The 50082-nt window shown below is 47.3% G+C and carries 39 protein-coding genes (1 of these 39 cut by a window edge); 10 read left to right on the top strand and 29 right to left on the bottom strand.

What is annotated here, in order from left to right; translation table 11 throughout:
* The 3 genes from QZT80_RS07130 to QZT80_RS07120 all read right to left on the bottom strand — a co-directional run.
* The coding region (locus QZT80_RS07130) for a SusC/RagA family TonB-linked outer membrane protein (protein WP_295119761.1) at positions 1–2410 on the bottom strand (2410 nt) is incomplete at its 3' end.
* A 54-nt stretch (positions 2411–2464) separates the two neighbouring features.
* A complete protein-coding gene (locus tag QZT80_RS07125; RefSeq protein WP_295119758.1) occupies positions 2465–3448 on the bottom strand; it encodes a FecR domain-containing protein in 984 nt (327 codons plus the stop codon).
* Between the two features lie 62 nt (positions 3449–3510).
* Positions 3511–4080, bottom strand: coding sequence for an RNA polymerase sigma factor (locus QZT80_RS07120; RefSeq protein WP_295119755.1), 570 nt, complete (start codon positions 4078–4080; stop codon positions 3511–3513).
* Between the two features lie 765 nt (positions 4081–4845).
* On the opposite strand from QZT80_RS07120, the gene QZT80_RS07115 reads away from it, so the two are divergent.
* The 3 genes from QZT80_RS07115 to QZT80_RS07105 all read left to right on the top strand — a co-directional run bounded on the left by QZT80_RS07115 (position 4846) and on the right by QZT80_RS07105 (position 7072).
* Positions 4846–5808: an AraC family transcriptional regulator gene (locus QZT80_RS07115; RefSeq protein ID WP_295119752.1), complete on the top strand. Its 963-nt coding sequence runs from the start codon at positions 4846–4848 to the stop codon at positions 5806–5808.
* A gap of 135 nt (positions 5809–5943) precedes the next feature.
* A complete protein-coding gene (locus QZT80_RS07110) occupies positions 5944–6399 on the top strand; it encodes a MauE/DoxX family redox-associated membrane protein (protein WP_295119749.1) in 456 nt (151 codons plus the stop codon).
* Between the two features lie 385 nt (positions 6400–6784).
* Positions 6785–7072: a hypothetical protein gene (locus QZT80_RS07105; RefSeq protein WP_295119743.1), complete on the top strand. Its 288-nt coding sequence runs from the start codon at positions 6785–6787 to the stop codon at positions 7070–7072.
* Between the two features lie 546 nt (positions 7073–7618).
* Here QZT80_RS07105 and QZT80_RS07100 read toward each other — a convergent pair.
* From QZT80_RS07100 to QZT80_RS07085, 4 genes are all read right to left on the bottom strand, one after another.
* Positions 7619–9025 (bottom strand): TlpA disulfide reductase family protein, encoded by a 1407-nt coding sequence (locus QZT80_RS07100; protein ID WP_295119740.1) that lies wholly within the window; start codon positions 9023–9025, stop codon positions 7619–7621.
* Between the two features lie 74 nt (positions 9026–9099).
* Positions 9100–10485, bottom strand: coding sequence for a RagB/SusD family nutrient uptake outer membrane protein (locus QZT80_RS07095; RefSeq protein ID WP_295119737.1), 1386 nt, complete (start codon positions 10483–10485; stop codon positions 9100–9102).
* An 11-nt stretch (positions 10486–10496) separates the two neighbouring features.
* Entirely contained in the window at positions 10497–14027 is a 3531-nt protein-coding gene (locus tag QZT80_RS07090) for a SusC/RagA family TonB-linked outer membrane protein (RefSeq protein WP_295119734.1), read from the bottom strand.
* Positions 14028–14163: 136 nt separating this feature from the next.
* Positions 14164–14565 carry a hypothetical protein gene (locus QZT80_RS07085; RefSeq protein WP_295119731.1) on the bottom strand — a complete coding sequence of 134 codons (402 nt, stop codon included), beginning with the start codon at positions 14563–14565 and terminating at the stop codon, positions 14164–14166.
* Between the two features lie 267 nt (positions 14566–14832).
* Between QZT80_RS07085 and QZT80_RS07080 the strand changes: the two genes are divergently transcribed.
* Together QZT80_RS07080 and QZT80_RS07075 are read left to right on the top strand one after the other, a co-directional pair.
* Positions 14833–15390 (top strand): sigma-70 family RNA polymerase sigma factor, encoded by a 558-nt coding sequence (locus QZT80_RS07080; RefSeq protein ID WP_295119728.1) that lies wholly within the window; start codon positions 14833–14835, stop codon positions 15388–15390.
* A gap of 76 nt (positions 15391–15466) precedes the next feature.
* Positions 15467–16573, top strand: a complete 1107-nt coding sequence (locus tag QZT80_RS07075; protein WP_295119725.1) for a FecR family protein — start codon at positions 15467–15469, stop codon at positions 16571–16573.
* A 103-nt stretch (positions 16574–16676) separates the two neighbouring features.
* On the opposite strand, the gene QZT80_RS07070 is transcribed toward QZT80_RS07075, so the two are convergent.
* The 10 genes from QZT80_RS07070 to QZT80_RS07025 form a co-directional block, all read right to left on the bottom strand.
* A complete protein-coding gene (locus tag QZT80_RS07070; protein WP_295119722.1) occupies positions 16677–18206 on the bottom strand; it encodes a DUF6850 family outer membrane beta-barrel protein in 1530 nt (509 codons plus the stop codon).
* Positions 18207–18226: 20 nt separating this feature from the next.
* Positions 18227–19462 carry a DUF4876 domain-containing protein gene (locus QZT80_RS07065; protein WP_295119719.1) on the bottom strand — a complete coding sequence of 412 codons (1236 nt, stop codon included), beginning with the start codon at positions 19460–19462 and terminating at the stop codon, positions 18227–18229.
* A gap of 10 nt (positions 19463–19472) precedes the next feature.
* Positions 19473–22298: a TonB-dependent receptor plug domain-containing protein gene (locus QZT80_RS07060; protein ID WP_295119716.1), complete on the bottom strand. Its 2826-nt coding sequence runs from the start codon at positions 22296–22298 to the stop codon at positions 19473–19475.
* Between the two features lie 19 nt (positions 22299–22317).
* A complete protein-coding gene (locus QZT80_RS07055; RefSeq protein WP_295119713.1) occupies positions 22318–22929 on the bottom strand; it encodes a hypothetical protein in 612 nt (203 codons plus the stop codon).
* An 18-nt stretch (positions 22930–22947) separates the two neighbouring features.
* Positions 22948–25104, bottom strand: a complete 2157-nt coding sequence (locus QZT80_RS07050; RefSeq protein ID WP_295119710.1) for a hypothetical protein — start codon at positions 25102–25104, stop codon at positions 22948–22950.
* Between the two features lie 172 nt (positions 25105–25276).
* Complete coding sequence (locus QZT80_RS07045) at positions 25277–26074, bottom strand: hypothetical protein (protein ID WP_295119707.1); 798 nt, start codon at positions 26072–26074, stop codon at positions 25277–25279.
* A 404-nt stretch (positions 26075–26478) separates the two neighbouring features.
* Complete coding sequence (locus tag QZT80_RS07040; protein ID WP_295119704.1) at positions 26479–27219, bottom strand: hypothetical protein; 741 nt, start codon at positions 27217–27219, stop codon at positions 26479–26481.
* 80 nt (positions 27220–27299) lie between these two features.
* On the bottom strand, positions 27300–28367 hold the full coding sequence (locus QZT80_RS07035; protein ID WP_295119701.1) for an SDR family oxidoreductase: 1068 nt from the start codon (positions 28365–28367) through the stop codon (positions 27300–27302).
* An 84-nt stretch (positions 28368–28451) separates the two neighbouring features.
* The gene (locus QZT80_RS07030; RefSeq protein WP_295119698.1) at positions 28452–29030 is read right to left on the bottom strand and encodes a Crp/Fnr family transcriptional regulator; all 579 of its coding nucleotides are present in this window, start codon (positions 29028–29030) and stop codon (positions 28452–28454) included.
* 149 nt (positions 29031–29179) lie between these two features.
* The gene (locus QZT80_RS07025) at positions 29180–30145 is read right to left on the bottom strand and encodes a hypothetical protein (RefSeq protein WP_295119695.1); all 966 of its coding nucleotides are present in this window, start codon (positions 30143–30145) and stop codon (positions 29180–29182) included.
* A gap of 201 nt (positions 30146–30346) precedes the next feature.
* On the opposite strand from QZT80_RS07025, the gene QZT80_RS07020 reads away from it, so the two are divergent.
* Positions 30347–31363 carry an AraC family transcriptional regulator gene (locus QZT80_RS07020; RefSeq protein ID WP_295119692.1) on the top strand — a complete coding sequence of 339 codons (1017 nt, stop codon included), beginning with the start codon at positions 30347–30349 and terminating at the stop codon, positions 31361–31363.
* Between the two features lie 63 nt (positions 31364–31426).
* Here the strand turns inward: QZT80_RS07020 and QZT80_RS07015 are convergent, their stop codons facing one another.
* The 3 genes from QZT80_RS07015 to QZT80_RS07005 all read right to left on the bottom strand — a co-directional run bounded on the left by QZT80_RS07015 (position 31427) and on the right by QZT80_RS07005 (position 33732).
* Positions 31427–31987, bottom strand: coding sequence for a hypothetical protein (locus QZT80_RS07015; RefSeq protein WP_295119689.1), 561 nt, complete (start codon positions 31985–31987; stop codon positions 31427–31429).
* Positions 31988–32096: 109 nt separating this feature from the next.
* A complete protein-coding gene (locus QZT80_RS07010) occupies positions 32097–33104 on the bottom strand; it encodes a PDDEXK nuclease domain-containing protein (protein WP_295119686.1) in 1008 nt (335 codons plus the stop codon).
* 58 nt (positions 33105–33162) lie between these two features.
* Complete coding sequence (locus QZT80_RS07005) at positions 33163–33732, bottom strand: hypothetical protein (RefSeq protein ID WP_295119684.1); 570 nt, start codon at positions 33730–33732, stop codon at positions 33163–33165.
* Between the two features lie 510 nt (positions 33733–34242).
* Between QZT80_RS07005 and QZT80_RS07000 the strand changes: the two genes are divergently transcribed.
* A complete protein-coding gene (locus QZT80_RS07000; RefSeq protein WP_295119681.1) occupies positions 34243–34578 on the top strand; it encodes a LytTR family DNA-binding domain-containing protein in 336 nt (111 codons plus the stop codon).
* Positions 34579–34659: 81 nt separating this feature from the next.
* Here the strand turns inward: QZT80_RS07000 and QZT80_RS06995 are convergent, their stop codons facing one another.
* Entirely contained in the window at positions 34660–35913 is a 1254-nt protein-coding gene (locus QZT80_RS06995) for a type II toxin-antitoxin system HipA family toxin (RefSeq protein WP_295119678.1), read from the bottom strand.
* A 2-nt stretch (positions 35914–35915) separates the two neighbouring features.
* A complete protein-coding gene (locus QZT80_RS06990) occupies positions 35916–36221 on the bottom strand; it encodes a helix-turn-helix domain-containing protein (protein WP_295119675.1) in 306 nt (101 codons plus the stop codon).
* Between the two features lie 143 nt (positions 36222–36364).
* Here QZT80_RS06990 and QZT80_RS06985 point away from each other — a divergent pair, with 143 nt between their 5' ends.
* From QZT80_RS06985 to QZT80_RS06975, 3 genes are all read left to right on the top strand, one after another.
* Positions 36365–36814 (top strand): hypothetical protein, encoded by a 450-nt coding sequence (locus tag QZT80_RS06985; RefSeq protein ID WP_295119672.1) that lies wholly within the window; start codon positions 36365–36367, stop codon positions 36812–36814.
* Positions 36815–36907: 93 nt separating this feature from the next.
* Positions 36908–37144, top strand: a complete 237-nt coding sequence (locus tag QZT80_RS06980) for a hypothetical protein (RefSeq protein ID WP_295119669.1) — start codon at positions 36908–36910, stop codon at positions 37142–37144.
* Positions 37145–37149: 5 nt separating this feature from the next.
* Positions 37150–37917 (top strand): hypothetical protein, encoded by a 768-nt coding sequence (locus tag QZT80_RS06975; protein ID WP_295119667.1) that lies wholly within the window; start codon positions 37150–37152, stop codon positions 37915–37917.
* A gap of 121 nt (positions 37918–38038) precedes the next feature.
* Here the strand turns inward: QZT80_RS06975 and QZT80_RS06970 are convergent, their stop codons facing one another.
* The 7 genes from QZT80_RS06970 to QZT80_RS06940 all read right to left on the bottom strand — a co-directional run.
* The gene (locus tag QZT80_RS06970) at positions 38039–40597 is read right to left on the bottom strand and encodes a prolyl oligopeptidase family serine peptidase (RefSeq protein WP_295119664.1); all 2559 of its coding nucleotides are present in this window, start codon (positions 40595–40597) and stop codon (positions 38039–38041) included.
* Complete coding sequence (locus QZT80_RS06965) at positions 40594–42567, bottom strand: TlpA disulfide reductase family protein (protein ID WP_295119661.1); 1974 nt, start codon at positions 42565–42567, stop codon at positions 40594–40596. Before QZT80_RS06965 ends, QZT80_RS06970 begins: the two co-directional genes overlap by 4 nt.
* An 84-nt stretch (positions 42568–42651) precedes the next feature.
* Positions 42652–44010 (bottom strand): RagB/SusD family nutrient uptake outer membrane protein, encoded by a 1359-nt coding sequence (locus QZT80_RS06960; RefSeq protein WP_295119658.1) that lies wholly within the window; start codon positions 44008–44010, stop codon positions 42652–42654.
* Between the two features lie 11 nt (positions 44011–44021).
* Positions 44022–47567 (bottom strand): SusC/RagA family TonB-linked outer membrane protein, encoded by a 3546-nt coding sequence (locus QZT80_RS06955; protein ID WP_295119655.1) that lies wholly within the window; start codon positions 47565–47567, stop codon positions 44022–44024.
* Positions 47568–47822: 255 nt separating this feature from the next.
* Positions 47823–48950 carry a FecR family protein gene (locus QZT80_RS06950; RefSeq protein WP_295119653.1) on the bottom strand — a complete coding sequence of 376 codons (1128 nt, stop codon included), beginning with the start codon at positions 48948–48950 and terminating at the stop codon, positions 47823–47825.
* A 63-nt stretch (positions 48951–49013) separates the two neighbouring features.
* A complete protein-coding gene (locus QZT80_RS06945) occupies positions 49014–49625 on the bottom strand; it encodes a sigma-70 family RNA polymerase sigma factor (RefSeq protein ID WP_295119650.1) in 612 nt (203 codons plus the stop codon).
* 100 nt (positions 49626–49725) lie between these two features.
* Positions 49726–50082 carry the 3' end of a metallophosphoesterase gene (locus QZT80_RS06940; protein WP_295119647.1) on the bottom strand. 714 nt of this gene lie beyond the right edge of the window, so only the last 357 of its 1071 coding nucleotides appear in the window; its start codon lies off the right edge, out of view; it ends in the stop codon at positions 49726–49728.

Below are 50082 nucleotides of genomic sequence, written 5' to 3'. Positions count from 1 at the left end.
CCCATATCAGGTCGGTCGTTTTCTTATCGTAGTATTCAGCGGTCACGTTCAATCTTCCTTTCAGCAAACTTGCATCCACAGCAAAGTTGACCATCGCGGTTTTCTCCCATCTTAAATCAGGATTGGCATTTTGCGTGGCAAATACTGCCGTGGTGAAGTTACCCTGGTAATAGAAGGTTCCGGCGGCACCGTAACGGATCTTGGAGATCAGCGGGTTAAAGCCGAGCGAGTTGCCCGTAATACCATACCCTACACGCAATTTCAGGTCGCTGAACAGGTTTTGTCCTTTCATGAAACCTTCTTCTGAAATTCGCCAGGCGGCAGAACCTGCTGGGAAAGTACCCCACCTGTTGTTCTTGCCAAAAGCCGAAGAACCATCACGACGCAGCGATACCTGCATGATGTATTTACCACGATAATCGTAGTTAGCCCTTCCATAGAAAGAGATCAGTCTCAGTTTTTCGTAACTGTTCGTACCCCAGTCGGTCCGGAAGTTACCGGCGGGGCTGCCTAAACCAATGTTGCTATAGCCAAGATCGTCTGTAGGGAAGTTGCGGTTATTGGCCTGGAAGCCATCACCGTTCACATCCTGCTGCCAGCTGTAACCTGCGAGCAACCTGATATTGTGCGCATCAAAACGTTTGTCGTACGTGAAGTAAGACTCCAGCATATTACGCACGTTCTCGTACGAAGAGCGGTAGGCCTCGCCATTAAGACCCAGTTTCAACGCATAGTCGCGGTAGAAGTACTGGCCACGGTTGCTTACTTCTTTCTGGTTCGAGAAGCTCACGTTATACTTCAGGTCGAAAGGCAGTTTTACCTGCGCCGACACGCTTAATAAAGTAAGGTTGGTTTTTGTTTTTTCTGATGCCTTTTCCTGTAAGGCTACCGGGTTGTAATATTGCTGACGGGTAAGATCTTCGTTAAAAGCACCGTTGGCATTCAATACCGGCACTGTTGGTACGTAGCGCTGGGCGTTGTATAACACCAGGTCCTGGTCGGGACTTTTAGTAGCCACGCTCGATGAGTTGCTAAGGGTAACGCCCAGTGTAAGGTGATCGTTCAGCGCTTTCTGGCTCAGGTTTACCCGGCCAATTACGCGCGACAGTTCACTACCTTTCAGGATGCCCTGATTCTGGAAATAGTTTACACTGGCGGAGTACGTAGTATTTTCTGTACCACCGCTCAGGTTTACATTATGGTTCTGCACCAGCCCTGTCCTCGTTACTTCCTTCTGCCAGTCGGTATCAGCACCCTGCTGGTCGGCAGGTTTGGCCGATTTACCCATTTTGGTCAGGTAAGCTTCGCGTTGTGCAGCATCCATCATTTCAAGCAAACCGGTCGCCTGGTCAACGCCTGCATAACCGCTGTAAGTAACCGTAGCCTTGCCCTGTGCGCCGCGTTTAGTGGAGATGATGATCACACCATTGGCTGCGCGTGTACCGTAAATAGCGGTAGCCGAAGCGTCTTTCAGCACATCAATGCTTTCGATATCATCCGGTGCTATCAGTTTAAAATCTGCGCCCGGAATACCATCTATTACATAAAACGGTTCCTGTGCTGCCCCTGTTCTTAAAGTAGACGGGCCTCGCAGGCTAATGGAAGGACTGGCATTGGGATCGCCGGAACGGCTCACGGTAAGTCCCGCCACTTTGCCTTGCAGCAGCTGCGACGGACTGTTTAGCCCGCCCCTGTTAAAAGACGCTGCGTTCACAGTACTTACCGACGTACTTACCAGCTTCCTGCTTTGCGTGCCGTAACCAACCACTACTACTTCTCCCAATGCACCCGCCGACTCGGCCAGCATTACCTGCAAAGGAGCGTTTTGAGCGGCCGTAACCACCACCTGCGACACCGACAGTGTTTTGAAAGACATGCAGCTTATTTCGAGCGTATACGTGCCTTCTGGCACCTGCAGGCTAAAGTTGCCTTCCGCATCGGACACTGCGCCCTGGTTAAGGCCACTTATGCGAATGGTAGCACCCGGCACAGGATTGCCCTGCTTATCCGTTATACGACCGGAGAGTTTACCGTTAGACAGTGGTGCTTTGCGGTACACTACTATATTCTTCCCATCTTCTTCAAAGCTTGCCTGACTCTCACGGGCCAGGGCATCCAGTACGGAACTGAGGGTGCCGCTCACCTGGAGGTCGATATTGGCCACTTCGAAGTACGGATGATCTTTGTATACGAAGCGGTATTGCGTTTGTTGTTCTATTGCCCTGAAAGCGGCTTTAAGACTGCTATGACGCAGGTTAAGGCGCACAGGAGTATCGTTCAGCGGCTGTGCGCCGGTGGTGAACGAGCTGAGTACACTTATCATCGTGGTAAGTGACAATAACAGCAGTAAGGAACCGCATCGTTTTAATTTTCCTGCGGTACTCGTCCGCCGGCTTTTGTACTGTTTCATTATTACGTTCTTTATTGGCATTTACTAATAAATTGATGGTTGGTATGCATTACATTAGTCACAGGCAACGCCACTGATATAGATGTCTTTTCCGGAAATACGGTAAGTGAAATCTGAGTGCCTGCTTAACAGTTCCAGCACTTTATCAACAGGCAAACGTTCGAAGCTGCCGGTAAACCTGCAATTCTCCAGGCCTTTGTTTTCCAGGTGGATGTTTACGTTATACCACCTTTCCAGCACGATGCTGATATCGGCGAGGCGCTGGCCGTCGAAGGACAATACCCCGTCTTTCCAGGCATAGGCGTCGCCGGCGTGTGCAGGTTTGAGTACAGTGGCGGTGTGGGATTGTTTGTTGTAGATCAGCTCCTGCCCTGCCGTGAGTACCGGGTTGCGGGTACTTTCCCCGCTTACCCTTACCGCGCCGGTGGCCACGGTTACCCGCATGGCAGGCGCCTGCGGAAATGCGCTGATGTTAAAGGAGGTGCCGAGTACTTCAGTGGTCAGCTGCGCATGATGCACTTTAAAGGGCTGCTGCGCGTTTTCGGCCACTTCAAAAAAGGCCTCTCCGTCCAGCGTTACTTCACGGTGTTTTCGGTTATAGGCGTCATTATAAGAAATGGTACTGCCCGAATTGAGGTGTACAATGGTTTGGTCGGGCATGGTTACCACCTTCCGCTCGCCGGGCCCGGCGGAGAAGGTGTATAATGTTGGTTCGTTAAGGGTATTGCTGCGATTCAGCCATAAAGCCGCGCCGGATAATAGCAGCACAGCGGCTGCGGCGGCGGGCCAGTAACGAAGGATATTTGTTCTTTTGGGTTGTACTTTACCAAGGATGTTTTTAATACGTTGATGGCTTTGTACATCGGGCGCGAACACTTCCTGCTGGTAACGTTGTTCCCATAACGAAGTGGTGAGCCGGCCGGCTTCTTCCGCTGCCCATGGCTGGGCCATCAGCATAAAAAATTCTTGTTCTTCTTCTGTAGTCAGGTCGTTATCGACATATTTCCAGAAGAGTTCCTGCAAACGTTGCTTGTTCATACTAATTAGACAATGCTAAAAAGCTGAACGGCCTATCCGCCTATGTTAACTAAATATTAAGCCTAAAAAAGCAGCGTCACCAGCAGCATATAAATAAGGTCGGACATCAGCTGGCGCATGGTGAGGTAAGATTTACCGAGTTGGTTTTTCACTGTATGGGGCGATAGGTCCAACAATCGGCCTATTTCTTCTATGGTAAGTCCCTCGCGGGTTTTGAGCAGGAAAATCTCTTTACGTTTAGGCGGCAATTGCGCTACAAGGTCGTTCACGATCCGCATATAATCCTTCAGGTTGATGTCTTCTTCCGGCGCCACCTGCAGTTCGGCCATACCCGCATATTTTTCCTCGCGGGCATAACGGGCGGCTTTTTCCCTGATCATATTCAACGCCCTGTTTTTAGTTAAAGTATGTAACCAGGCACCTACCGATTCAATACTACCGATTGTTTCCCGGCTTTCCCAAAGCCGGATAAAAGCATCCTGCGTAATTTCTTCCGCCAGTTCTTCTGAACGTACGAGTTTAAGGGAAAAGTGATAGATACGGGGTTCGTAACGGACCATCAGTTCCCTGAAAGCGCTCATATCTCCCTGTGCGATCTGTAATAGAATTGCTGCATCCGACATCTCCTGCATAGCCTGTTGGTTCTTTGTAGATGCGGCGAAGGTAGCATTGTAGTGTTATCTTAATGTTATGGAATCTACGGGATTTAATCTTCCTGTTCACTCTAAAATTAAACATGGCTGTACAAATAAGTTCATCCCCCACTCCGTCCGTCATTTCATAAACTGGCCCCGGATGTCGGAATAAAAGACAAACAGATTAGCTTCGCCGTTGGCATTGGCATAACTTCGAAACTCAAACGGAGCGTATTGCACGTATTCATCATCGAAACTCCAACCTGGTAAAGGTCAATTATCTACATATCCCGAACGTGATGAATATCAATTACCACTTTATTCCTGAATGCTAACACATAGCAGTTATCTCTCATTCCCAGCCATCGGCTGCTGCAAGGCCGCGGTCACTACCAGTCACTTTAACCAAAAAAAAAACGGGCTGCAAAACTGCTGCACACCGGATTCTTAACATTGCTTGTTGTTACCTCGATAGTAATGAAAACCGTTAACCATAAAATTGACACACGATGCTTAAGACATATTTCAAAGAGCTTATTCTGAAACGAAATTTTAACAATTTTCAACCTTTAACCACGTAGCGATCATCCAATAATATCTGCTCCTATTTTCCTGGCGACTCACGCGCCATGTGAACGCCATACCGATATGGAATTTTCGACACCTTATTTATGCCCTTTTCATTTACTACATGAAAAGCGTTTCTGACACTTATTTTAAGATGCAAGTAGATGCCAAGATGTTTACCTAAAATTTATTACTATGAGATTTCAAATTGCAGGTATGTCCTCCGGTTGTATCAGTGTTTTCAATGAACTTCCGGAAGAATACGAACAATATCGATGTAGCTATGCCAAACCCTTGTTTATAAGTACCCCCGTTGCTGACATCATTTACCACGAACGCCACCTGCGCGACTGCTCCATCAGTAACCATGTAGTTATCGCAAAAAAACCGGTGGTGATGCAACCGGTGATATCAGAAGAATACAGTTCGATCAACTGCATGTTGCAGGGCTCACTTAAAATATGTTTCGACGAGCAGGAACCCATCTGGCAACTACAAGGCCAGTACAGTGTATTCCAGTTCGGCGATCAACGATTGCGCGCATTCCTACGTCCAGGTGTTTACGAAATTCAGCACTTCAACTACAACATATCCTTGCTCCGGCATCACCAGGAACTGGCCGATGTGCTGGAAGAATGGGCCAGTGCGGCTGAGAACCATCGCTGTGCGAAAGTAAGTCATTATTCAGGACTTATTTGGGACGGGCTTTACCAGATCATCAAAGAAATTAAAAATACGCCTGTCAATACGCAGCTACAGAAATGCGATATGGAATACAGGACGAAACATCTTCTGCTGAAGCTGGTAGATAATTTATCGGACACACAATGTATAGACGAGGATATATATGAAACTATTGCGTTGTACCTAAAAAACAATATGGACAAAAAAATCACTTTGCAGGATTTGTCGCTACGCTATGCCATGAGCAGCTCTAAGCTGCGGCAAGGATTCCATAAACATTTCGGCTTCACCCTCATGGAATATTTTACCAACGAGCGGATGAAAGCCGCAAAACAAATGTTACAGGAAGGCCTCAACTCCATTTCGCAGATTGCAGATTCCTTAGCGTATCAAAGCGCAAGCGCATTCTCTAAAGAGTTTAAAAAGTATTTCGGCGTAGCACCTACGAAATCGATGATTAAGAATGTCATTTAGGACAATTAATTGTGTCACCTAGGACAAGAAAGTGGGGAATATAAGGCGGATCTTTGAGGTGTTGTTATGAGAGACGATAATAAACGAAGAAGCCTAAGACGAAAGATGTTTGTTTAAACCGAAATGAATAAGAACATGAAAACTCGTGCCATCATTATTGAGATTATCTGCTGTCTGTTTATTGCGATGTTCTTATATGCTGCGATAACAAAATTAACAGATTATCATAACTCGTTCCTTAAAATGCTCAATCAGCCCTTCGATAATAAATACGCACCATTTATGACCTGGGCCGTTCCGGCAGTCGAAATCATCATATCCTCGCTACTTATTTCTGAAAAAACACGGCGTATTGGACTATATGCTGCTACAGGACTGATGTTGATCTTTAGCGGATATGTAACCTTTGTATTATCAGGGTACTATAACGGCGTAGTGCCATGCAGTTGCGGTGGATTTCTCAGTTCAATGAACTGGACGCAACATCTCCTATTCAATCTGTTTTTTGTTGCCATCGGCGTTGTAGCGCTTTTCTTCCACAAAAGAAAAAATGCGCACAGAGAGACAAGAACATCTAATGTATACGCGTGATGAAAATACATCTGCCAGCATCATGGTTCCTGCTAGTGATATGTATACTCACATTATCTTTCAGGAAAGGCCCAACTGGATACTTCGGAGTGCGGATTGGCAATGATTTTATATGGGCTGGAACGATCAATGACAGCTGTGGGCACAGTATTTACGATCCAAGGACACTGGCAGTATACATAGAAACCTATGAACCGGATTCAATTGTGCGTTCACTGAGAAACAGGTTTCCAGACACCTACACGAAGATAGAAGGAATTGGCTACTACTTTGAAGCATGCCAAAAGTAAAAGTATCAAAGATATTTATGCGCTATAAATAACAGTTATCCTTTCTGCAAAAAAGGACCTCATAAATCCATTATTAATTATAAAAAACCAAAAAGATGAAACAGATTAAATTCTTCATGCTCGGAGCAGCATTGATCACTGGCATCGGCGGTGCCCTGGCATTCAACACTACAGCTACTACTTTCTACGGTGTAAAAGTTGGTACTGATGCTAAATGGACTACTGTAAACCCAATTCCAAATGGTGACGAGTGTCTGTCTGACGCAGTTGCTTTAGCTTGCTCTATCCAGTCTGATCGTCCGGTTGCAGAAGTAGAAGCACTGACTAATCAGTTCCCTTCTCAATATGCTAGCCCAGTTGATCTGAACAAGATCTATAAATAAGATAAAAGGGGGCTGATAACCAGCCCCCTTTTTATTTTCATTTTATGTATGGGTTAAAGCGGTATTGATACCAAAGAAATAAAAACGTTCACTCTGTAGACGAATTTCCCATCAGTCATTCCCCTCATTTGAGACTGATATTGTCAAAAGCTGCGTTTACAACTCAAAAAGAAGCTATGAAACAGATAAAATACCCAATACTAGTAATGATATTATCAACTTGTATTAGTAGTGCTCAGGCATTTAAAACTACTAGCACTACATTCTATGGCATCAAAGTAGGTGTCGATGTCAAATGGACTACTTTGGCTCCAAACGAAGACACTGAATGCCTTCCGGATGCCGTGGCACTTGCCTGCTCGATACAATCTGATCGCCCTGTTGCAGAGCTAGAAGCATTGATCAACCAATTCCCCATACAATTCACAAATCTAGTGGGACCTAACAAGATATTTAAGTAGCAATAAATAAGACAATCATCATCCTTTGCAGTACTCAAGATATAATATAGCTACAGAGCAATCAAAACCCAGAACGAAATTAACGCTACAAAAGTTCATTTAGAGCAGCTTCGAGATCCATACCACCATCGATATCCGGCATTTTAAATTGCCGGGAGAGCTTACTCTTACTATCGATCAATATAATAGAGGGAAATGCATCTATACCGTAATAAGAAAAAATAGCATGCTTTGCCCCTTCCCCGTTTGAATATAGATTGGTAGCCTCACTACTAGTATATATACCTTCCGAAAGGCCCGACAACCATTTTTCTTTCGTTTTATCACAGCTTACGCTTATAAACGCAATTTCTTTCCCCTTATACAAGCGCATGTATCGCTCGATATACGGTTTAATTCTTGGGCATGCAGGACAACCGGTGTACCAATAGTCTATCAATACCACTTTTCCTTTAAAGTCATTCATTGTCCACACCCGTCCTGTTACATCCTGCAGGGAAAACTCAAACGCGTTACGCCCTTTTCTTCTCTTTTCATCAAGATCTGCAATGATGGTCCTGAAATCTGGATTAATTTCAAAAAAGGTCAAAGCGTCTGTAACAAACCGGCTCATATCGTTACGTGTGCGCGCATTAGACACTATTAAATTAGCTAAAATGGCTTCTCTCAAAAGACCTGAATACTTCTCTTTAAAGTATGTGTAACATTGCGGGAAATCAAAACTTCTACCCTTCAAAGTACAAGAATCAAAGTTAAACCGGCTAATTAGCCCATCTATGTATTCTCCCGAATAGCTAAAGTTATCATCCATCGTCGCGTCGTGCATAGAATCGATATTTAACCCTGATTTATAACGCTTTAAATCATTTAAAGCGATAGGACGGTCTTCTATTGCTATTCTTTTAAAAGAATAATATGGTTGGTTAATTATGCCAAATAAATCTGCAGCCATTACCTTATAGGCCAATTGGCTCAGCTGTGGTCTAATTTGATCTAATAGCTTAAAACTGCGATAAAAGACAGAATCAGACAATTCTAAGTAAAGCTTAAATTTCGTTCCATCCAAAAGTTTTACGCCTTTCCATAACTGGTTGCTCACTTCTGTACATTTAGCTCTAAAACTGTTTTTAACCTCACCTCTACCTGAAAAAACAAGCTTGTTATTCGAAAAATCAACTACAAGACTATCCCCATTCTCCAGCAGGCCGAAGCACAATCTTGGCCCCGGAACCATAATTGTAAAATGACAAATATTGGTACGGAATGAAGCCGGCAATCGAAACTGCCCATCTACCACTAACACCTTGTGCGTTTGAGCAAATGAGCTGGAAAGACGGGAACTATAAGAAAATACATTAATCAAAACAGTATCTCCGTCTTTAAGTGAATCTCCTTTCCCAATAATCAGCGCCGTGCTTATCGAATAGGATACTCCTGGCACCAGCACGAGCGCAATTAAAAAAAACAAACAGTACTTTGCCACCTCTTTCATAAAACAACACATTTTCAATTAGTAAATATCAGTGTTAAAAACGCAATACAACAACCTTTTGTCATAAATGGTCGTCATCTATCATTCTGCGCAACACCCGTCAACTGAACTTCCATAAGCGGAATTGACAGCGCATATCTTTTGTCTCCCACAGGCAACGTATATACAGTCCCTTTAACCGTGCGAGAAATCGAAGTAGCGAAACGCGGATCTTTCCCCAACCGACGTAGATCTGCCCATCGAGTACCTCTAAAAATGAGCTCCTTCTTTCGCTCATTGAGAATGAGCTTTAAGGCTGTCTCCTCGTCGCCGGCCGTTAATGGCACGAAAAAACCTGTCTTAAATCTATTTATCAACAACTTGTTTAAATCAGTCATTGCATCACCGACACGCGCCAATCGAGCATTACACTCCGCTCTTATTAACAGTATTTCATCTGTCGCGAGGCCTGAAAATCGAAAGTTTATCAATTTGAACTCATAAGACCCCTTGAACCTAATTTGCCCACCTGTTGTCTGAAAAAAGGCAGTTTTCCTCAGGTCGTTCACGTCATACTGCTTATAAAGTGTAGAGTCAACGATCGCCGCCCTGGTACGAGAAATATTAGTACCCGATTGAACAATGTGAAAAATGTCTTCTGATAAAGGATACTGACTATTAACCGTCAAAAAATTAGTCGTCGGAATCACTAGTTTATTATAATCAAAAATTGAGTTCTTAGCCATAAGGGTTTCGTCAGCATACTTCCATGCGTTTGCAAAATCGCCCATCGTTAAGTATACACGAGCAAGCATTGCCTTCGCGGCCACTTTATTGGGCAATGTGGGAAAGTCACTTGTTGCCGGCAACATGGACTCAGCGGCCTCCAGATCGGCAATAATTTGAATATACGTCTGCATAATTGTCGACCTGTCTACCTTTTCGTTAAAATTAGCATTCAGACGAAGGGGAAGTCCTGGTAATGATACGGCTGTCGCTGCATCGTATGGCAGTGTAAAAATCTGTGCAAGGGAATAATAAGAATAAGCTCTGAAAAAAAGTGCGCTGCCTTTTATCCTATCAAATTCGGCATCTCCCAGTGGATCGTCTTTAAAACCAGGTAATGCGTCGAGAATTGCATTGGAATAATATATCCGTCTGTAACCATCTCCCCAGTCGAATACAATATCCTGGATAGAAAACAAGTCCTTTGCCCAGACATATGAATTTCTTTCGGCACTGGGACAATTGGCCCATTCATCGTCCGTAACATAAAATTCGTCCGCCGACACAGTCGTAAACGCGACATCATTGTTATTAAAGACCGACTCATTATTCAATAAAGTACGGCAATCGTTAAGGCTAGATATTGTAAATAAGACTTCATTCGGCTTCGTATCCAGAAAATCCTTTTCTCGCCCGCAACCAAGTCCGAAAGCAATTAGCCCCAAACTAATAAACAATACTGATATCCTTTTCATATTACATCTATTTAGAAGTTAGCCCTCACACCAAGGGAATAAGAACGAGGTACAGGATAAACACCTGTTGAATTCATGTCCAGGTCCGGATCCAGTCCAACAGCATTTGCCCGCCAAAGTATACCTACGTTATTAACGTAAGCATAAACCTGTAAGGAGCTGAGTACACGCGTTCCTATTAGACTAGAAAAGTCATAACTGAGATTTATGTCTTGAAAACGTATATGATCCCCTTTTTCTACCAGGGCTGAAGAAAGCTTATAAAACAATTCGCGATTAGTATTATATGGAGGATACTGCAGGGAGGGAACATTTGTGACCACCTCGTCGCCGGGCTTCTGCCATCTGCTATAAAAGTCTTTATGGGCCACCCAAGGCATATTCTCATATGTCATGGATGATCTTCTAAAATAGTAGCGGAATTTATAGATCAAATTAAACGAAAGAGAAAAACCCTTGTAAGAAAGATCATTTCGCAATGAGCCAAAAACAACAGGCCTGGCCGCCCCATGAAACATCATACTATCTGTTGTTGTTCTTGCAAAGATTGCAGCATAATCCTTGCTGGTACTCTTTCCCAAATACCCCATTGGATCTCCATTAGCAGGGTCTAGCCCAGCCCAGCGATAGCTGTAGATTGCAAATAGCGGCCGCCCTTTCAATGGTACTACCGAACTGGCCGTACTTTGCAAAATATAGCTATTTGTCTTTTGTACCACATCATAGTCAGTAACTTTATCCTTTACGTAGCTAAATAAAACACTACTAGACCATTTAAATGCAGCGGTATTCACATTAATGCTATTGAGCATCACATCTACACCTTTTGTCGAAGTGCTGGATGTGTTACCGAAAAAAGAAGCATTTCCTGTGGAAGGCGCCAGCGGCGATTGTCCGAAAAGATCAACCCCCTTTTTATTATATACCTCTACACTTCCTGACAAACGTTGATTCTTAGAGGCAAAGTCCAGCCCAATATTGAATACCTTCACTTTCTCCCACCTCAGCTCAGGGTTTCCTAATGCATTTATCATAGAATAAGGCTGGGCATAAAATCCAGATGGCAATGGCATCTGCAACAGTGTTGTTTGTGCGGCTACGGTTTTATTAATGTTACCATTATATCCGTATGTCACGCGTAACTTTCCCATCGGTAGCCAGTCCAGTCCATAAAATGCCTCCTCACTAAAAATCCATCCCAGTCCTGAAGAAAACAGTGGCACCCCTTTTTGATTGGTTTCAACCCCAAACAAGTTCGATTTATCTATCCTTCCGCTAACGGATAATAAATATCGTCCAAGATAACTGTAAGACGCGTTGCCATAATAAGAAACAAAATGATCTGTGGTTTTACTAAAACCGACCGGATTAGGAATCTGGGAAGAACCAGATGGGATAATAGGGAATGTTGTCAGATAATCGACTGCTGGCGTTGAGGCGCCAGTTTTCTTATTATAGCCATAAGCAATATTGTTATTGCCGCTACTTACAATATCACTCAGTTCACTACCAAGAATTGCCGTCACTACATGCTGATGTTCGAAATTCCTGTTAAAACTGAGTTGCGCACGCAGGCGGTTGGAAGAAAGATCACCTAGAAATTGCTGAAGAATACCTCCACGGGGCACGGGATAAGACAAAACATTACCCGGTTTGAATTGTGTAAACGAGTTGATGAGATTTCTTGCATAATAACTGGAATCGCTATAATAAATTCTGTTAACAGTAGAAGCTCGCTGATTTTGATAGATAACTTCCGCGCTTAACGAATTAACAATCTGATATCTGACACCAAACTTCACCCTTGTGTCCGTTGCTTTGGTCGAATTATCCGCGATTGCCAATTCATTTAGCGGATTATACTTCCAATTCAGCCCCCCCCCGCCAACAGTATCGGTGTAAGCATCTGATAAATTCCTTAACACAGTGGCATTTTTGCCATTATCATCTGTAAGACGCGCATAAGGGTACATGCTACCTTTAGACGTGCCGCGCGATATAACCTGCAGCTGACTTAATGTATTGTTTTGTTCAGCCTCGGATTGGATGTAGTTAACAGCAACCGAGAGTGTAAGCTTTTTTATTGGGTAGAAATTGTATTCGGAGTTTAATGTAAATCGGTCATCGTTATTTCGAACGCGTCCGTCCTTTTTATCGTCGTACCCGAGCGAAAAGAAAAAATCGCTATTATTTCCGCCTCCCCGAAGATTTATCGCATACTGCTGGGCGAACGATTGTCTATAATAATACTTTGAAATGTCATTTCTAACATCGTTACCACGCCAGGAATCAATGATGCCATATGCCGTAACTGAATCTAATTTACCTCGTTTTACTTTATCCATGAGTTCAATTACAGGTGAGGTAGTAATGCCTTCATTGGATGCCAGATCAGTGTTGTAAACTCCTCTCCTAAATAACTCCTGTTCTATATTTATAAAGTCACTCGCCGCTATAAAATTAGGATTATAGAATATATCCGTTTTTTCTCCCAATGTCATATTGGCGTTGAATTCCATCTGTAGTTTTTGATTCCGTCGTCCTTTTTTTGTCGTAATAACGATCACTCCATTTCCAGACCTCGCACCCCATATCGACGCGGCCGCAGCATCTTTCAGTATACTTATCGATTCAATATCGTTTGGATTAATATTATTAATATTCCCGTCATAAGGAAAGTTATCTACGACAATCAATGGCTGAGCATTAGCGAAAAGCGTACTTTGGCCACGCACTGTGATGTCTACCTCCCCATTTGAGGCGGAAGTAGTGTTTCTGTTAAAAAGAAGACCTGGTACAATACCCTCCAACCTGCTCAAAGCACTTGCTCCTACTCTCCTGTTTACCATTCTATTGTTAACGAAGGAAAACGAGCCAGTAATACGTTCCTGCGGAATTCGTTCATATCCGGTTGATACCACTTCCACCGTTTGGATATCTTGTGGCGCAATTTGCAACGCGAAATTCAATTCCCCGCTACCTTCCACTTTTGACTGCTTAGGAAGAAAGCCAACAGAAGTAATAAAAATTATACTACGACTATTGATCTTCAAATTATATTTACCCTCACCATTCGTCATTGTTCCTGCATTGGATCCTTTCACGCCAATGGATACCCCCTCAAGCGGCTTGCCTGATGTATCTGTAACAGTTCCGTATATTTCCACCACCTGTGCATTTCCTTTCTCTTCAGTCGCCCTATTCCCCTCCTTCACCCTCCTCCTCAAAATCACATTACTCCCCTCATACCTCCAACTAATCTCCCGCGGCGCTAACAACTCCCCGAGTACGTCGTCGAGTTTGGCATTCTCGCGGCTAATGGATACGAGGTCGCCGGAACGGACCAGGCCTGATGCATAGTTGAACCGGACTTTCGCCCCGCGCTCCAACGTCTTAAGGGCTGTGGAAATTGGTTGGTTGGTAATATTTATTCTGATAACCCGTTGGCCTGCATCTGCCACCTGGGCCTGTAATGCCTTGACAGGCAAAAGGAAGAAACAAATAATCGGCAGGCAAAACCGATTGAGTAGATGTCGGAACATGCAACAGCTTTTTTTGGTTGAACAATATAATCAGCACACCCGTACTACAGTGGCATTACTGACGGTTTAAATATGCATAAGCCAAATTAGAGCCGGCTACCGTAATATTACGGAACGCCGGATGCCGGACGTGTTACTATACGCCCGGTGTTTTATAACAGTTGGTTTTCGGCTTACCTGTTAATGAATAATGTTCCGTCAGTGATAGGAAAAGAAATGGAGTGGTGACAAATGCCCCCGACCGCAGCGTGGAAAAATCCAGGCACACGGCACGTAATACTAATAAAGATAAAGCTCCCTTCTCTTTTAATTGACGCATATTGATTCCATTTCTAAATAGCCAGACAATATTCTTTGTCTCTTTTACTAAACCGGAGAAGGTATTCTCGTTTCCTGGTATAGGTGACCCCGGCGCAACCATTAGCCGGCAGTATTCACATGATAATAAAACTGTCCTTCGAACATTCACGACGACTGTTACAATACCTACAGTCCGCCCTGATAATGTAAAAGCGGGAAACATTTCAAACTGTAACATCGATTTTCCATCTTTTTTTAAGAAAATGTTATCTTTTCAGAGAAAGCATTAACGGGCGGTTAACAAAAAATAGCCGCTAATACCATGTCAAAAAGCGGACGTAACACGATAATTGTATATAAAACGATTAACAATTTCTATCTTTGCTACCGTATATACGATAACTCACCTTTATTTGGGTTACGCCAATCTACCTCCTCCCTCCATTTTCGCTTAGCCCGACAAAAACATTAAAAAACCAGACTTTCACGCTGATATCGGGATGTAATGAACGACACCTCTACCCATACTGACGAACATCTGCTGGAAAGGCTCAGAGCAGGAAGCGACCAGGCTTTTGTAGAAATATATAATCGTTTCTGGCGTATCCTCAGAGCGCAGGCCTTTTATTTCACGCAAGATAGCTTTCTCGCTGAAGATATCGTGCAGGAAGTGTTTGCCTGGGTGTGGAAAAACCGGGAACAGATGAATACGTCTATTCGCCTGGAAACCTACCTCATCCGCGCGACCATTAATACCTGCATCGACGATAAAAGAAAAGAAAAGACACTAGCCGCCCGTAAGAAACTGTATGCTTATGTGCTGGATGCTCATTACGAACCGCGGAGCAATATGGAGGACGACCAGCTGGGGCAACTACTGAAGAAAGCGATTGGGGAAATCAACCCCGCTACCAGGAAAGCCTTCGAGAAGGCTTATATCGATCAACAGAAAACCAGCCATATTGCCGAAGAACTGGGTATTTCTCACCAGGATGTACGCAACCGTATCAGCAGAGCTTTGAAAATTTTACGCACGTCGCTCTCTCATCTCCGGATTTTCTAGATTTCCTTTCTGCTTAAAGACAGCCTGTTTCGTATTGTGAATGTTACATTATTAAAGAAAATCCGCTTTTTGTTTTATGCCGCTCGACCTTGAATATATCAATGAACTTTCTCTGAAAGAGATCGCCGGTACGATCACCGCCGAAGAACGGGTCGTTCTGGAGCAGGGTATAACCGAGGACATTAACGCACGGCGGTTTTACGAACACCTGCATCAGGGCCTTCGACAACTTCCCGGCAATGCTGTCACTCCTTCCGCTCCCATTACACCGCTGGTGCCTGCCGCCCGCAAAAAGTTTCCGAAACTGGCAGCAGCAGCATTGTTGCTGCTCATTGCCGGAGCCGGCACTTTCGCTTTGCTGAACCGGCCAGGCAAGCCAGCACAACTGGCCGTCAATAAACTGAATGCCGGTCAGGTGCAACTTTCTTTCGCTTCCGGCACTCATATGCAGCTGGGTAACCAGCAAGGCCGGCTGAAGGTAAACAACGTGTCATTATCCATTACCGGCGGTACCATTCAACTCCATACTACCGACACCACACATCCCGAAACGGTTACGCTGCGTGTTCCAAATGGGAGAGACTACAAAGTAGAACTTCAGGATGGCTCTATCATTTGGCTAAATGCGGCCAGTGCGGTCAGCTTCCGCGTACCGTTCCATGCGGGCAAGCGAAGCGTATATATTGAGGGCGAAGCGTATTTAAAGATAGCCCCAAACGCCGGCCAACCATTTATTGTGCAGCTCCCTCACTCGCAGGTGCAGGTGCTGGGTACAGAATTTAATGTAAACAGCTACGATAGCCGCCACGATGCTATTGCCCTGCTCTCCGGCAGCGTGCGGGTAAAAAGTGGTGCCGACAGCCTGGTGCTGCGGCCTGGCTCCCAGGCAACTGGCAATGGGCGTAATAAAATACTGGTTAATAAATTTGATGCCATGGAACTACTCGCCTGGCGCGATGGTTTGCAGTTGCTCGACAATGCAGATATCGCCGAGATACAGGCCAGTATCGTTCGTAACTTTGCCCTCCAGGTAAAGATCACAGGCGAAGCCGATAAATTCCAGTCTTTTACCGGTACGGTGGAAAGAAAGAAACCGGTAAGCGTGTTTCTTGAAAAGCTGAAAGAGGCGGAGATCATCAATGGCTATAACTTTAGCGCCGATAGTGTGATCTACTTGAAATAATGCAGTATTTAAGTTTAGATCTGGTCAATCCGTATAATTATAATGAAATGGGCGTCTCTTTTCTTTGAGACGCCCATTTTTCATGCATTGCATTTATCATCCCCTAAAAATTTACACCCACACTTCCGCCAACCGTATACCGGTCGTTGAATTCGTAGCTGCTTGTTTTCCAATACCGGCCGCAGGCTTTAACAAATATGGCCTGCCTGCCGCCTTCTTTTATTTTAGATGACCAGGTAACCGGCAATTCCAGTTTCACGTAGTCGGACGCCAGGTAACGGTAATCGTTTGTTTCCAGTTCGGTAACAGTGGGATAATCGGGATGGGCACCGTTGTACCCGTAACCTGCTGTGAAGTTGCGGTTGTAACCTACGTTGAGGCCCACCAGCAGCCGCGATTCTTTGTTGCCGGGCAATACAATGTTTACTTTACCACCAGCCTGTGTATACACCTGCTCTATCTTTTTAAAAGATGCGGGCATCAGGTACTTGTCGTCGAGTTTTGTATACATGGCAGAAAGGTCGGCCATCCAGCTGTATTCTTCTCCACGTTTGGCGGTGATGCGATATATACCGCCAGCCTCCTGTGTTCCGTAGGTAGAGCGTACGTACCTGGCCAGTGATTTCCAACCGCTTAACGGATCACGTTCGGTGATGTACTGGATACCGTCCATATCACGCTGGTAGTATTGTAAACCCAGGCTGTGCAGGAAACGGGGTGTTTGCTTTTGCAGCGTAACATTTGCTTTCCAGGATTTACGCAGTACGGAAGCACCGTCTCTTGGCACCGTGAAAGATATCTGTAAATCTTCAGCCTCCACTTTATAAGTGGCATCTACTAACAGGCTGATATCACCCTTGTAGGCATACTGCAAAGCACCGCCCCAGGCATCACCTTCGTAGTTATTGGTACGGCCACTGCCCACCTGGCTAACTGCTGTACCCAGGCCGTACAGTTCATAGTAGGTTTGGTCTACGTAGGTATTTACATTCGACATACTTCCTTCTTCCTTCATATTGCTATACTCCAGGTTGAAACCAATATGCTGCCGGTCATTAAGACTGTACACTACACCGGGTTTCACGGCTATCGAATAATAATAGTTCTCTGTACGGATATCGCGCTGTTTGGCACCGCTGGACGCTTTGTACTGCGCACCCAATCCCCACGACCACCGGCCAAAAGCACGGGTAGCAGCGTTGAACTGCAGGTCGTAGTGTTGTAATGTCCAGTCGCTGGCATTCAGGTCGGCCACTATGAACGGCATACCGCGATAGGGATCGATGATGGACGCGTTGAACTTTGTTTCCTTTACGGCATCGCGTGTATAGTTGAATTTGCCGCTGAGGTAGAAAATACCGGCATCCAGTCCGCCTTCGGTTTGCACCAGTTGCCTGTTACCGGAAGCCCCCTGCTGCGGCCGGCGAAAATCGCCACCATAAGCTTCGTATCCGCCCAATACCGACGCATAACGGGTAGGTTTATCCAGTTTAAGTCCTGCCGGGTTGCCCGATTGTTCCCAAAGGTTTTGCTGGCGGCGCCATTCCAGGGAAGCCGGGGTATTAGCGGCTTCCTGTGCTGAGGCTACCTGGGAAGCGGCAGCCAGTGCCATTGTGATATATAACTTCTTCATGAATTTGCTGTTTAGATGCATTACTTAGTATGGTTCCAGGCCGGCATTTTAGCGCCATGGCGCCTGAACTGCGGTACTACACCACGCTCAAAATCGTCGGTACTGTTATTACTATCTGTATAAATCGGAGAACCGTCGGCATTAGTTGCACCCACTTTGCGGGCTACGCCCAGTGAGTTATAGGTAGCGCCCACATACGTCATACCGGCATCCAGTACAGAAGGCACACGTTTCGCGTTAATAGAGTTCTGGTTATTCCCTGCTTCTACTGCATCCAGAATATAAGGGATCGGTATTTTGGCGTACTGCATCGTAGACGTGCTGCCAAGGTTACGTGTTCTTAGGCTGGCATTATTAACCGGGTCGTACACCTCTCCTTCGGGTACGCGGAAAATAACATAAGCTCCGCCGAATACAGAAACAAGGTATTGCGGCAGCGTTCCTTTGGAAGCACTGGCATTATAAAACACATGCGTCATATCTACCGCCGGCTGGCCGGGGAAGTTCGGGTTATCCATATTAAACTCAAACTCTGCCGGGAAACAGTTGATAGGCGAGGTTGGACTGTATTGTGGTAACTGGTGATTAGCCGCCCACTGCGCAATGGAAAAAGATTCGCCGGGTTGCAACGGGTACGTGGTGCCGTTGCCGGGTATTTTCCAGATGCGTTCTGCATAGGCATAATTGCTGCCGTCTTCCGCAGGCCATGTAGGCAATGTGGTAGTAGCCGTAGCTGGTGTCAGGTTGGCAAAATACAACCCATCGAGGTAAATGGTTTCGTCGGAGTTGTTGTAGATCTCGTAGAATTGGTTACGGAAATAAAAAGGGTTGGTACCTGCGAAAAATATCTCCGAAAACACCAGCGGACTTACCTTCAAACCGCTTACCGGTATCTCTATCGCCGAATTATTTTTGATAATGGGATAGTTGATTTTTGCCCCGTTCAGGTAATACACCTCTCCGTTAGCCGCTTCTACCCTGCCGGAAATATTGATACTGTACATACCCGGTATCAGTCCTTCGATTTTTGTAGTGCCGGCTGTCAGTTCCTTTTCCAGTTTAAACCCTTCCGCGAAGTTTTCGAATACGATCTTTAAACCTGCGGTAGAAGTAACACCGGGAATGTCTACCGGGGCCGTGATGTTCACCCCGTAGGCCCCGATCGTTTCCGCGTCGCGCGCCTCCTCTATCTTTTTACAGCCCGCCAGTAATAAAGGTACTGCCAATGCTGCTACTATTTGTTTTATGTATTTCATGTGTCGGCTGTTAAAGTGTTAACGATAATTCCAGTCCAAAGAAAAACTGGTTACCCCGGCGGTTAAAGCTGCCCGGCGTCCGTTTCGATTCCGACACCTGGTAGGTGCGGAACATGTTATTGGCAAAGAACGATACGCGCATGAAGTCGGCCACCTCTTTGGTAACGTTGATGTTAAAGGTTACCAGCGGCGGATAGGTTTCTTTCACTTCCGTAATCCTGTTCACGTTGCGCAGCAGGCTTTTGAACTCGGGCTCTTCTTTTTTGGATGCATCGAAATCATATACCTGTCCGTCGTTTTTAGAAATATATTTTACGGGGATAGAATCGTTGCCGAAGCTCTCCCAGTTGCGCTGGTCCCATATTACCTGCGTGGTAAACGTGATCACGAAACCGATGCCGGGAATGTTATGCGTAGCACGAAGGCTGGTGATCAGCGATTCGTCGTAACGTTTGTTCATACCTTTTTCATACAGGCCCACATGCGTTCTGGCGGCACCAGCGGTACCGCTGAAGTCGTCGAAGTACAGGTAGTCTTTATTGTAACTCTGTGTCCGCATCCAGGCGCCGTTGGCGGCAAAGGCAGTACGGATAGATTTAAAGCGGCCGAGGTCCAGATCGGCTTCCAGGCCTTTGGTAACCGCTACCTGGTTATTGGTAGGCATGTAATAAGAGGCCAGTACCCTGTTGCTCGCCGTGAGGTTATAAACGGGTTGTGTAGCGCCTGCCACACGGGTGTATTCGTTAAACAATAAAGAATGATGGCCGGCGATAGCGTTGCCCATGGTGTAACCATTTTTCATGCTTTCACGGAAAGCGGTCACGCGCAGGGTAGCTTGTTTCACGTTTAACTGTAACCCTAATTCTGATTTCTCATTCTTCGCGATCTCCAGGTCTTTGTTTTCGGTATTGAATACTCGTGTAGTCGTCATCAGTACCCGCTGATCGGCCGGTATACTTTCGTTGGCCAGTTCATTGATGTTCACGTACTCGAAGAAGGCGTTTTCCGGACTGAGGTAAAGCATGGCAGGCGCTTTGGCCAGCTGCCCCCAGGCACCGTTCAGGCTTAGCCAGCCGGGTATCAGTTCCAGGTTGGCATTAATACGGGGCGAAAGCGCGTTCCGGTCGCCGGTAAAACGATCGTAGCGCAAACCGGCGGTAATTTCGAGGCGATTGCCGGCTATGGTAGCGAAGAAACGTTCTTCTGCGAAGAGGCCCAACTGCGTCAATGCCGGAATATCATCATAAGCCCTTGTTCTGAAAGAAGCATTGAGGGCGGATAAATTACGATAAGGCGGTGTGCTGTCAGCAAAGGTTTTACCGGCGCCGAGGTTTTTATCGGTCTTGAAATCGGCACCCAGCACCCAGCGGTGGCGGGTATTTCCAATTTTGTTGAAGAAGGTAGCAGCCAGTTTGAAATAGGTATTCAGCTCTTTACCATCAATGTTGTAACGGCCCACATAAGTACTGGGCAGGTATACAGCGTATTTGCCATTATCAGCGCCGTTCAGTTTATTGCCTGCTGCATCGGTAGCATCCAAACCCGGACGGTTGGTAAGTATGGTACCGTCCGTAGTGGTCATGGAGTACGGTGCATTAGCCGCCGTGTATTGCGTTTCGTAGTAGCTCGATTTATCCGTAAGCCCTACCCTGGCCACATAGTTCAGGTTACGTAACCATTTATCGCTGAACGTAACGTTACCACGGGTATTGAAGATAAAGCCGAGGTCGCGGCCATCAGAAGCGGTTTTGGTGATCTCATCGTCGGGGTTACGTTTACGGGTGTCTTTTCCGTAGATGAGGTCCAATGCAGTGGTAGTTGACCAGCGCCTGAAAAAGGTATTAGAATACAGGGCCTTGCCGGTAAAACGCTGGTAGCGGAGGTACTGCTGTACCGGATCGTTCGTATTGTAGGCATAGTCCAAACCCAGGTTTATGGCACCATTGTTTTTACCGAGGCTCATCCCTTTATTGGCCGATACCTGGTATACATTCGGGTTCGTACGTGCCTGCACCGTAAGCGGTTGTTCCCCTGCTTTCGTATTCACGATCACCACGCCCGAAGTTACATCCCCATATTCCACTCCCGGTACACCGCGGATCACCTCTACCGATTCTACGTTGTTCATGGAAATACTACGCACATCAAAACCACCGCCTGGTGAAGCACCGCCTGCCATTGCACCAGTAGCACCGGCCACTGCGGGCGACATGGTTTGCATATTGGCATTATTCGACATCGGTGCGCCGTTCATCATCACCGTAGTACCAAAGGCATTCAGGTTCGAAGATGCGGTACCCACGCTGCGGATATTCAACTGTTTGGCATTGGTCAGGTTGGGGTTCACCGTAATACCGCCAGGCAACAGGGCCATTACGTCCGCCAGACTGTTCGCCTGCAGATGATCAATAGCGGTGCGCGAAATAACGGAAGAGGTACCCGCGGTACCCGAGCCAGGTTTTGCTATGATAACAATGTCTGCAAGACGAAAGTCCGCGTTCTGCATCGTAAACTCCAGCGCTTTATCCGCATTTACGGTAATGATACTGTCGATGTTTACTTTGCCCAGGTGCCGCACACTTAAGGTAGTAGTACCGGCCGGCACGTTGGGAAGTTCGAAATTCCCTTTCGCATCTGCCTGCACCGTAATGCCGTAAACGTTTAGCAGTACCGTTGCATGAGGCAATGGTAACCGGCCCTTCGGCGTATTTTCGTACACAGCGCCCGTGAGCTTATAACCCGTATGGCGTTGCTGGGCAAAGAGCGCCCCTGCCGACAGTAAGAGCAAGAGTATCCCTGCAATTACACGGCGTGTAAAAGATAGATATAGTTCCATAATAGAAGTTTACAGTGGCCTAATGTTGATGGCCCATATTTTCAGGATTGATCATGATGTGTGCTTTGAAAGTACCGGCGCTCATCAGCCAGGGCATACCGGGGATGTTTGGCTCCGTTGGCATTCCCGTACTGGCGGCTGTTGCATAGGGAACGTACACCACGTAACGGCGCGTACCATTTTTGATCTCGCCCGTTGCCGGCACCAGGTCCTCATCTTTCCCATAATACCCATACAGGATAGTAGGATCTTTAGGGAAAGGCAATGTACCTGCTTTAATTTCCGCATCGCGGATGGTATCTTTTTCGTTGATGCGTTTACCCTGTGCAGCCAGTTCCCTGCCACGGGCCATAAAGGGCTCCAGGCGTTTGGGATAAGCATACACGTATACACCGATCTGCTTTGGATTAGGTGCCAGGCAAACCATATCGTTGGTACCCTCCCGCAGGGTGACCCATTTACCTTCGGGTGTACAGCCTACTACGGTAGCACCTTCGCGAAACTCTTCGGGCGCGGCCATTAAAGCCGCGCGTATCTGTACGTCCGCAGGTAATATTGTTTTCTTCTTCGCCTGGCCGAAAAGCAGCTGTGGCAGTAAAAAGAGGATCGATAATATCGTTACTTTGTTCATCTTCTCTTATTAATTCAATTACATGAATATGCGCAGGTTCTTATGCGCCTGTTTTTTCAACTCTGTTGAGTAAGCATTGCTGTTGTCTATTTCGCGGCACAGTGCGATGATCTCCTGTTTGCGCCATGATTTCGGGAACCAGCTTAACGCTTCCAGGGCTGCGATCCTTACAGCAGCGGTGTTCTTATCATCTTTCACCACCGTTACCAATGCCGGAATCGTCTGGTGATAACGATAAGCGCGCATGGTCGTGATCTCGAACAGGCGGCTTCTATCGGAGCGCGATTTATCGAGGATGGTATCGATCATCGCGTTCACTTTCTTCTCCGACGCCCTGATCGACTTCTCCAGATCTGTGCGGGTGGTTTCGAAATGTACCATGGTGCTATCGTTCACCTGTTTGTGAATTTCTTTAAGTGATTCGTTGGCATCCAGGAAAGTGAGTGCGCCACGTATTTTAAACGCAATACGTTCTGAGTGATAATCATTCACGATCATACTGATGGTTGGCGCCACGAACTCAGTGCTGCCATTTTCTACGATCTCATACAGCGCCCTGCGGCGGATGAACTCGTAAGGATCGGCGGTAGCTGCTTTTACCACGCTGCGGTAATCTTCATTATCCAGGCGTTCGAGCAGTACAAAAGCCTGCATACGCGTGGTTTCATAAGGAGAAGTGAAGTAAGCGTTTTTCAGTATCGCTGAATACGCTGCCACCTTTAACTGTTCGCCGAGGTAAATCAGCGCCAGTGCGCGCAAATCGGCATCGGGCCTGTTCAGCATATTTTTCCAGTAGGCAACGGATTGTTTTACGGTAATGGCCGCATTTACATCCGGACCGTTACCACCCTGGAAAGCGAACGTAGGATCGCCCATGATGTGGGTTTCCAGGTAAGCTACGTGTTTAAACCAGTTACCTACACGCGCGCCATGCTGCAGGATACCCAACAGCTGGTCGGGCCAGAGGTCCTGCAATACGCCGATGCTGTTAGCAATAGCCACGATGTTGCGGCCGCCTGAAAATGGATAATAACCTGCAATATATTCATCGAGGTGGAAAGAGCCGGTAAGGCAGTTGTCCATCATCACGAACCTTGCATTGGGCTTCGTCGCCTGTATATCGTCAATATGAATATCGAGGTTGCGGTTAAAGATCGAGTCTTTGATGATCTGTTCGCGGTCCAGGGCATTGTCCATCCAGGCCATCGGTACGCCCAGCCACTTTACGTAACTTTCTTTGGCGGCCTGTATATCCTTGCCGTCTTCTTTCGCGGCCTGTATTTTAGAACGCAGGTAACGGGTAACGTTTTCGATAGAAGGCGCCACGGCCGACACGTACGGGTAACCGTTGATCAGCTGGATGTCCGTATCGCCATGCCCGTGCATAATAGCAATGTCTGTTTGCGGCTGTTTAAGCGCCGACAGCAGGCTGAATTTCAGAAAAGGATCGTTCTGGAAAGAGAATATTTTTACCTGGCGGCCAGGCAGGAACAAGTCCGGGAACTGGTTGCGGAAGGCCAGCAGCTCGCCCGACTGTGAGTTAAACGATTCGGAGTTGTAACCGTGTGCGGTGGAGATAAACACGTCATCGATCCTGTTCTTTTCCTTCTTCTCCTTCACCACTTTGACCAGGTACTCGCGAATCAGCTCGTATTTGGTTTTACTCGCCACCACCGGTGGTTTAATACGGGCGGTATAGATATTCATGCGGATCTGCTGCGCGCCATCCGGACTAATCGAATAGTAGAAATAGTCCTTACGGGCCGAGTCCTGTTTAATAAAATCGAACTCCAGGTGGAAGTCGTCGTAGAAACGGTCTGACGGCACAGAAGATCGCTGCCAGTTAATCTTCTGGTTCATTTTAAAGGTAGACGTGAGGTACTGCGCGTCGCGTACCATTGCAATGGGAATATCACCCACCAGTACCGCCCCTTCAATCGGCTGCGAACGGCTATACAGCTCCTTCAGCAACTTACGGAGTTCCGCGGGGCTTGCCCAGTTACCCGATACGATGTAAGTACCCAGGCCCGACTGTTCTACCGACATGCGGTAGGCATCGATTTCCTGTTTAGCCTGGCGGTAGGTTTCCTCATCTACCACAATAGCAAAGCTGGTTTTTGATTTTACAGACGGTGGTTGTACCTGTTGCGCCTTAGTGGCAATAGTAAATGCCATCCCGAAAGATATAAGGCATACCCGTTTAAATGTGCTCCAATTCATCTTATTGTTCTCCGTTTTTTTATCTCCTGAGCAAATCACATGTGGGTTAACGGGAATGAAAAAGTTGGCAAAGCGCAAAAGTACAACGCACTTCGTTTATCCATTTACGCAATGCGGAAAATTATCGTTAGTAGTTATTCCATTTTCTCCATAATGAAACAGCGCTCTTATCCTTACTCCTGGCCGCTTTATATCGCTCAAGCGTAACTTGCGCATTGCGGAAAATAACAGAGTCGATCTGGGAGGGATTGTGCCCCTTGGGCATAGCGTAGGTAAAATATCCCTTCTGACCTGCATACACTGGTATCGCGAAAAAGTCACGGGGCACCAGGCGTACCGTGGTATCCTGTTCCGCTTTTATAAAGAAATCCACCGCATAATCGGGATAACCGAAAAAGTAACCATAGGCCCGGTTACGGTCGTACGGCTTTTCAAATTCTATAACCGACAACACCACCGCAGGATCGCTGGCGGCTGTAAAACCCCACTGGTTAAAGAAAGCAGCGTGTTGCTCCAGTACCGCGGCAAATTTACTTTTCCGTACCGCATAAATTTCCATCATCCGTTTATGACCATACGCCTGTGCAAAAGGCACCATGATAAACCGGTGGTCCCCTTTACTCAGCTTCTCGCAAATGCGGGCATACTTAGCCGCCAGTGCCGGCAGACTGTCCGGATGTGTTACTACCGGATCGCCGTCCTTTGCTGTGGCCGATTTGGCGACCGGGTACTGCAGGTACTTTACACTGCTGATAGGTTTAAGCGTATCGAGCAGTGTGTATATAGCTTCATGGTCCAATGCCCAGGTGAGCATACTATCGGCCAGGGCCGTTTCTTCTTTATTGAGCGAGGTATTGGATAACTGGCGGGTGGTAGCGCAGGCCGCCATGGTAAGGGAGATGAGTAGTACAGGTAAAATTCGCATGCAGGCATTTGTTATGTTAAGAAAATACGTTGCCCTCCCCTAACCGGTAGGCGCCAGCCAGGCAAAACGGAGCTTTAATATTTTGCAACTATGGTGCAAATATATACTAATCAAATCGGGAATACCAAGACCAAAGCGGAATTTAATTTTGGGAGATGTGGTAAACAGGTGTAAAATGCGGGATATCTGCCAGAAAAACACTCATTGTAAAAACGAGGCTGCTAAAGGCTTTTAGAGGAATTATTCCAGCGGGTTAAGGCGATTAAAATGCCTCCCGGATGTAATCCTCAAACATCCATCATCTAATTTCCACCAGTCACGCCAGCAGCATGGTCAACAAAAGGACATAAACCGCAGATTTCATTGGACGTACTTCAGTTTCGATGTTCTAAAGGACCGTGCAACTACAGGCCCAGTTTCCTAAGCAGACGCCTGAAGAACGACGGTGTGCCCGATGCCGTAGTATCCTGCTTTGGCATTAGCCCCGTTGCTACTCCTGCCTTTTTATATTTTTTAAACGGAACATCAAAACTCAGTTCATCCGCATCGCCCGTATCTAATCTAACACCCAGGTGCCGGGCGGCCACACCGAACGTAAAATCCTCCATCATCTGGTCTTCTGCGTACTCATATACTATTTCATCATCAAACTCACTGCTGAATAAACGGACACCATCTTTCAGGATAGAATTTGCATATATCGGCACTTCTTCTTCCAGCTGTTCGCCAAACTCCACAACCGGCGTGTCGGACGATATCATTTTATAACGGATACGTACCCCGTCTTTTGCCAGGGCATACAGGTGGTAGTTAACAACACTGTGGCAGGCTGTGGTCAATATTTCCGAACCTGGGAAAAGGGCAGACAATTTCGCTTCGTATGCTGCGGGCTGTTCTACCCCGGCCCTTTCCAGGCTATTGGTGAGCTGGTAATCATCACAAATGATCACACAATTATTGAAGTAGCCGATATTCACCGACTTATCGTTCGGGTACATGGCGTCTTCCAACGTAGTATCGCCTGTATACTCGTAAGCCGTTAGGCCAAGCTGGTCCAGCAAGGTACGTTCATCCACAGGGGAAGAAGGGGCAAGAATAGTAATGATGGATGATTTGTATCCCATGGTATAGCGTTTTGCGGGCATAAAGTAGCAAAATTACCCGGCAACGCAAAAAACCGTACAGGCACTGCGACCCATACGGCTTCGATTTAATCAATCTTCACTTACGGAATGATCCGTTCTCTCCTCAATTCTTCAAAAAGATCAAAAAAGGAATGCCTTGTATCCTGATAGGCGCTAAAACCCAGGTTGCGGCTGTTCGCCATATCTGTCATTACTTCAATCGGCCGGCCTAAATCAAGGTCAGTGTGCCAGGGCGACACCAGCCGTACCAGGTTATCCTCCACCAGTCCGTGTTTGATAGTGATGGTACGCCATAAGCCCGCATCGCCCTGCATCTGCTGTTGCAAAGGTTTCGCTTTGCCCGCAAACCCTTCCCAGCTTACCCCGAACCACTCAGCGATCTTCGGCCATAACCAGCTCCAGCGGAATACATCCCCATTAGCAATATTAAAGGCCGTATTGGCAGCAGCAGGCGTACTGGCCGCCCACACCAGCTGCTTCGCCAGTATGCGCGCGTCCGTTAGGTCAGACACGCCATTCCACTGTGCTTCCGATCCCGGCCAGGTGAACGGCTCCCCTGTCTGTTTACAGATGCTCGCATATACGGCCAGCGTAGTACCCATATTCATCAGGTTACCCACCGCCGAACCAATGATCGTATGTGGGCGGTGTATACTCCAGGTAAACCCATCCCGCGCAGCGGCAGCATACACTTCATCTTCCTGCGCGTAATAGAAATTAGGGTAACTCAGCCTCGGCTGCTCTTCCCTGATCGGCGTAGCTGGCAATGTACCAGTATTGGCATACGCCTCAAAAGGCCCGAGATAATGTTTTAACCCGGTAACCAGCGCCACATGCTGCACCGACTTCTTAGGCGACAGCACCTCCAGCAGGTTGCGTACGAGTGTAGCATTTACTTTGATATTTTCTTCCTCCGATTCCCTGCGCATCCAGGTGGTGAAGAACACATGTGTGGGATTAATATCGTGTAAAACTGTTTGCAATGCGGCTACATCCAACAGGTCCACTGCCAGCGGCTTCATGCCTGTTATATTTATTTCAGGATTACGGGCAATACCGTACGTAGTCCAGCCATCGTTCAGGAGTTGTTTGGCGAGGTTGTTCCCGGCAATACCGGTTACGCCAACCACCAGGGCAATTTTTTCCATGCTGTAATAATTTTACACAAAATTACCCTGGCTATGCCTGGCCACACTTGACCTGTAGCAATAAAAAAACTTGATCTGGATCAATCATTTCGCCTGCCTCTTCCGGATACGGGAGATCGTTTCCGGTGCCAGTCCGAGGTAAGAGGCGATCAGGTTTTGCGGTAAACGTTGTACGATCTGCGGGAAGTTATTGGCAAAGCCGAGGTACTTTTCTTCGGCAGAGTCGGTGATAGAACTGATGAGGCGTTTGTCTTTCGTAACAAGACTGTTCTGGTAAAGTATGCGGAAGTAGCGTTCCATCTTCGGGATTTTTTGTAGCAGCTCCTCGTAATTTTCTCTTGAGATCATCAGCAGCTCCGTATCCTCAATCGCGTCGATATTCAGCATACCCGGCACCGCGTTCACAAAGCTTCCGAAATCCGATATCCACCAGCCTTCCGATCCGAAAAGGCTGATATGTTCAATGCCTTTTTCATCGATGTTAAATGCTTTGACAAGGCCTTTTGCCACGAAGGATAAATGGGTGCAAATGGCGCCTTCCTGGAGAAGGTACTGCCGGCGGCGGAGGAGTTTGGGGGTGAAGTATGGGAGGATGAGAGAGTTGTCCGCTTCGGTGAGCGGGACTTTTTGGTGGATGTGGGTGAGGAGGGTGTTGGTGGTCATGGAACGATTTGGGCAAAGGTAAAAGTTTTGGAGGAAAGATGGCTTACAAGCCCAGGCATTGCAATTTTCCAGATGCTTCGTTCCTATTCACAACAAACGCCAACGTATAGACATACGTCGGCGCTATGAAAAAAAAAAGAAACAAAACATCAACCAAATCCCAAATTAAATTGTGTCATAATCGACCCCAAAGATATCGTAGTAATCCCTCCCTGCCTGGCATGGCGCAATGATGTAATAGGCGGCAGGTCTTCAACCAGGCATCCGACGATCCCGCCCTGCCGGCTAAGTCCATCAGAATTACTGTAATTACCTGCTTTGTAAAACTCCGGCCGGCCTGTTGCAAGTACTTTTGCAAACATCTGTAATGTTGCATCTCTTCCGGCATCCCAACCTGGTGCATTAAAACGCATGATGGATATACCGCCATCATAATATTGGTCTACCAAATTATTTGTCAAAATCATGTTACTGCATTTGTCGTCCGAAAACACACCCAGTAGTTCATTGTCACTATCGTCCAATACCAAATGATGGTAGGGGTCATGATGCAACCAATCCTCTACTACCAACACCAGCGGAAGGTCGTTGGGTAGACAACTTTGGAGATCACTTACGCTGGCATGAAACAGGGACTTTGATCCGACCGTCTGATAGTGCAACTGGTCCAACGGCCATAAAACCTCGTCGTCCGCAAATGGATTACCGGCCTTGATTTCTTCTATATTTCTTTGCAAGGGCACCTCCTTCTCTCTCACTACCCAGTACGAAGCAGTATCCAGCAATCCTCCCTCTTCCTCCATGGTGCTAAAAAACTGCTCGGTATCCATTGGATAATCTAACATCACGTTGCTGTAATCGCTATGCCGCTGGTGAATGGGAACTTCGTAACAATTGCCATAAAAGATGATCTGCAATTCAACACTCTCGTCATTTAAACAAATAAGCTTTTCCAGCACCATCGCCCAATTCTTATGGCCATCACTAAAAAGGCTCATCCGGGACGACAGCAGGTGCTCTTTCATCTCCAGCAATTGCATCGGTTTAATTCCTTCTGTTTTTTGTGCGTCGCGGATAGCTGTAATAATTTCTTTTGGTAACAAAGTCTTTTTCATAACATATGATTTAATGTATCACAAAGGTGTACCATTCCCATTTATTCCCCTTACCACCCTCGTCAAAAAATTGTGCAGCTTTGTCATTCCTTTGCCGAAATAACGTCCGTATTTTTTTGGTCATTTAATATACAGTCAGTAACTTCATTAGGATTCCCACCAAAACAAATATGGGCAGATAGCCCCCCAAACCAAATCGTTATGAATTTCCATTTCCCTGAAAATCCAGAGGTGAAGGTTATTCCTCACCCTGCACCACATCTCTTCGATGGCCTTTTTAAGTATTGTGACGTAATAGAACACAGAGGCGCATTTGGAGAAATTTATCAGCAAACTGACACCGGCATCCGCAATGAGGCGACGCTTCACCATTTTAAATTCGGATCGTCGGCCAATGCCTATCTTAACCTTGATGAACCAGCCATCTACCTCAGTTACATCAACGAAGGCAGACTGGACGCAAGACATGAACATCTTGGTGAGTTATGGCAGAGTTTCCGTACCTGCAGTCTTTGGTATCTTCCTGCCGGACAGCATATTTTCGAGATTGGGAGTGGAAATTGCATTTCGGTAAAAGTAAAAGTGAGCCTCCAGTCAATAAAAGAGCTTGCAAAAAACCACCCGGAATTGCATGAATTTTATGAACGCGCTACCACATTAAACCCTGAAGGATGGAGGCTTCCTTACCTTGCAATCGGTCAAAAAACGCGTACTTTACTGCGCAGGCTAAACAATCTTACACAGATAGGCCCTACCAGGCAGATATCGCTCGACGCATTGCTGGACGAACTATTATTACAGTTCATCCAGGATCTCGACAAGACTAAAACATCTGGCAATGATACCTATCAGTACAATGAGGAAGATATTGAAGCAATCCTGAATGCCAGAGATGAAATTTTGCACAGGAAATACCACAACATCCCCATTCCCGCACTCGCCCTACAATTCGGCATGCCTTACCGGAAGTTTAGCCGCTACTGTAAAAAAGTGTTGCATATTACCGTTGCTGATGAAATAAGGCTTAAGAAAATACAGTCGGCCTGCGAGTTATTGGTAAAAACAGACAACTCTATCAACCTGATAGCAGATGAAGTTGGATATGAAAACCATTCAGCTTTTACCAGGGCATTTAGTAAGACAATGGGATGTACTCCGAGCGCCTACCGCAGGCATCATCGAGAGTCCAACCGGATCAAACATGATGCAGACACGTGATTCAAGTCCGCAAAAAATTAAGGCCGGCCACAATACCCGTCCTTGAGCAGTAGCAAGGTATGTTTATGTACTCAAATTCACTACATCCATCCAGATGTTACTACGGTTTCCCGGCAAATCGAAAGCACATACTTGTAAATGGAAGGCTGAGGCATTGATTACATCTTCCGTTGCAGTATATATCCAGGCATGGCTGTCCGGTATTTCCTGGTATGCACAGCCTTCCTCTACAAACACGCTGTCGGCGGTAAATATCTGCACACATACACGATCTACAAATACATTATCTGTGGCGGAGATGATAAGCGTATCTCCTACCCTGCCTTTGTATCCACCAGTTTGAACACCGCCGATACAGGGCGCCTTAAAGTAATCAGAAAGTGCAAGATGATAGATGGAACGCTGATCGCCGGCCAGCATCGTATACATCATCGTTAGCCGGTTATCTGCTGTTACCTTTTTCGCCCAGGTGTTGGCCCGGGTCATGTTTGCCACGGCCTGCTGCTGTAGAAGGCTGGTTACCTTCGGAGGCTTCAGATGTCCGGTAAACGATTTAGACGGCTCTACCATCATTGGATGGTTGGCTGACAGCCTTCCGGGAGGAGTAAATTGTCGTTTTTTCATAACTATGGTTTAATTAATAAATGATGATCACAAATGTCCGGCATCCATCATATTTATAATTACCATGTTGGTAAAATGATTGTGCAGGTTTGTAATTTTTGTTCCGGCATCAATTAAACAATCCCTCCCGCTGTAACCTTGCCCGTAGTTCATCCTCCGTCGGCAATACCAGGCTGTATTTGGACGCGAACAGCTGCTTACTTTCCTCCAGTATGCTATATTTCACCATGGTATTGTCTTTATCGGCGCAGAGGATCATTCCTAACGTGGGGCTGTCACCAGTTCCCTTCACCAGGTCTTCAAACATCCTCACATACATATCCATCTGGCCAATATCCTGGTGTGAAAGTGCTGTTATTTTAAGATCGATCAGGATAAAACATTTGAGGATGTAATTGTAAAATACCAGGTCGATGTAAAAGTGCCGTGTTTCCGTACTGATCCGGTACTGTCGCGACACGAAAGCAAATCCCTTACCCATTTCCAGCAGGAACAGCTGCAGCTTGCCGATGATCGCCGTTTCCAGCTCACTCTCCGAAGCTTCCGGTGGCAGGTCGGCCCCCAGGAATTCCAGTACATACGGATCTTTGATGAACCGGGAGGTGTCTACCTCGCCCTTAACAGCTGCCGCCCCTGTACGGGTAGAGAGCAACCGTTCATAGTAAAGGCTGTTAATATTTCGTTCCAGCAAACGTGTGCTCCAGAATTGCGAAGATGCTTCAGACAGATAATACATCCTGGCTTCGGGATTGCTGATCCGCATGATTAACCGGTAATGCGTCCAGCTCAATTGGTAACGCACTGCGTTGCCAATGTCGAGATCGGGGAATACCAGGTAAAACTGCCGGAAGTTCTTCAGATTTGCTACCGAAAATGTACCATTACCTTCGGATGCCAGGCAGGTAGACAACTGCTCTAACAGGTATTGCCCATATCCGGCTCGTGCCTTACCCTGCTGCTCCTCCTCTACTATTCGCCGGCCTATCCGCCAGTAAGCCGTAACCATGGAGGTATTGATGCTCTGGCATACCTGTTTCCTTGCCTCTGATAATAGTTGATGAATATCAGCAGCTATTAATGCAATCGATTTTTCATTACTTATAGCTCGTTTTTTCATTTTTTTATAGTTTATGATAGAAAAGAAGGGCGCACCGGTGGGTGCGCCCTGGTTTGTATTACAAAGTGATTTCAAGTGAGCCCATATTGCCCGGCATATCCGTTGCCGTTACCTGTATGATGCTACCTGCACGACCCTGATTTGCTGCCGTAACCGTGTACAGCCACTTTCTCCTTCCTCTCGGATCCAGTAACGCAGCTCCTTCTTCCAGGAGTTCGCCAGCCGAATCGAGGATACGAACATCGACAGCCACCACGCGAAAATCATCTTTCGCCTTTATCGTGATAAGGTCACCAACTACACCTTTGTAGGCCGTTGCGTCAATCTTATACACCGTTGGTGCGATGAAGTAGTCACGAACGATCGTACCACGAAGTGTTTTACCCGACTCCAGTTCCTGCTGGTAAATGGCCTTCAATTCGGCATCTCCCAGTATTTCCTGTGCATAGTCCGAAGCTTCTGCAAACTTGTCGCGCTGCTCCATTTGTCCTTCCGTAGGCTCCCTGTTGGGATCCAGTTTCGGCATACGGCTCGCCACCGTTCGATTGCCCTGTTTGCGGTATACGATCTGTTTGGCGACGTTCCCGCGCAGACCTTCTATGAAAATGTTATTATCAATATGTGCCATAAAAAATTTGTTTTAAATGATTAAAAAAACCGTTTTGAATAATTGTGAATAAAAGTTGTCAGCCCGCATCTGGAAGGAGATTCAGGATGTCGCTCCTCATCCTTAGCCTGAGCGATGCTTCCATTCCGCCGGCCGACATAACAAAAGTAAATCAGCGGGCATGCGTAAAAATCCGGCGGTGGGTGGTAACGGTTATTCTGGTGGGTGGCCACGGTCTTTTGAGTAAGTGAGACGTTATTTCCATCGACCATCCTTCGTGGATCGTTCGAGTATCCTTGCTGATCGTTGCTAATTTTTTAATTCCACAGCGGGTTTCAGCATAGTTTCAGCAAGGTCACAGCAACAAATCAGCAGTTTTCAGCAAGGCTACAGCAACACTTCAGCAATCTCACAGCAACAAACTGCTCCTTTTCAGCAACGATCGTCGAACGATCCTCGAACGATCCTGCTAAATCCTTATATTTGAAATACCGTCGAAGAGAATGAACTAACCTGCAAAAAATAAACAACATGTTAAATACACCGGTATTTATCAACGATGGCGGTATACTCAGAAAAATCAACCTGGAGGACCTGCTTGTTCTCGAAGTAGAGGATAACTATGTGCGCTATATTACACATTCGAAAGAGTACTGCTCCAAGTCGACATTGGAAAATGCCCTCAATAGCCTGCCCGATGGAAGCTTTGTACGGGTAAACAGGGCTTGCGCGGTGGCGTTGCGTCATATAGAGCAGATGGACAGGCAACATGTGACGGTTGGGGGGCAGCAGTTGGTGTTGTCGCGGGGGTATTATAAGGGGATCAGGGAGAGGATTTGTGTGTTGGGGGAAGGGAAGAAATTGTGAGGGAAAGTTCGGAGTAACATCTGCCGTTCGGCAGTAAGCGATGAGTTCCATAATAAACAGCATCGTACGCTTTTTTCCTGTTCAACTAAAGCAATTTCTCATCAATTCCATATCCCGTCGGGGCATCCCGATTTCCCTTGCTACATCAGCCCAATGGCTGACCACTTCTACAGTGTGGCTAATAATTTGTTCACGCGTAATTGCTTTTATCCGAAACCGATCTGCTACTTCCCGTACCAGATCGATATCATGATCGTTACTATGTTCCGAGATATTTAAACTTGAACCGTAAGTATTTGGCACAGGGTTTATATCATAGGCCGGCGAAAGTTTCCAGCCACGATCAGTAAGGAGAAAGCCATGGTTCCGGAGGTGATCGTCTGTATTAGATACATTTACATAAAATACGATTCGCCGCCACAGTTCCTCCATATCTCTTGTTGGCGTAGCTCCGTATTGTACGATAAATTCCGCCAGGTCCAAATAGGAAGCCGTGGCACCATCTGTTTTACCTAAAAGTGTCATTGCGGATGCAAAGTGAAAACGACCTTGCGATGTTCGGTCGAAGCGCTTTGACAAGAAAGTGTGGTGTTGATGCGAATACCTGCGCGCCTCGCTTACCGCTATATCTAATCCTACACGTGTACCCAAAATATTAACTACTTGCTCCCAACCGCCCACATCATGAGTATCATTTCTGCTAGGAAATTTCGCTATCCATAAATGTCCGTCAGTATCCACAATACTAGCTTTAGGCCGGGCACCACCAAGCGAAGAACCTGGAGACATCAATAAATTAAGCCATTGCGTAAAAGCCGGATCTTCCGTCGCGTCTTCCCGTTCGAGCGCCAAACTAGCCTCTTCAAGTGTTCGCAGAGATGTTAAGGGCGGCGCAGCCATCGCGTCCCTATTATCCAGAAAAGGCCCATTAATATCCAACTTAAAACGGAGCGCACCCATCCTGTACAGATCATGTACCCCCATGAGATAGTCGCTTTCAAGCAATGTTTTCGGCCGTCTTTCTTCTCCTCTTGCCAAATGCGCTTCCCGCCTCTGCATTAACACCCTTCCCCATCGATCAGGAGAAGAGTCGGTGAACAGTCCGAAATTTAGCTTTTCGTAATTGAGGTATTGAGGACCAGTGAAAAGATGTAAATCTGGATCTAACAAAAGTGCAGGAGGGCTTAACAGCCAGTTAGAATCATATGTAAAGGAGAAAGTCTCCCGCCCACGGCCAGATTCAATTTTTAATATCCCCATTAATCTTTCACCTTTAAGCTCCAACCAATCCGCGTACACGTATATAAGTTTGTTCTGTGCGACATTTTTTGCCATTCCTATTCCTTTTTCTTTTTATTCAATAACTCCGCATCCTGAAGCTTCCGCCCTAACGGATCGTCGGCTGCTACTTTCAACAGGTCGTTACTGAGTCCGAGTACAAATAGCACCTGTAGATACGATGACATAGCCACACCTGGTTCACCCTTTTCTATAAGTTGTAATGTTGAACGAGCAATACCACCTCTTTCGGCCACCTGTTCTTCGGATAGCCGTCGGCGTTTGCGGGCAAGCTTTATGTTAGTCCCCAACTCCCTCAAAGTGTGTTCTGCCGAAGGGAGCAAACTTAGCCTTTTAGTTCTCATTGACTGTTATTTCAGTCAAATATACACTAAATGACCGAAATATCAGTCATTTGATAGAATTCGCGGCCCGCAGCGTATGGTGCGTGACTGCGCCCATAATCGTTGGCTCATTAGTTGCGGGAACATGTTAAATCTGCTTAAAAATGGACAAACCCTCTGTACCTCGAAACATAGCCCGCCTATTACTTGGATTAATACTGGCATTCGCCGGTATCGGCCATCTGACCTTTGCAAGCACCGAATTTCACGCACAGGTACCGCCATGGGTACCGTTCGATGCCGACCTTGTAGTTTTGCTGTCTGGCGTAGCAGAGCTGATCCTTGGCGTGTCGCTCCTGGTAATGATACGCTACCGCGTGATGATAGGATGGATAATTGCTGCGTTTTTTGTGGCCGTATTTCCCGGCAACATCGCACAATGGGCAAATCAGCGCGAGGCTTTCGGGCTTAATACGGATACTGCCAGGTTAATACGGCTGTTCTTCCAACCCGTATTGGTGGTCTGGGCCTTATGGTGTACAGGTGCCTGGGGTACATGGAGGAAGCGCGAACCGGCGTCAAGAGGATGGACGAGTTTATCGCGTGAACGTTAACAATGCATCACATTCAGCACATCACTCCATTTCCTAACATTATTTGGCCATACCCCTCCTTTTCCCTAATTTCTCCCCACAAACCACCCCATTATGCCTAAATCTGTACGAACTAAGCCGTCCGATTCCACGGCGGAAAAAAAAGTGAGCCTCACCTACCAGCAGCTGTTCAGCTATACGCTATTCGTGATTACGTTCGGCGCTTCTGTGTACACCTTTTTTAACGCTATCCCCAAACTGGAAGCACTGAATAAAGATGTAAACAAGCTGGATAAAGATATCAGTGTGCTGACGGAACGGGTCGAAAACATCAAGGCCAACCGAAAATAATCAACTTGAAACATCTTACCACGGCCCTGAACTACCTATCCATACTCTTTTGCACTGCGATGCTCTGCATCTTTGTGCAAATTAATCTGCTTGAACATCGGTATCAGCAGGCGGTACGGCAACGCATTCAACTCAGGAACAAACTAACGGCCCATGTCGAAAATCTACCTGCTACCGACACGATGAAGACTGAAACGGTTGAGTATATGCCCGTTAAAGCACCCATGAAGATTACCGCGGTCAAAGAACCGCCTTTACCACCTCCTCCACCGTCGGTAAAAGACACACTTGCAGCGGAGAGCAAAAAAACCACGGATACCGGCCGCTTTCAATTCCGAGGTGAAATAAACAATGCCGCCATCCGGATCAACAGGCACCAAAAGATCGACAACCTAAGTATGGATATCGTACTCGACTACAAAGAGGCCCGGCAGAAGCATATAACATTATCTTACGCCTCTCTTAAGCTGACAGAGTTAAAGGAGGGTGGACCGGTACTTCATAACATTAAGACCGAACGCGTAAGGTTTGGTGGCGGCAAAACGGAATTCATCTGTGTTTTCCGGGAAGTCCTGAAGAATATTCCGCCGCTGTCCAGTGTAAACCCGTTGAACAACCTTTCTGAAAGAATTTTCACATTCAAAGGGGTAGTGAAAGACAAACAAACAATAGAGGGTACGCTGGTGTGGAAGGACCTGGAGGATGATCTGATCAGTACACATGTAGTAACCACGACTATTACACTGACACACGTGCCGCGGCGGACTTTGTAAAGCCCTGCCAGGCAATCATAACGTAAAACGGGGCTGCCTCTTTTTGAAACAACCCCATTCGATAAAAGACTACTGGATTAAACAACCCTTAGCCGCACCCTACTTTGTTTATGAGAAATAATTAATAATCAAACTTCCTGTCCACCTTCCGTTCATCTGCACTTATCCCCTCTTTCATCCACCTCGGCATCGGTTTGCCCATCAGGTAGTGATCAAAGTATTGTGCCATACGGGCGGTCCAGTCCTGCTGGCAGGCCAGGTCCTCTACGGTGTGGTTCTGGCCTTTGTAGTTCAGTAACCACGCTGGCTTTTGCAGGCGGCGCATGGCGAGGAACAAGTCCAGGCCCTGGCTGAATGGCACGGCGCCGTCTTTATCGTTGTGGAAAATGAGCAGCGGGCTGCTGATTTTGTCGGCGTTTAAGATGGGCGAATTAGCGAGATAAGCTTCGCGGTCTTCCCATAGTGTTTTGCCGATGCGATACTGATCGACTTCCGTTTTAAACATGCCCGGCGCGCCGTTCGCCCTGAGAGCGGTGTAGTTGTAAACTATGTTCACGATACCTGCACCGACATTAATACACCTGAACATGGACGTACGGGTAGCAATATAGGCCACTTCGAAACCAGCAAAACTATGCCCCTGCAGTCCTATGTGTTCCTTGTCTGCAATGCCCCTTGCAATCAGCTCCTGCGTACCGCTGACTACCGCGTTATACGCATCTTCCCCGGGTTTACCTACACCGAAATGTACGTCGGGGCGGAATACTATATAACCTTTGCTTACGAAAGTAGCAATATCAATCGTACTGGAACTGTAACCCGGCGCAAGATAGTTATGCAGGTCATTGGAATGCGTTTCGTAGAAGTCTACGATAACGGGGTATTGTTGAGAAGCATTGTAGTTTTCCGGTAAGTACAGAAGGCCCTGGTTAGCAACACCGTTAAAATTCTTCCATTCTATAACTTTAGCGGTGCCCCAGTTATATTGTTGTTGCTGTGGATTGATATTGGTCAGTCGTTTGGCGGCCTTCATTTGCCCGTTCGCCCACCATAAATCGGGGAACTGCGAAAAGCTTTGGCGACTGAATAAGAAGGCATTATTTGTTGATGCAGCTACTTTAACGGAATAACCGGCTTCGTCTACCAGCGTTTCCACCTTTTTAAAGGGCGTAAAACGATAAACACCATCTGACTTCGTGTGTTCGTTAAAACCGCTAAGCAACAACGAGGCCGTAGGATCAATCTGTGCGCGATAGGGCGTACCCTGGAAACGCAGCGCCACCTTATGTTCCCGGCCGAAACCGTTCGTAAGGCTACGGGGTTTGGTGGCGCCGGTAAGATCTACCGCCCACAGGTCGTAGCGGTCATAGAGTACCACTGTATTGCCTTCGTTAAGCCAACCTGCAATACCGTAAGCGCTTTGCATTCGCTCCATATCGGCCAGCTCGTCGTGTACCGGGTAACCGATAGCGGCCGAGATGTTGGAAAATGTGCCGGACTGCGGGTCCAGCAATAACCAGGCGCGTTCTTTATCGCTGTACATAAGCGCGAACCGGCCGTTAGGGCTCCATTGCGGTTTGTCGGTTACATCCTTCGCAATCAACTTACGTTCGCCCGTCCTCACATTCACCTGGTAAACGTCCAGATGCGTATCGTAGGTCCAGTCGGTAGCCAGCCTGTAAGGTTTTTCATCTATGTATACCGCATAATGAAATGCCGGTGCAGATGGGGCGAGCAATATACCTGAAAACTCGGGGGCGACTTCCACCAGCTGCCTGGTGTCGAGATGATATACAAATTTGGCGTCGTCCATCATTGTACGGCTGTATACCCCCCTGCGCTGCCGGCGTTGGGAAACAGCTTCGTTCCAGGTCCACAACTCCAGATCTACTGCCCTGGGGTCCGTCTTAGCAGGCGGTTGGGGCTTAGATTGATAACTGAGGTCCAGCACCAGTTGTTTGGTGGCAGGCGTTATTTCATACGCTCTGGGCCTCAGCTGGTAGCCTGCCGGCACTTTAATGTCGTTAAAGTCCATCAGCAACTGCGGCTGGCCGCCCTTCAGGGAGAAGTAATAAAGTTCGGTACCGTTGGTATAAGTGCCTTCCTGTTGTTCCTTATTAAACGAATAATCAGTCACTTCTCCCCTGGAAACAACTGCCTGCAAGCCTTTTAACGGACCGGCAAATAGTTCTTTTCCCTTCTGATAAATCACCTGGTTTCCAAACAACGTTACACGGCTTACACCGGGCAATACGGTGCTGTCATTGGTATCTACATTCCATATCACGGCATGTGTACGGTCGGAGTAGGTTAACAGCGGGGAGGTTTCGGTGGTCAGCACAAAACTGCTTTTGTTCCATTGTACCTGCTTACCGTCTTTCAGGCGGGTAAGCAGCAGGGAGTCCTGCTTCTTGTACCGCATCCATTTTCCACTATTGAAGAAGGTGATATCCGATACATTGTCCATCACTACATCCTTACCGGTTGCGATGTTCCTGATATGGGTTTCGGACGTTTCGCCATCGGTAATGCCATATACCACCCACGCACCGTCGTACGACATGGCGGGATTGCTGGTGCGCCTCCATTGCTTATAATCTGCCGTATCCAGCACTTTCTTTTGCGCCATGGCCGGCAGTGTTATAATGCCTGCGGCCAGTATCAGCATTAGTTTCCTCATGATTGCTCCGCTTTTAATATTTCGATTACATAAGACAGTTCATCGGCCAGTCCGCTGGGGCTGCCCAGATAACCTTCAGAGGTGTAACGGATCATGCCGTTCTTCACCACTACTTTACGTGGAATGGCAGATGAATGAAATACAGGCACCATACTTTTGAATACACGGTCGAGACCTTTTGTTTCCGGGTTTTCATCATCATATAAAACATTAAAAGTAAAACCGGAAGAGCCGATGTACTTTTTGATATCTGCTTTATAATTGTCGGAACGCTCCATTGTAGCAATAAAATAAAAGGCTACCGAAGCATCGTTTTTGTATTTGTTTACCGCCAGCTGCATGCCAGGGAAGGCCATTTTGCAGGGAAAACACCAGGTAGCCCAGTAGTCAATCACTACGATCTTATCTTTCCAGTCGGCGCTGTTTATGGTATTACCATTGAGGTCCTGCAAGCGGAACTGGGTAATCGGTGCATTTATCAGTTTTGATTTGATATCCGCTTTAATCGTCGCCACATCAGCCGCTGGTTTAAGTGATTCGAGGTAGGCATCGAATGTTTCAGGTTTACCTTTGTAAGCCTTTTTCAGTTTTTCGATAATCAGCGGTGTTGCGGCATTGGCGTGTACACTTGCTTCCATCTCTGCGGTCAGCTGTTTTTTACCACCGGTATTTTCCAATATGGTGATGCGCGCTTCATTAAGGCTCGCGTTTTTGTATTTGTTTTTCGCCGAGATCTGCGACAGGTAACCTGCTGCCTCTTTATAACTTTTCTTCTTCACCAGCATACCGACATGTACCCCCAGTTTGCTGTCCAGCTGCTCCTGTGCCAGTGCTTCGGCTTTTAACGGGGTGTAGCGATCATTTTCCATGAAGGAAAGGTCGTGCTGCTTTTTCACCATTTCATCGATCACCAATACGGAGAAAGGAATCAGCTTTTCAACCGGGCCTTTGCCGGTAATAAATGAACCTTCAAAGTTATGATGGTATACTTCGGTGAGTGTTCTGAAGTCCAGTTCCGGCAGCAGTTGCACCAGTTTATCTTTCATGCCCTTTGCCACGTAAGCTGCGGCCACAGTACGGTAAGTATTGTAATAAACAAAGTGTTGTGTAACGGGGGTATCCCTCCTGAATTCAGCTACCGGAAAGTCTTTGAGGAACTGTTCCAGCGCAGCCAGTTTCTTTTCGTCCATTGGCATTGCGTTCAGTTCATTGAAACGCTGGAAGCGGGCAGTTCTGCCGTTCGGGAACCTGGCCAGCATTACTTTACGAATGGAGTCAGCCTTTACGGTATTCTTCAGCTGGAACCTGTAGGTATCGTGAATGGTGTTGTAGTTCATTTCGGTAAGACCGTGAAACTTACCGAACCTCTCCAGGTTACGGGGTGCTTTTTCGGCAAACTCGTCGCCCAGCGATATTTTCAGCATAGCGATGTAGCTGTCGAAGAAACGGGGCATGCTGTCGGGGAAATACTCCATCTCTTTGCGCACCCACATTTCCAGCGCTTCATCGCCTATCTCAAATTTATTGAAGTAACCACCGGGTGCTTTATTAAACGAAGGTTTCCTGAAAGTACCCCAGGCCAGTGCGCTGCCCGGCACACGGCCGCCGTTTTTACCAACGGTGGTCACCACGTAACCGCGATCGTTGTTATTATCGGCCACACCGGCTTCATCTACCAGTTTAACAGCTACAAATGCGCAGTTCTCCGGCAGCGTGTAAGTGCCAGTCCACTGGCCGTTCTGCTGTTTAAACACCAGGTCATCTGTTTTCCACCTGTAGTTGGAGAACAGGTAAATCAGTCCGTTCACTTCCTGTTTACCTTCCAGTGGTCCTCCTGCGGGATTGTAACGCAGCTGCAGGGTACTACCCGCCACAGGCGTTTCCAGTCCTTTCAGGCGACTGCTGTCCTGGCCTGATACCGATCCTCCGGCAGCCAGCAATGCGGCTACCACGCTTAACCATTTTCTCATCTTAAAGATCTGTTTTGGCATGATACGCCCAGGAGCGTATGAACGCTCCCGGGTAATACCATGAATTATGATTGATTATCGATTTTAACGGGGACTCTGTTCTATTTCGGGGTTCAACAGGATGTATTTCGGGCCAATCGGGTAGATGTACCGGTTGCTGTTAGGTTCCAGTGTATAATCCACCCCCCTGAAACGGCGGGTCACTGTTTTCGCGAAGGCGGCATCTTTGTTCAGTCGCTTCTGATCGAACCACCTTAAACCTGTACCGAAGAACTCGCGTTTCCTTTCATTCACCACGTTCTCCAGCGCCTGCTGCGGCGTACCCGGGGTAAGCGCTACATAATCGGCGGTTTTAAAACGTTTCTGACGCAGTGTGTTCAGGATGTCCGTGGCGGTACCGGCATCATTGGAACGAGCGGCCACTTCGGCTTTAATGAGCATCATTTCAGGAACACCGGGACCTTGCGTAACCGTATTGGTTTCGCGGCTCGACTTCTGCCGCCAGTAGCCAAACCCGTTAAATGCCGGGGCAAAACTGGCGCCTGGCCTTACGAACAGGGTATAACGAAGATCTTTGGTACCCAGCAGCGATAACACGGCGGTATCAATCTGCACACCGGCAAATGGATAAGCGCCCGCGTTAATTTTTGAGAAGATCACTTCAGGATCTACCAGGCGGTAAGGTACGTTGGATGTATATGTTTGCAGGTCGAGCAGGCCGCTTTTCAGCGTGAGTACCTGTTCGGCGTAACTGCGTGCGCTTGCAAAGTCGCGCGTCATCAGGTAGGTACGGGCCAACATGGCATAGGCGGCGGCTTTCGACGGACGGGTATTGTAGTCGGGCAAAGCCGGCAGCGCATCTACGGCCTGTTTCAAATCACTGATGATGCGGTCGTACACCACGGATACCGTAGCGCGGTTAAGTGGGGCGTACAGGTCGGGCGTTAACAGCAGTGGTACGGCGAGGTCGTTGGCAGCCGTAGCACTATCGTACTGCGGGGCGTAGATATTCACCAGGCACCAGTAGGCATAAGCGCGGTGAGTGAGGGCTTCTGCATACAACTGCTGCTTGTCCGTATCCGTACCGTTTTTGCTGTCCATTACACCCGCCAGTACTTCATTACAGGTGTAAATAGCTTTATATAATTTCTCCCAATCAGTATCACCTTGTGTATCGCCCCAGTACTGGGTTGCCCAGGTGTAAGCGTTAGATTGAATATCGGCCAGTGACACTTGTTTGTTGGAGTCGAGCAACCTGGTATCATCACCCGAATAAATGGGCATGAAAAACCCGGCTTCCAGCTGCGAGTTATTATCCAGTACAGCGCGGTAATCTTTGGTGTAAATCAGTGTTCTTTTGCCGATCTGGTCTATTTCCACATACTTGCGGCAGGCAGTGGTCAATAACGCAACGGCGGCTATGATATATATGGCAATTCTCATGTTGATCGTCTTTAGAAGGTGGCGTTAATGTTGAACATAAAGCTGGTAACCGGCGGCAGCGAATAGTAGTTCGCATTCGCGTTCACGTACTCAGGATCGATACCGTCTTTATTGGCTCGCCAGAGAATACCCAGGTTACGGGCGTTGGCGCTTACACCCAGGGCTTTGAACACCCGTTTAGGTAACAGCTGCTGCGGGAAATTGTACCCCAGTGATATTTGCTGCAGGCGTACGTTGTTCGCATTTCTGACCAGTTTATCGGAGTTCGCGTAACGGTTGGTACTGTTAAAGTTTACATTGCTCAGGCCCGGTACATATGTATCAGCTTCATCGCCCGGCTGGCGCCAGCGGTCGGCCAGGTCGGCCTGGCGGCCCAGAGAACCGGAGTAGGCGCCTACGAAGTTAGGATAGTTGGTAACCGCAGGTTTCATGAAAATGTGCCCCATGTAATACGTCATTTGTACACCCAGTTCCAACTGTTTGTAGCGGAAAGTATTAAAGAAGCCGCCATGGTAAGGCGCCACCTTAATACCTGCATATTTCATATCTGCTATGCCAAAAGTGGAAGGCAAAGTAGTGGTATTAGTGATGATCTTATTATCGCGGTCGTAGATCTGCGTTTGTCCTTTATCGTCAAGACCGGCAGAGCGGTACACGAAGCTGGCGCCCAACTGGTAACCTTCCATCGGGTTTCCGTTCAGGAGATTATTGAGTATGTTCGTTTTGTAACGACTGTCGGTCACCTTCGTTTTACCGTACGAGAAGTTGAATACAGAGCTGATGCTCCAGTTCTTTTCATCCAGCGGTTTGCCCGAAATACCGAACTCGAAACCATGGCTCTTCAGCGTTGCGGTATTAAAACTAAGGTTACTCCATCCGTAAGTCGGATTGTACGGCAGGCTTACGATAATACCTTCACTGTTTTTAGTGTAGGCATCGGCGCTTATTGATAACCTGTTGTTCAGCAAACGGAGATCGGCACCAAAGTTCCAGGTTTTGGTAAGCTCCCATCCTAATCCCTGGTTGGCAGGGAAAGAGATGGTACCTATCGGCAGTTGCGTACTTGGATCAGTAGCGTTTAGCTGCAGGATAGTAACGTTGTTACCCGCCAGCGGAACAGAACCGCCTGTACCGTACGTTACTCTCAGGTCCAGTGCGTCCATCCAGGTGGCGCCCTGCATAAAGGCTTCCTGCCCCAGGCTCCATTTACCACCTGCCGACCAGAAAGGTTTTGCCCGTTTGCTGCGCTCTAAGCCCAGCAGGGTATAATCATCAAAACGCAGACTGGCAGAAAGGTTATAGCGGTTTTTGTAAGTATAACCTGCATTACCGAACCAGCTCAGGTAACGGTTTTTCTGTTCCTGCACGCCACCGGTATTATCGCCTATCTGCTGCGACCAGCCGTACATCGTTGGCAGCGCTACGTTAGGATTGATCGTAGCAAAACTGTTCGCATCCGCATCATAACCGTAACGGGTGGTGCCATAACTTTTGTTGTAACTCTCCCTGATCTCACCGCCGGCAATAACACTCAGCTGATTCTCCGCGTTAAAGCTGTGGTTGATGTTGAGTACACCACGCAGGTTATAGTCGTACGCAGACCCGTCGTTAAGTGAATAGCGCCCGCCATACGGAAGGTTATAAACAGGTTTGCCCGTAGCGGTATTCAATGTGGTGTAAGTATTGACCAGCACCCGGCCATTGTAGCTGTTCACTTCATCAATAAACAAAGAGTTATTGTTCGTTCGCTGGTACATGCCCGACACGTCGAAGTTAGCCCAGTTAGTGAGTTTGAAGGTAAGACCTGCCGTAAGGCGAAGCTGCTGGGTGGTCGCTTTCGAGTTAGAGTAGTCCAGTTCATCGATCGCATTATAAGTAAAAGGCAAATAACCTCTCGTCACCAGGCTGTCGCTTACTTCCTGTCTCATGGTGAGCGAGCGGCGGATACGGTTGCCGTTTTCATCCACCAGCATGTCGTAAGGACGAAGACCTGTACCAAACTGGCTGAGGGCGTTGCTGGCCGACTGGTTCGTTTTAGAAACAGAAGTCTGGTAAGCAAAGCCCGTTCTCAATTTCACGAATTTATTAAACAGGTCGTTTGTAAAGTTGCCCGACACAAAGGTGTTGCTGGCGCTGTTGGCACGATAAATAGGCTGATCGTTGGTATAACCGCCGGAAATGTAGTAAGAATTGTTTTCGCCGCCACCGGAAATCGACAGGTTATACTGCTGGTTTACGGCATTACGCATCAGGTACTTTTCGATCTGGCCGAAGTTGCTGCGTTGTGCAATGGCAGCAATCGCGGCATCTGCTTCTGCCTGCGTAGCCTGTCCCCTCTTTACTTTATAGTACCATTCCTGCACATCACTTGGATTAGGCGTTTGCAACATCGAGAACTGGTAGCCCGGCTGTGATTTGGCATCTACCAAAAATCCTTTCTGCAACATTTCCAGTTCGAGGTCTACATATTCGGCACTCGTCATCCAGTTAAGGTCCTTCATGTCGGCCGGTTTGGAAACACCCAATGTGGCGGAAAAGTTAATAGTGGGTGCAGCGCCTCTTTTACCCTTTTTAGTTTCGATCACGATCACCCCATTAGCACCGCGGGCACCCCAGATAGAAGTCGCAACTGCATCTTTCAGGAAAGTGATCTGTTCTATATCGTTTGGGTTAAAAGAGCTTAAGATGGCATTATTAGACATCGTAGAGGTACTGCGTGTAGTAATGTTTTGTTTGTCGCCGGAGGGTATTTGCGGGAAGCCGTCAATGACGATGAGCGGTGCATTACCGGAAGTGGCGTAGGTATTCGTAGTACGGATCTGTACCTGGCTGCTCTTCACATCAAACCTTACGCCGGGCACTTTTCCTTCCAGCCTTTCGAGGATATCGCGGGTAGGCACTTCCGCCAGTTCTTTTGCGGTAATTACGCTATAGGAGCCCGTAGCGCGTTCTTTAGAGATGGTCTGGTAACCGGTAGACACTTTAATATCTACCGCTTCCATTTCTACCGTTTCACGCTGCAGTACGATCGTAAGGTCGGTACTGTTCGCGATTTTTATTTCCTGTGATTTGAAGCCAACGTAGGTGATCACCAGTACATCACCGATGTTTACGTCGATCTCGAAACGCCCGTCTTCCTTATTGATAATGGACCTGGCAGTACCCTTTACCTTGATGGTAGCACCCGAAAGCACGCCGCGTCCGTCCGTTACAATACCCTGCACCGGAACGGTTGCCGGGGCTGGCGCCACGTATGGCAAACTCACCTTTTTGCTGACGAAAATGGTTTGTTCACGTAAGATGTACTCCAGTGGTTGTCCTTTAAAAATAACATCGAGAAATTCGTCCAGCGGCATGTTTGTCGCTGTTACATCTACGGCTGGCGCTTTTTTGAGTAATTCAAGATCACAAAAAATGTGGTAACCCGTTTGCTTACGGATGGTTTCAAAAGCCTTTTCGAGGCTGATGCTTTTTCCCGAGAGCGTTACAGACTGGGATACGCCTTTGGCGCTTACCCCCATGATGGCCACTGTTAAGAGTACGATGGTTAGTTTCATCACTAACAGAATTTTGGTCCCAAGGCCGCTACCGGCCTTACTTACAGATTTGGTTGAAAACCGGTGGCTGTGCATGTTGCATATGGACATAACACGCCCGTTCCGGTTACAAGAAGCAATTTTTTGCATAACTTGCAATTGGTTAGGTTGATTGAAAAACAGTTCCCTCAATTATTGTCTATCGTTCACCCTGACTTTGGCCGCTCTGAATCTCACCTCAGAGCGGTTTTCGTTTATAGGGATAAAACTCGTTTGTTACGGCAATACCACCAGCCGTTTCTCGTTTTCCAGTCTGAAATGCAATCCAGATGCTTTTAGTCCTTCCAATACCTGCGAAAGATTAAGGTTACGGCCTATTTCACCGTAGAATTTGTTGTCCGGGATGCCTTTCTCATAAACTACTTCGACATCGTACCATCTTGCGAGCTGTCGCATCACCTCTTCCACCCCCAGCTGATCAAAATTGAAGGTCCCCTCTTTCCAGGCTACTACCTGGGTTACATTTACGGTTCCATTCACTGTTACCCCGTTGGTAATTTCGGCCTGCTGCCCGGGTTGCAGCAATACATTATCCGTTCCTTTGCCGGCACGGATACGGCCTTCGAGCAGCGTGGCCTTAATGCCCGGCTCATCTTTATAAGCATTTATATTAAAGTGGGTGCCTAACACTTCCACTTCTGCATCTTTCATTTTAACCCTGAATGGTTTCGCTGCATCTTTGGCCACTTCGAAATAAGCCTCTCCATCTACCTCCACCGTTCTGTTTTTTCCTGCAAACGCCGTTGGATACTTAATAGCGCTGGATGCGTTCAGCCAAACCTTAGAGCCATCGGGCAGGGTAAGCCGGAACTGACGGGCCGGCGGTGTGCTAATCGTATTTAAAGTACTGCCCGACGCGTTAGCCGCATCGTAGGCGAGTGCTCCATTGTTGATGCTGATGCTGGTGCCGTTCTGGCTGGCTACCACGCCATTACCCAGGCTATCGAGTACAATTTGTTCTCCACCCGCCAGCGTAAGTACCGCGCCATTTTTACCCGGCGCCACATCTACCGCCGGGGCCGTTACTACTACATCCTGCTTATGGGTGGAACGTAATAAGTACACGCTACCCGCCAGCAGCAACACTGCTGCTGCGGCGGCCCACCAAATGCGCGGCTGCATACGGCGTACTTTGGGCTCATCCTTCAAACGTTCCGACAACCGTTGCAGGAACTGTTGGCTGGCTTCTTCGTACGCAGGTGGTAATTCGCCCAGCTGTAATAAACGATGCAGTTCTTCAATATCTACCTGGCGGTACCACGCAAAAAATGCCGGAGCTTCGTGCTCCAATAACTGGCCCGACCGGTATTTATTGATTAATGTAAGTTTCTGCTCGTCGTTCATATATGGGTTTATATACTCCAGACGAAGTGAGGAGAGATTTGTATACTCAATTTTAAAAAAAAGTTATTTTTTTCCGGCCCAGAGGAGGAAGATAAGGGCGAGGGGGCCACCATGCTGCTCCAGCAGCGATTTGAGGGTATGATAGGCGGCGTAATAATGTTTCTTGACCGTCACTACCGCCAGTCCCTGCCGTTCGCTGATTTCCTCGAAACTGAGCCCATCTTCTGTGCGGGCCAGGAAGATATCACGCTTCTGAGCATCGAGGCTGTTAATGGCCCCGGCCACCATTTCGTGCAGTTCCTTATACTCCATATGATCGGCCGATTCCGTATTACCAGCACCCTGCGCAAGCGCATCGAGGGCCTTCAGGTGTACTTTTTTGCGGCGCAGTACATCGAACAGCAGGTTACGCGCTATTTTAAAGGCGTAGTGCTCGAACGACTTTACCAGCAACAGTTTTTCCCTTACGTTCCAGATGCGTAAAAAAGTTTCCTGCAGAATTTCGTCGGTTTCGTCGCGGTCTTTGGTAATAAAGGTAACAGCGGCCTGGAGGTTGGGGTAATAATGCGTGTACAGCTGCGCATAGGCTTGCTGATCGCCGTCGGCGGCTGACCGTACCAGGAGGTGCTCGTTTTCAGTTGGTACGCGGTGGTATGTAGATTGCTGATTGGCCAATTTGGTGCAATATACTGAATTGGTGCGTGTTTTGGCGGGGAGCCGGCACAAAAGAAAGGCCGCAAACTGCGTTTGCGGCCCGTATATTAAATGATGTTTGTTACTCAAGTATGAACGAGAACTGGTCTTGCGGCTGCGTACGCCATGCCAGGTGTTGTGTTTTAGGCGAGATAGCGAACAACGGTGAAAAGGTACGCACCTTCACGGTTTTATCGTCCGGCATAAATTCCAGTATTCTCAGCCAGCCATCTCCCCCATTACCATACCAGCCGCCGCCGAGTGCCTGTGCGTTAAACGCCATCTGCTGCACTTTATTGCCGCCCGCATTCACATCCGTACGGAAACCCATGTGTGCTTTTTCATCGTCCGGCGCGCCGATGTGCCCCGACAGCACCATTTGTATATTACGGGAAGGCTTTACCAGTTTATCGAAAATTGCTTTACCATAGTTGGCATC

The organism is uncultured Chitinophaga sp. (genome assembly GCF_902168175.1).
Classification (GTDB): Bacteria; Bacteroidota; Bacteroidia; order Chitinophagales; family Chitinophagaceae; genus Chitinophaga.
This window is presented reverse-complemented; position numbering and strand designations above follow the sequence as displayed.

What these genes read in the sequence shown, in the direction of transcription:
- QZT80_RS07125 (WP_295119758.1), bottom strand. Translation starts at nt 3,448, where the DNA reads ATGAACAAGCAACGTTTGCAGGAACTCTTCTGGAAATATGTCGATAAC.
- QZT80_RS06955 (WP_295119655.1), bottom strand. Translation starts at nt 47,567, where the DNA reads ATGAAACTAACCATCGTACTCTTAACAGTGGCCATCATGGGGGTAAGC.
- QZT80_RS07015 (WP_295119689.1), bottom strand. Translation starts at nt 31,987, where the DNA reads ATGAAAAAACGACAATTTACTCCTCCCGGAAGGCTGTCAGCCAACCAT.
- QZT80_RS07060 (WP_295119716.1), bottom strand. Translation starts at nt 22,298, where the DNA reads ATGGAACTATATCTATCTTTTACACGCCGTGTAATTGCAGGGATACTC.
- QZT80_RS07030 (WP_295119698.1), bottom strand. Translation starts at nt 29,030, where the DNA reads ATGACCACCAACACCCTCCTCACCCACATCCACCAAAAAGTCCCGCTC.
- QZT80_RS07120 (WP_295119755.1), bottom strand. Translation starts at nt 4,080, where the DNA reads ATGCAGGAGATGTCGGATGCAGCAATTCTATTACAGATCGCACAGGGA.
- QZT80_RS07070 (WP_295119722.1), bottom strand. Translation starts at nt 18,206, where the DNA reads ATGAAGAAGTTATATATCACAATGGCACTGGCTGCCGCTTCCCAGGTA.
- QZT80_RS07100 (WP_295119740.1), bottom strand. Translation starts at nt 9,025, where the DNA reads ATGAAAGAGGTGGCAAAGTACTGTTTGTTTTTTTTAATTGCGCTCGTG.
- QZT80_RS07065 (WP_295119719.1), bottom strand. Translation starts at nt 19,462, where the DNA reads ATGAAATACATAAAACAAATAGTAGCAGCATTGGCAGTACCTTTATTA.
- QZT80_RS07085 (WP_295119731.1), bottom strand. Translation starts at nt 14,565, where the DNA reads ATGTTACAGTTTGAAATGTTTCCCGCTTTTACATTATCAGGGCGGACT.
- QZT80_RS07020 (WP_295119692.1), top strand. Translation starts at nt 30,347, where the DNA reads ATGAATTTCCATTTCCCTGAAAATCCAGAGGTGAAGGTTATTCCTCAC.
- QZT80_RS06995 (WP_295119678.1), bottom strand. Translation starts at nt 35,913, where the DNA reads ATGGCAAAAAATGTCGCACAGAACAAACTTATATACGTGTACGCGGAT.
- QZT80_RS07115 (WP_295119752.1), top strand. Translation starts at nt 4,846, where the DNA reads ATGAGATTTCAAATTGCAGGTATGTCCTCCGGTTGTATCAGTGTTTTC.
- QZT80_RS07035 (WP_295119701.1), bottom strand. Translation starts at nt 28,367, where the DNA reads ATGGAAAAAATTGCCCTGGTGGTTGGCGTAACCGGTATTGCCGGGAAC.
- QZT80_RS06960 (WP_295119658.1), bottom strand. Translation starts at nt 44,010, where the DNA reads ATGAGAATTGCCATATATATCATAGCCGCCGTTGCGTTATTGACCACT.
- QZT80_RS06970 (WP_295119664.1), bottom strand. Translation starts at nt 40,597, where the DNA reads ATGAGGAAACTAATGCTGATACTGGCCGCAGGCATTATAACACTGCCG.
- QZT80_RS07105 (WP_295119743.1), top strand. Translation starts at nt 6,785, where the DNA reads ATGAAACAGATTAAATTCTTCATGCTCGGAGCAGCATTGATCACTGGC.
- QZT80_RS07025 (WP_295119695.1), bottom strand. Translation starts at nt 30,145, where the DNA reads ATGAAAAAGACTTTGTTACCAAAAGAAATTATTACAGCTATCCGCGAC.
- QZT80_RS07050 (WP_295119710.1), bottom strand. Translation starts at nt 25,104, where the DNA reads ATGGCATTTACTATTGCCACTAAGGCGCAACAGGTACAACCACCGTCT.
- QZT80_RS07090 (WP_295119734.1), bottom strand. Translation starts at nt 14,027, where the DNA reads ATGTTCCGACATCTACTCAATCGGTTTTGCCTGCCGATTATTTGTTTC.
- QZT80_RS06985 (WP_295119672.1), top strand. Translation starts at nt 36,365, where the DNA reads ATGGACAAACCCTCTGTACCTCGAAACATAGCCCGCCTATTACTTGGA.
- QZT80_RS07055 (WP_295119713.1), bottom strand. Translation starts at nt 22,929, where the DNA reads ATGAACAAAGTAACGATATTATCGATCCTCTTTTTACTGCCACAGCTG.
- QZT80_RS06950 (WP_295119653.1), bottom strand. Translation starts at nt 48,950, where the DNA reads ATGAACGACGAGCAGAAACTTACATTAATCAATAAATACCGGTCGGGC.
- QZT80_RS07110 (WP_295119749.1), top strand. Translation starts at nt 5,944, where the DNA reads ATGAAAACTCGTGCCATCATTATTGAGATTATCTGCTGTCTGTTTATT.
- QZT80_RS07000 (WP_295119681.1), top strand. Translation starts at nt 34,243, where the DNA reads ATGTTAAATACACCGGTATTTATCAACGATGGCGGTATACTCAGAAAA.
- QZT80_RS07095 (WP_295119737.1), bottom strand. Translation starts at nt 10,485, where the DNA reads ATGAAAAGGATATCAGTATTGTTTATTAGTTTGGGGCTAATTGCTTTC.
- QZT80_RS07010 (WP_295119686.1), bottom strand. Translation starts at nt 33,104, where the DNA reads ATGAAAAAACGAGCTATAAGTAATGAAAAATCGATTGCATTAATAGCT.
- QZT80_RS06980 (WP_295119669.1), top strand. Translation starts at nt 36,908, where the DNA reads ATGCCTAAATCTGTACGAACTAAGCCGTCCGATTCCACGGCGGAAAAA.
- QZT80_RS06965 (WP_295119661.1), bottom strand. Translation starts at nt 42,567, where the DNA reads ATGAGAAAATGGTTAAGCGTGGTAGCCGCATTGCTGGCTGCCGGAGGA.
- QZT80_RS06990 (WP_295119675.1), bottom strand. Translation starts at nt 36,221, where the DNA reads ATGAGAACTAAAAGGCTAAGTTTGCTCCCTTCGGCAGAACACACTTTG.
- QZT80_RS07040 (WP_295119704.1), bottom strand. Translation starts at nt 27,219, where the DNA reads ATGCCCGCAAAACGCTATACCATGGGATACAAATCATCCATCATTACT.
- QZT80_RS07045 (WP_295119707.1), bottom strand. Translation starts at nt 26,074, where the DNA reads ATGCGAATTTTACCTGTACTACTCATCTCCCTTACCATGGCGGCCTGC.
- QZT80_RS07005 (WP_295119684.1), bottom strand. Translation starts at nt 33,732, where the DNA reads ATGGCACATATTGATAATAACATTTTCATAGAAGGTCTGCGCGGGAAC.
- QZT80_RS07080 (WP_295119728.1), top strand. Translation starts at nt 14,833, where the DNA reads ATGAACGACACCTCTACCCATACTGACGAACATCTGCTGGAAAGGCTC.
- QZT80_RS07075 (WP_295119725.1), top strand. Translation starts at nt 15,467, where the DNA reads ATGCCGCTCGACCTTGAATATATCAATGAACTTTCTCTGAAAGAGATC.